Source organism: Streptomyces sp. NPDC001902 (assembly GCF_042891295.1).
Taxonomy (GTDB): domain Bacteria; phylum Actinomycetota; class Actinomycetes; order Streptomycetales; family Streptomycetaceae; genus Actinacidiphila.
Map to the genome: position 1 here is coordinate 225803 of NZ_JBIATA010000001.1, position 54884 is coordinate 280686.

54 protein-coding genes, 3 pseudogenes and 1 riboswitch (2 of these 58 running past the window's edge) are annotated in these 54884 nt (G+C 74.6%); of the genes and pseudogenes, 28 read left to right on the forward strand and 29 right to left on the reverse strand.

All coding sequences use genetic code 11. The annotated features are described in order from the left end of the window. A protein-coding gene (locus ACFYYN_RS01045; protein WP_500544218.1) for a cellulose binding domain-containing protein crosses the window boundary here: on the reverse strand, positions 1–780 show its 5' portion. Its footprint begins 699 nt before the window's first position; 780 of the gene's 1479 nt are visible here — the first part of the coding sequence; it begins with the start codon at positions 778–780; the stop codon falls past the left edge of the window. Between the two features lie 170 nt (positions 781–950). Beyond that, positions 951–1481: a YceI family protein gene (locus ACFYYN_RS01050; protein WP_500544219.1), complete on the reverse strand. Its 531-nt coding sequence runs from the start codon at positions 1479–1481 to the stop codon at positions 951–953. 79 nt (positions 1482–1560) lie between these two features. Here ACFYYN_RS01050 and ACFYYN_RS01055 point away from each other — a divergent pair, with 79 nt between their 5' ends. Continuing rightward, positions 1561–2067 (forward strand): MarR family winged helix-turn-helix transcriptional regulator, encoded by a 507-nt coding sequence (locus tag ACFYYN_RS01055; protein ID WP_499512800.1) that lies wholly within the window; start codon positions 1561–1563, stop codon positions 2065–2067. A gap of 3 nt (positions 2068–2070) precedes the next feature. Here the strand turns inward: ACFYYN_RS01055 and ACFYYN_RS01060 are convergent, their stop codons facing one another. The 4 genes and pseudogenes from ACFYYN_RS01060 to ACFYYN_RS01075 form a co-directional block, all read right to left on the reverse strand. Next, positions 2071–2832, reverse strand: a complete 762-nt coding sequence (locus tag ACFYYN_RS01060) for an energy-coupling factor ABC transporter ATP-binding protein (protein ID WP_500544220.1) — start codon at positions 2830–2832, stop codon at positions 2071–2073. Beyond that, entirely contained in the window at positions 2820–3581 is a 762-nt protein-coding gene (gene cbiQ / locus ACFYYN_RS01065) for a cobalt ECF transporter T component CbiQ (RefSeq protein WP_500359987.1), read from the reverse strand. The genes ACFYYN_RS01060 and cbiQ overlap by 13 nt, the downstream gene beginning before the upstream one ends. 2 nt (positions 3582–3583) lie before the next feature. Then, positions 3584–4599, reverse strand: a pseudogene (locus ACFYYN_RS01070) (energy-coupling factor ABC transporter permease). A 121-nt stretch (positions 4600–4720) separates the two neighbouring features. Continuing rightward, positions 4721–5284 carry a histidine phosphatase family protein gene (locus ACFYYN_RS01075; protein WP_500544221.1) on the reverse strand — a complete coding sequence of 188 codons (564 nt, stop codon included), beginning with the start codon at positions 5282–5284 and terminating at the stop codon, positions 4721–4723. Between the two features lie 297 nt (positions 5285–5581). Between ACFYYN_RS01075 and ACFYYN_RS01080 the strand changes: the two genes are divergently transcribed. Together ACFYYN_RS01080 and ACFYYN_RS01085 are read left to right on the forward strand one after the other, a co-directional pair. After that, positions 5582–5803: a CbtB domain-containing protein gene (locus ACFYYN_RS01080; protein WP_500544222.1), complete on the forward strand. Its 222-nt coding sequence runs from the start codon at positions 5582–5584 to the stop codon at positions 5801–5803. Between the two features lie 16 nt (positions 5804–5819). Continuing rightward, positions 5820–6617 (forward strand): CbtA family protein, encoded by a 798-nt coding sequence (locus ACFYYN_RS01085; protein ID WP_500544223.1) that lies wholly within the window; start codon positions 5820–5822, stop codon positions 6615–6617. Between the two features lie 37 nt (positions 6618–6654). Here the strand turns inward: ACFYYN_RS01085 and ACFYYN_RS01090 are convergent, their stop codons facing one another. The 8 genes from ACFYYN_RS01090 to ACFYYN_RS01125 form a co-directional block, all read right to left on the reverse strand. Continuing rightward, positions 6655–7911, reverse strand: coding sequence for a Tm-1-like ATP-binding domain-containing protein (locus ACFYYN_RS01090; protein WP_500544224.1), 1257 nt, complete (start codon positions 7909–7911; stop codon positions 6655–6657). A gap of 40 nt (positions 7912–7951) precedes the next feature. Further along, a complete protein-coding gene (locus ACFYYN_RS01095; RefSeq protein WP_500544225.1) occupies positions 7952–10066 on the reverse strand; it encodes a SpoIIE family protein phosphatase in 2115 nt (704 codons plus the stop codon). A gap of 497 nt (positions 10067–10563) precedes the next feature. Beyond that, entirely contained in the window at positions 10564–11325 is a 762-nt protein-coding gene (locus tag ACFYYN_RS01100; protein WP_500322427.1) for a DUF4118 domain-containing protein, read from the reverse strand. A gap of 41 nt (positions 11326–11366) precedes the next feature. Next, positions 11367–11903: a universal stress protein gene (locus tag ACFYYN_RS01105; protein WP_500337430.1), complete on the reverse strand. Its 537-nt coding sequence runs from the start codon at positions 11901–11903 to the stop codon at positions 11367–11369. Between the two features lie 161 nt (positions 11904–12064). Continuing rightward, positions 12065–13150 carry an ABC transporter ATP-binding protein gene (locus tag ACFYYN_RS01110; RefSeq protein ID WP_500544226.1) on the reverse strand — a complete coding sequence of 362 codons (1086 nt, stop codon included), beginning with the start codon at positions 13148–13150 and terminating at the stop codon, positions 12065–12067. After that, a complete protein-coding gene (modB, locus tag ACFYYN_RS01115; protein ID WP_500544227.1) occupies positions 13147–14001 on the reverse strand; it encodes a molybdate ABC transporter permease subunit in 855 nt (284 codons plus the stop codon). Before modB ends, ACFYYN_RS01110 begins: the two co-directional genes overlap by 4 nt. Beyond that, the gene (gene modA / locus ACFYYN_RS01120; protein WP_500544228.1) at positions 13998–14825 is read right to left on the reverse strand and encodes a molybdate ABC transporter substrate-binding protein; all 828 of its coding nucleotides are present in this window, start codon (positions 14823–14825) and stop codon (positions 13998–14000) included. Before modA ends, modB begins: the two co-directional genes overlap by 4 nt. 23 nt (positions 14826–14848) lie before the next feature. After that, the gene (locus ACFYYN_RS01125) at positions 14849–15235 is read right to left on the reverse strand and encodes a TOBE domain-containing protein (RefSeq protein ID WP_500368121.1); all 387 of its coding nucleotides are present in this window, start codon (positions 15233–15235) and stop codon (positions 14849–14851) included. Positions 15236–15374: 139 nt separating this feature from the next. On the opposite strand from ACFYYN_RS01125, the gene ACFYYN_RS01130 reads away from it, so the two are divergent. The 5 genes and pseudogenes from ACFYYN_RS01130 to ACFYYN_RS01150 all read left to right on the forward strand — a co-directional run bounded on the left by ACFYYN_RS01130 (position 15375) and on the right by ACFYYN_RS01150 (position 18657). Continuing rightward, positions 15375–15914 (forward strand): molybdopterin-dependent oxidoreductase, encoded by a 540-nt coding sequence (locus ACFYYN_RS01130; RefSeq protein WP_500544229.1) that lies wholly within the window; start codon positions 15375–15377, stop codon positions 15912–15914. Beyond that, positions 15883–16287 (forward strand): pyrophosphohydrolase domain-containing protein, encoded by a 405-nt coding sequence (locus ACFYYN_RS01135; protein WP_500322439.1) that lies wholly within the window; start codon positions 15883–15885, stop codon positions 16285–16287. The genes ACFYYN_RS01130 and ACFYYN_RS01135 overlap by 32 nt, the downstream gene beginning before the upstream one ends. A gap of 34 nt (positions 16288–16321) precedes the next feature. Then, positions 16322–17095, forward strand: a pseudogene (locus ACFYYN_RS01140) (LysR family transcriptional regulator); the annotation flags it as partial. Between the two features lie 130 nt (positions 17096–17225). Beyond that, the gene (locus ACFYYN_RS01145) at positions 17226–17624 is read left to right on the forward strand and encodes a DnaJ family domain-containing protein (RefSeq protein ID WP_500544230.1); all 399 of its coding nucleotides are present in this window, start codon (positions 17226–17228) and stop codon (positions 17622–17624) included. A 142-nt stretch (positions 17625–17766) separates the two neighbouring features. After that, a complete protein-coding gene (locus tag ACFYYN_RS01150; RefSeq protein ID WP_500544231.1) occupies positions 17767–18657 on the forward strand; it encodes a YhjD/YihY/BrkB family envelope integrity protein in 891 nt (296 codons plus the stop codon). On the opposite strand, the gene ACFYYN_RS01155 is transcribed toward ACFYYN_RS01150, so the two are convergent. After that, positions 18627–19055, reverse strand: coding sequence for a DUF7144 family membrane protein (locus ACFYYN_RS01155; RefSeq protein WP_499512780.1), 429 nt, complete (start codon positions 19053–19055; stop codon positions 18627–18629). The genes ACFYYN_RS01150 and ACFYYN_RS01155 overlap by 31 nt on opposite strands. Before the next feature lie 26 nt (positions 19056–19081). Further along, the gene (locus tag ACFYYN_RS01160; protein WP_500544232.1) at positions 19082–19567 is read right to left on the reverse strand and encodes a hypothetical protein; all 486 of its coding nucleotides are present in this window, start codon (positions 19565–19567) and stop codon (positions 19082–19084) included. Between the two features lie 96 nt (positions 19568–19663). On the opposite strand from ACFYYN_RS01160, the gene ACFYYN_RS01165 reads away from it, so the two are divergent. From ACFYYN_RS01165 to ACFYYN_RS01190, 6 genes are all read left to right on the forward strand, one after another. Further along, on the forward strand, positions 19664–20959 hold the full coding sequence (locus ACFYYN_RS01165) for a hypothetical protein (RefSeq protein ID WP_500544233.1): 1296 nt from the start codon (positions 19664–19666) through the stop codon (positions 20957–20959). A gap of 117 nt (positions 20960–21076) precedes the next feature. Then, positions 21077–22891, forward strand: a complete 1815-nt coding sequence (locus ACFYYN_RS01170) for an APC family permease (protein ID WP_500544234.1) — start codon at positions 21077–21079, stop codon at positions 22889–22891. 58 nt (positions 22892–22949) lie between these two features. Beyond that, complete coding sequence (locus ACFYYN_RS01175) at positions 22950–23669, forward strand: response regulator transcription factor (protein ID WP_500544235.1); 720 nt, start codon at positions 22950–22952, stop codon at positions 23667–23669. Beyond that, positions 23666–25162, forward strand: a complete 1497-nt coding sequence (locus tag ACFYYN_RS01180) for a sensor histidine kinase (protein ID WP_500544236.1) — start codon at positions 23666–23668, stop codon at positions 25160–25162. Before ACFYYN_RS01175 ends, ACFYYN_RS01180 begins: the two co-directional genes overlap by 4 nt. 47 nt (positions 25163–25209) lie before the next feature. Beyond that, positions 25210–25605: a hypothetical protein gene (locus tag ACFYYN_RS01185; protein WP_500544237.1), complete on the forward strand. Its 396-nt coding sequence runs from the start codon at positions 25210–25212 to the stop codon at positions 25603–25605. Next, positions 25602–25814 (forward strand): hypothetical protein, encoded by a 213-nt coding sequence (locus ACFYYN_RS01190; RefSeq protein WP_500544238.1) that lies wholly within the window; start codon positions 25602–25604, stop codon positions 25812–25814. Before ACFYYN_RS01185 ends, ACFYYN_RS01190 begins: the two co-directional genes overlap by 4 nt. On the opposite strand, the gene ACFYYN_RS01195 is transcribed toward ACFYYN_RS01190, so the two are convergent. Further along, on the reverse strand, positions 25815–26759 hold the full coding sequence (locus ACFYYN_RS01195) for a ribose-phosphate diphosphokinase (protein ID WP_500544239.1): 945 nt from the start codon (positions 26757–26759) through the stop codon (positions 25815–25817). It lies immediately after the preceding gene. Between the two features lie 184 nt (positions 26760–26943). After that, the gene (locus tag ACFYYN_RS01200; protein WP_500544240.1) at positions 26944–28152 is read right to left on the reverse strand and encodes a threonine synthase; all 1209 of its coding nucleotides are present in this window, start codon (positions 28150–28152) and stop codon (positions 26944–26946) included. 102 nt (positions 28153–28254) lie between these two features. Between ACFYYN_RS01200 and cbiE the strand changes: the two genes are divergently transcribed. Continuing rightward, on the forward strand, positions 28255–29496 hold the full coding sequence (cbiE, locus tag ACFYYN_RS01205; RefSeq protein ID WP_500544241.1) for a precorrin-6y C5,15-methyltransferase (decarboxylating) subunit CbiE: 1242 nt from the start codon (positions 28255–28257) through the stop codon (positions 29494–29496). Continuing rightward, the gene (cobM, locus tag ACFYYN_RS01210; protein WP_500544242.1) at positions 29493–30263 is read left to right on the forward strand and encodes a precorrin-4 C(11)-methyltransferase; all 771 of its coding nucleotides are present in this window, start codon (positions 29493–29495) and stop codon (positions 30261–30263) included. The genes cbiE and cobM overlap by 4 nt, the downstream gene beginning before the upstream one ends. Here the strand turns inward: cobM and ACFYYN_RS01215 are convergent. Together ACFYYN_RS01215 and ACFYYN_RS01220 are read right to left on the reverse strand one after the other, a co-directional pair. Beyond that, entirely contained in the window at positions 30260–30688 is a 429-nt protein-coding gene (locus ACFYYN_RS01215; RefSeq protein ID WP_500322458.1) for a DUF3224 domain-containing protein, read from the reverse strand. The two genes, cobM and ACFYYN_RS01215, sit on opposite strands and share 4 nt — an antisense overlap. A 39-nt stretch (positions 30689–30727) precedes the next feature. After that, on the reverse strand, positions 30728–31828 hold the full coding sequence (locus ACFYYN_RS01220) for a cobalt-precorrin-5B (C(1))-methyltransferase (RefSeq protein ID WP_500544243.1): 1101 nt from the start codon (positions 31826–31828) through the stop codon (positions 30728–30730). Positions 31829–31849: 21 nt separating this feature from the next. Between ACFYYN_RS01220 and ACFYYN_RS01225 the strand changes: the two genes are divergently transcribed. Continuing rightward, complete coding sequence (locus ACFYYN_RS01225; protein WP_500544244.1) at positions 31850–32608, forward strand: cobalt-precorrin-6A reductase; 759 nt, start codon at positions 31850–31852, stop codon at positions 32606–32608. A 16-nt stretch (positions 32609–32624) separates the two neighbouring features. On the opposite strand, the gene ACFYYN_RS01230 is transcribed toward ACFYYN_RS01225, so the two are convergent. The 3 genes from ACFYYN_RS01230 to cobG are packed head-to-tail and all read right to left on the reverse strand — an operon-like array spanning position 32625 to position 36099. After that, positions 32625–34121 carry a precorrin-2 C(20)-methyltransferase gene (locus tag ACFYYN_RS01230; protein ID WP_500544245.1) on the reverse strand — a complete coding sequence of 499 codons (1497 nt, stop codon included), beginning with the start codon at positions 34119–34121 and terminating at the stop codon, positions 32625–32627. Then, complete coding sequence (locus ACFYYN_RS01235) at positions 34118–34750, reverse strand: precorrin-8X methylmutase (RefSeq protein ID WP_500359143.1); 633 nt, start codon at positions 34748–34750, stop codon at positions 34118–34120. The genes ACFYYN_RS01230 and ACFYYN_RS01235 overlap by 4 nt, the downstream gene beginning before the upstream one ends. Continuing rightward, the gene (cobG, locus tag ACFYYN_RS01240; RefSeq protein WP_500544246.1) at positions 34747–36099 is read right to left on the reverse strand and encodes a precorrin-3B synthase; all 1353 of its coding nucleotides are present in this window, start codon (positions 36097–36099) and stop codon (positions 34747–34749) included. Before cobG ends, ACFYYN_RS01235 begins: the two co-directional genes overlap by 4 nt. Before the next feature lie 115 nt (positions 36100–36214). Continuing rightward, a riboswitch (cobalamin riboswitch) is annotated at positions 36215–36300 on the forward strand. A 52-nt stretch (positions 36301–36352) separates the two neighbouring features. On the opposite strand from cobG, the gene cobN reads away from it, so the two are divergent. Beyond that, positions 36353–39964, forward strand: coding sequence for a cobaltochelatase subunit CobN (gene cobN / locus ACFYYN_RS01245; RefSeq protein ID WP_500544247.1), 3612 nt, complete (start codon positions 36353–36355; stop codon positions 39962–39964). A 13-nt stretch (positions 39965–39977) separates the two neighbouring features. Here cobN and ACFYYN_RS01250 read toward each other — a convergent pair whose 3' ends face one another. After that, the gene (locus ACFYYN_RS01250; protein WP_500359146.1) at positions 39978–40706 is read right to left on the reverse strand and encodes a DUF4142 domain-containing protein; all 729 of its coding nucleotides are present in this window, start codon (positions 40704–40706) and stop codon (positions 39978–39980) included. Positions 40707–40944: 238 nt separating this feature from the next. Here ACFYYN_RS01250 and ACFYYN_RS01255 point away from each other — a divergent pair, with 238 nt between their 5' ends. From ACFYYN_RS01255 to ACFYYN_RS01270, 4 genes are all read left to right on the forward strand, one after another. Then, the gene (locus tag ACFYYN_RS01255) at positions 40945–41409 is read left to right on the forward strand and encodes a DUF4442 domain-containing protein (RefSeq protein WP_500544248.1); all 465 of its coding nucleotides are present in this window, start codon (positions 40945–40947) and stop codon (positions 41407–41409) included. Between the two features lie 115 nt (positions 41410–41524). Then, entirely contained in the window at positions 41525–43054 is a 1530-nt protein-coding gene (locus ACFYYN_RS01260; protein ID WP_500544249.1) for a PstS family phosphate ABC transporter substrate-binding protein, read from the forward strand. A 168-nt stretch (positions 43055–43222) separates the two neighbouring features. Continuing rightward, positions 43223–44119 carry a polyphosphate kinase 2 gene (ppk2, locus tag ACFYYN_RS01265; protein WP_500322474.1) on the forward strand — a complete coding sequence of 299 codons (897 nt, stop codon included), beginning with the start codon at positions 43223–43225 and terminating at the stop codon, positions 44117–44119. Positions 44120–44350: 231 nt separating this feature from the next. Continuing rightward, the gene (locus ACFYYN_RS01270) at positions 44351–45049 is read left to right on the forward strand and encodes a cyclase family protein (RefSeq protein WP_500544250.1); all 699 of its coding nucleotides are present in this window, start codon (positions 44351–44353) and stop codon (positions 45047–45049) included. 86 nt (positions 45050–45135) lie between these two features. Here ACFYYN_RS01270 and ACFYYN_RS01275 read toward each other — a convergent pair whose 3' ends face one another. The 3 genes and pseudogenes from ACFYYN_RS01275 to ACFYYN_RS01285 form a co-directional block, all read right to left on the reverse strand. Continuing rightward, the gene (locus tag ACFYYN_RS01275; protein WP_500544251.1) at positions 45136–46812 is read right to left on the reverse strand and encodes an Ig-like domain repeat protein; all 1677 of its coding nucleotides are present in this window, start codon (positions 46810–46812) and stop codon (positions 45136–45138) included. Positions 46813–47068: 256 nt separating this feature from the next. Further along, the gene (locus tag ACFYYN_RS01280; RefSeq protein ID WP_500544252.1) at positions 47069–47542 is read right to left on the reverse strand and encodes a hypothetical protein; all 474 of its coding nucleotides are present in this window, start codon (positions 47540–47542) and stop codon (positions 47069–47071) included. A 92-nt stretch (positions 47543–47634) separates the two neighbouring features. Beyond that, positions 47635–48282 (reverse strand): annotated as a pseudogene (locus ACFYYN_RS01285) (Ig domain-containing protein); the annotation flags it as partial. A 65-nt stretch (positions 48283–48347) separates the two neighbouring features. On the opposite strand from ACFYYN_RS01285, the gene ACFYYN_RS01290 reads away from it, so the two are divergent. The 5 genes from ACFYYN_RS01290 to ACFYYN_RS01310 all read left to right on the forward strand — a co-directional run bounded on the left by ACFYYN_RS01290 (position 48348) and on the right by ACFYYN_RS01310 (position 52811). After that, positions 48348–49154, forward strand: a complete 807-nt coding sequence (locus ACFYYN_RS01290; protein WP_500544253.1) for a MerR family transcriptional regulator — start codon at positions 48348–48350, stop codon at positions 49152–49154. Next, the gene (locus tag ACFYYN_RS01295) at positions 49151–50026 is read left to right on the forward strand and encodes a hypothetical protein (RefSeq protein ID WP_500544254.1); all 876 of its coding nucleotides are present in this window, start codon (positions 49151–49153) and stop codon (positions 50024–50026) included. The genes ACFYYN_RS01290 and ACFYYN_RS01295 overlap by 4 nt, the downstream gene beginning before the upstream one ends. A 103-nt stretch (positions 50027–50129) precedes the next feature. Next, complete coding sequence (locus ACFYYN_RS01300; RefSeq protein WP_500544255.1) at positions 50130–51008, forward strand: putative protein N(5)-glutamine methyltransferase; 879 nt, start codon at positions 50130–50132, stop codon at positions 51006–51008. Positions 51009–51363: 355 nt separating this feature from the next. Then, the gene (locus ACFYYN_RS01305) at positions 51364–51825 is read left to right on the forward strand and encodes a transglycosylase SLT domain-containing protein (RefSeq protein ID WP_499512750.1); all 462 of its coding nucleotides are present in this window, start codon (positions 51364–51366) and stop codon (positions 51823–51825) included. A 185-nt stretch (positions 51826–52010) separates the two neighbouring features. Continuing rightward, entirely contained in the window at positions 52011–52811 is an 801-nt protein-coding gene (locus ACFYYN_RS01310) for a maleylpyruvate isomerase family mycothiol-dependent enzyme (protein WP_500544256.1), read from the forward strand. Here the strand turns inward: ACFYYN_RS01310 and ACFYYN_RS01315 are convergent. Together ACFYYN_RS01315 and ACFYYN_RS01320 are read right to left on the reverse strand one after the other, a co-directional pair. Beyond that, positions 52808–53374 carry a histidine phosphatase family protein gene (locus tag ACFYYN_RS01315; protein ID WP_500544257.1) on the reverse strand — a complete coding sequence of 189 codons (567 nt, stop codon included), beginning with the start codon at positions 53372–53374 and terminating at the stop codon, positions 52808–52810. The two genes, ACFYYN_RS01310 and ACFYYN_RS01315, sit on opposite strands and share 4 nt — an antisense overlap. Positions 53375–53399: 25 nt before the next feature. After that, on the reverse strand, positions 53400–54344 hold the full coding sequence (locus tag ACFYYN_RS01320) for a GlxA family transcriptional regulator (protein WP_500544258.1): 945 nt from the start codon (positions 54342–54344) through the stop codon (positions 53400–53402). Between the two features lie 70 nt (positions 54345–54414). Here ACFYYN_RS01320 and ACFYYN_RS01325 point away from each other — a divergent pair, with 70 nt between their 5' ends. Beyond that, positions 54415–54884: the start of an NADP-dependent oxidoreductase gene (locus ACFYYN_RS01325; protein WP_500544259.1), read on the forward strand. 484 nt of this gene lie beyond the right edge of the window; only the first 470 of its 954 coding nucleotides appear in the window; it begins with the start codon at positions 54415–54417; the stop codon falls past the right edge of the window.

Consider the following 54884-nt stretch of genomic DNA (forward strand, 5'->3'; position numbering starts at 1 on the left):
CGACGGCGGGGCCGCGGTGGCGCCCCGGCCGGCGCCCCGGCGCCGGGCCTCCAGATAGGCGGGCCCCGCCCAGCCCAGCACCCCTTCGGCCAGCGCCTCGGGCAGTCCGCCGCCGAGCAGGGTCAGGCACACGGCCGCCCGCGCGCACTCGGCGCACCCGCGCAAGTGCCGGCGCAGGTCCTCGGGTGCCGCCTCGACGGGCATCCGGGTGGCCGCGTCCAGCAGCCGGGCGTACCCCTGGCACTCGTCGGAGGGCGGTTCCTCCTGGTGGGCGCGGAGGCAGCGGTCGCGGAAGTCCTCGCGGGCCCGGTCGATCTCCCGCTCCACCGCGGTGACGTCCACGCCCAGCGCGTGTGCCGTCACGGCCGCGGGGCGGCACTCGACCTCGGTGGACCACAGCAGTGCCGCGTCCGGTTCCGCCATGGCGCGCAGTCCGCGCAGGGCCAGCGGTTCCGGGCGCGGTGCCCTGCCCCGGCGCGCGGCGCGTTCGGCGTTGAGCCAGATGCGGAACTCCGGCTGCAGGCTGTCGCCCTCGCCCCGGGCCTGCCAGGACGCGGCGGTGTCCCGTACGGCGGTCAGCAGCAGCGGCAGGGGCGGCAGCCCCGGTCCGGGTGCGCCGTCCGCCGCGTCGGGCGTCAGGTCCAGACCGCGGTCGAACGCGTCGGCGGCCAGTCGGCCGCCGTCCTCGGGGGAGAGCGAGCACAGCTGGGCGAAGCACAGCGCTTCCGCCCAGAACTCGGACAGCGGTACGGCCTCGGGGACCGGGGCTGGGGCAGTCATCGAGTGGTGAACCAACCCTTCGGCGTCGGGAGGCGGTTGCGCCTGCGCCTGGTGGTGCGGGGAGCCTTTCACGGTTTCCACACAAGTAGCAAGGCGCGACTTCGTTTGCCGAAGGGGTAGTTGGGGCGTGAGCGGTGATGTCCGCTTCTGCCCTCTCGTGAACGGCGGGATCAGCCGTGGTGGACGAAGCGGGCGGCGACCGAGAGGGTCGCGGCGCCCTTGATCATGCCCATCCGGTTCCAGGTGAGGCCGAAGTCGGCCCGGTCGACGACCGCATCGGCGGTGAGCACGACGGCGTCGGCGGAGGAGGACTCGACGCGTCCGGTGAGGGCGAGCGGGCGGGTGGTGCCGCGGACGGTCAGCTCGCCGTCGACGGAGAGGGCGCCGTCGGTACCGGCGGTGACCCGGCGGGCGGTGAAGACGATCGCCGGGTGGGTCGCGACGTCGAGGAAGTCGGCGGAGTGCAGGTGGGTGTCGCGCTGCTTGTTGCCGGTGTCCAGGGAGGCGGCGCTCACGGTCAGGGTGCCCTGCCCGGTGCCGTCGGCCGCGAGTTCGCCCTCGCCCCCGACCTCGGTGAACGCGCCCTTCACGGTGGCCATGCCCCACATCGTCCGGTGCGTGAGCCGCACGGCCGAGCCCGCGGGGTCGAGGGCCCAGGAGCCCGTGCGCAGACCGGTGGGGGTGGTCGTCGAGTCGCTCATGGGGTGTCGCACCCTTCGATAGCTCGCCAGATATTAAGTAGCCAGTTAGACAATAACTGGCGTTGGTACCCTGGGCAATGTGACGGCGGAGATCCACGCGGAGACGGACGGCCGGTGCCCGGACACCGCCGACCTGCACCTGCTCGCGCGGTGGGACGCGCTGCAGTCGGGCTTCCGGCGGCTCACGGACCAGCTGCTGGCGGACGTCGAGGCGCGGTCGGGGCTGGCCCCGTCCTCGTTCCAGGCGCTGTGGTTCCTGATGACCACGCCGGAGCGGTCGGCGCCGATGTACCGGCTCGCGGGGACGCTGGGCTTCACCACGGCGGGCACCACCAAGGTCGCCGACCGCCTCACGGAGGCGGGGCTCATCGAACGCCGTCCCTGCCGGGAGGACCGGCGCGTCACCCTGGCGGTGCTGACCGAACGCGGCCTCCAGGTGGCGATGACGGCGGCGCTCACGCTGGCCGACGCGCTGCGTGAACGCGTGGTCGGGCCGCTGGGCGGCGCGGAGCGGTTCGACGCGCTCACGGCGGCGGTCACCGCCGTCGACCCGGAGCCGCCGTCCCGGCCCCCGTGCGGGGGCTGAGGCTCAGGCCCTGACGGTGACCGAGCGGGGGTCGAAGCCGTAGGGCAGTTCGAGGCGGTGGGCGCGCATCAGGGCGTCGTCGGCGAGGAGCTCCTGGGTGCGGCCGTCGGCGACGACGGTTCCACCGCTGAGGACGACCGAGCGCGGGCACAGCTCCAGGGCGTACGGCAGGTCGTGGGTGACCATCAGGACCGTGACGTCCAGCGAGCGCAGGATGTCGGCGAGTTCGCGGCGGGAGGCGGGGTCCAGGTTGGAGGAGGGCTCGTCCAGGACGAGGATCTCCGGCTCCATGGCGAGGACGGTCGCCACCGCCACGCGGCGCCGCTGCCCGAACGACAGGTGGTGCGGCGGCCGGTCGGCGAACTCCGCCATGCCGACCCGCTCCAGCGCCCTGCGGACGCAGGCCTCCAGCTCGGCGCCGCGCAGACCGGCCGCGGCCGGGCCGAAGGCGACGTCCTCGCGGACGGTGGGCATGAAGAGCTGGTCGTCCGGGTCCTGGAAGACGATGCCGACCCGGCGCCTGACCTCGGCCACGTTCTTGCGCTCGCCGACCGGGAGGCCGGCGACGGTCACCGAGCCGACGCCCGCCTCGAGGATGCCGTTGAGGTGCAGCACGAGGGTGGTCTTGCCGGCGCCGTTGGGGCCGAGGAGGGCCACCCGCTCGCCGCGGGCGATGGTCAGGTCGACGCCGAACAGCGCCTGGTGGCCGTCGGGGTAGGCGTAGGCGAGGCCCTTGACCTCGAGCGAAGATGTCACAGGAACCATCCCATCAGACAGACCAGCAGCGCCGCGGCCGGGAGCGCGGCGGCGTACGACCACTGGGCGCGCGAGGCCGTCACCTCGTCGATCACCGGCATGCTGCCGGCGTAGCCCCGGCTGACCATGGCCAGGTGGACGCGTTCGCCGCGTTCGTAGGAGCGGATGAACAGGGCGCCCGCGGACTTGGCGAGCACGCCCCAGTGACGCGGGCCGCGCGCCTCGAAGCCGCGCGAGAGGCGGGCGACGCGCATCCGGCGCATCTCGTCGGTGATGACGTCCCCGTACCGGATCATGAACGAGGCGATCTGCACCAGCAGCGCCGGCAGCCGCAGCCGCTGCAGGCCCAGGAGCAGTGCGCGCAGCTCGGTGGTAGACGCCAGCAGGACGGAGGCGGCGACGCCGAGGGTGCCCTTGGCGAGGATGTTCCAGGCGCCCCACAGGCCGTTCACGCTGAGGGACAGGCCCAGCACCTCGGTGCGCGGGCCCTCGGCGACGAACGGCATGAGGAAGGCGAAGGCGACGAAGGGCACTTCGATCAGCAGCCGCCGCAGCAGGAATCCGGCCGGGACGCGCGCCACGGTGGCGACCGTGGCCAGCAGCACCGCGTACAGGCCGAAGGCCCACATCGCCGTGCGCGGGGTGGAGACCACCACCAGGACGAAGCAGAAGACCGCGGCGATCTTGCACTGCGGGGGCAGCGCGTGCACCGGCGAGTGGCCGTGCCGGTAGAGCCGGTGGGCGTGCCCCGCTCCCACGGCTAGACCTCCTCCGCGCGCGGACGGCGGCGGACGACCCAGAAGACGCCGGTGCCGAGCGCGAGGGTGACACCGACGCCGATCACACCGGCGAGGCCGCCGGAGAGCCGGGCGTTGCCGACGTCCTCGGTCCGGTAGTCGGCGAGCGGGGAGTCCTTGGCCGCGTGGTCCTCGGCCTTCTTGTCGATGCCGTGGTCCGCCGCGACCTTCTCCAGGCCGTCCGGGCTGGCGGAGGCGTAGTAGCTGACGAATCCGGCGAGCAGCACGGCGGCGATCAGGCCGGCGATCCACAGCGGCCGTATGCCGCCGCGCTTGGGGGTGTCGGTCACGGCCGCCATCAGACGGTCGCCTCCTTGAGTTCCAGCGGGCGGCGCAGGTCACGGGCGCCGTGGACGAGGTCGGGGCGGACGGCGACGACGGCGCCCACCGTCGCCGCGGTGATCACCGCCTCGCCGATGCCGATCAGGACGTGCACGCCGACCATGGCGGTGAAGACCTTGCCGAGCGCGACGTCGGTCGTCCCGCCCAGCGCGTAGATCCCGGTGAAGGCGACCGCCGCCGCGGGGACGGAGAGCAGGGCCGCGACGAAGGCCGCGCCGGTCACCCCGCCGCGGCCCTTCGGCAGCACCTTGACCAGCCCGCGGAAGACGGCGTAGGCGACGACCACGGTGACGATCGCCATGTCGGTGATGTTCACGCCGAGCGCGGTCAGGCCGCCGTCGGCGAAGAGCACGCCCTGGATCAGCAGGACGACGGACACGCACAGCACCCCTGTGTAGGGGCCGACGAGTATCGCCGCCAGCGCGCCGCCGAGGAGATGGCCGCTGGTACCGGCGGCCACGGGGAAGTTGAGCATCTGGACGGCGAAGATGAACGCCGAGACGAGTCCGGCCAGCGGCGCGGTGCGCTCGTCCAGCTCGCGCCGCGCACCGCGCAGGCTCACCGCTACGGCTGCGGCCGCGACGGCACCGGTCGCCACCGACACCGGGGCGTCGATGAATCCGTCGGGTACATGCATGGGGGAGCTCCAGGTCGGGTCCGGCCGGCGGCCGGTCGGGTCGGCGAATCAGGGCGCTCAATCATAGGGTCTTATTGCGACCTGTTTGCAAGAGCCTGTTCACCGCTGGAGCGCACCCCGCTCAGCCCAGCGGGCGTCCCGCCCGCAGGTTCCAGCGTCCGGACCGCCCGCTGAATTCCGTCGCCGTCAGCGGGGGCACGTCGATCCGCCAGAAGGCGGCCTCGGGCGTACCCAGGGCCCGTACCGCGCAGGCCCGGACGATCTCCGGCTCGACGACGGCGAGCACCCGCCCCGGCGTCGCGGCGAGCCCGTCGAGCCAGGCGCCGGCCCGGGCGCACAGCTCGCGCAGCGACTCGGCGTCGTGCGGTGCGGCGTCCGGGTCGGAGAGCCAGGCGGCGACGGCCTCCGGCTCCTCGGCGCTTACCTCGGCCAGGGTCCGCCCCCGCCAGCGGCCCAGCGCCCACCCCGCGGGGGCCGTCTCCCGCGCGGCGAGCCCGAGCGCCTCGGCGGTCGCGCGGCAGCGCATGGTGGGCGAGACGAGCACGGGCCCCGCGGAGGGCAGGGAACCGGCCAACGCGCGGGCGGCGGCGAGCGCGTGCTCGTCCGGCGGCACGTCGTCGTCGAAACGCGCCTCGCGCAGCGCCGCGTTCACCACCGGTGAGATCAACATCACCCGGGTCGTCATGCACCCTCCTCGCCCTGCGGCGACCCCTCGGAATCGCCAACTGCCGCCTCACACCTGGCCGGTCGGTCGCACGGAAGCAGCTCCCGCGCATGCCGGGGCGCATACACGCGCCCTTGGCCGGATCACCGGATCGCGGTACCGTCACGACGACATTCACGACGACACGGCGGAAGTCCGGTGCAAATCCGGCACGGTCGCGCCACTGTAAGCCCAGCCCAGCGCCAGGCGAGTCAGACCCGCAGTCGTCCGACAGAGCTCCACCGACCGGGACGCGAGTTCCCACCAGGAGGTCATGCCATGGCGCAGTCCGCCGTTCCGCCTGCCGTCGCCCCTACCGCCGTCCCCGTGACGCTGCCGATCCGGGCGATCCTGCCCTGGGCGGCCTTCTTCGGCGTCCTGATGCTGGTCCTGCTCTACTTCGTGGGTGCCGAGCAGGGGGCCACGTCCCTCCTGTCCGGTGAGAACGTCCACGAGTGGGTGCACGACGGGCGTCACCTGCTCGGCTTCCCCTGCCACTGACAGGGGCGCCGCGCCGATGAACCCCGCCGCCTCCGCCACCCCCGTCAACTCCGTCACCGTCAGGCAACTGCTGGTGCGGGGCATGCTGGCCGGCCTCGCCGCCGGCGTGCTCGCCCTGGTCGTCGCCTACCTGCTGGGCGAGTCCCGGGTCGACGCCGCCATCGCGTTCGAGGAGTCGCACGCCCACGAGCACGGCGGCGCCGAACCGGTCAGCCGTGCCCTGCAGTCCACCGCAGGCCTGGCCACCGGCATCCTCCTGTACGGCGTGGCGCTGGGCGGCATCGCCGCCCTCGCCTACTGCTTCGCCCTCGGGCGGATCGGCCGCTTCGGTGCCCGGCCGACGGCGCTGCTGCTGTCGGCCGCCGCGCTGGTCGCGGTCTACGTCGTGCCCTTCCTGAAGTACCCGGCCAACCCGCCGGCCGTCGGCGACCCCGACACCATCGGCAAGCGCACCACGCTGTACTTCCTGATGATTTTGCTCAGCGTGCTGCTCGCGGTCGCCACCGTGATCCTCGGCAAGCGCCTCGCGCCGCGCCTGGGCAACTGGTACGCGACCGTGGCCGCCGGTGGGTTCTTCGTCCTGGCCGTGGGGCTCGCGTACGCCTTCCTGCCCGGGATCAACGAGGTGCCGGAGCACTTCCCGGCGGCGCTGTTGTGGCAGTTCCGCCTGGCGGCGCTGGCGATCCAGCTGACGCTGTGGACCTCCTTCGGGCTGGTCTTCGGCCACCTGGCCGGACGCCTGCTGGAACCGGGTCCGGCGGCCGCCCCCACGGGGCGCGACACCGTGGGCGCGGGCACGGCGGCCTCCGTCTAGGCCTCCGCCGCACCGGACGTGACCGCCCGTACGACGCTCAGCGCGTCGTGCGGGCGGTCGTGTGTGCGTCGGTCCGCGCGGAGATCAGCGTGTGCAGGCGTTCCGCCGCGGCACGGCCGAAGGCCGGGTCGTTGATGTGCGTGTCGTACTCGGCGAGTTCCACCCGGCTGCCGCGCAGCTCCTCGCGGAGGGTGCGGAACAGCACCCCGTCCACCGCACGGTCGTGGTACGGCCCGCCCGGCGCCCCGAGGGTGGACAGCCCGCGCAGCGGCAGCAGGAGCGCGGCCGGGCCGGTGGCCGCGCGCAGCTTCGCCGCGACCTGGCGGCCGAGTTCGGCGCACTCGGCGGCGGAGGTGCGGATCACCGTCACCGACGGGTTGTGGACGTGGACGTGGCGGGCCCGGAAGCGGTCCGGCAGCGAGGCGAGCGGGCCGAACTTGACCATGTCCAGCGCGCCGGGGCTCACCACCTGCGGCAGCCCGGCGCGCCCCGCGGTGCGCAGCCGGTCGGGCCCCGCGCCGAAGGCACCGCCGACCAGCTCGTCGGCGAGCTCGCTGAGCGTCAGGTCCAGCACCCCGCTGAACATGCCCTCCCCGGTCAGTGCCTCCAGGGAGCGGCCGCCGGAGCCCACGGAGTGGAAGACCAGCACCTCGTAACCGAGTTCGGTGAGCCGTGCGCGGGCGGCGTCGACCCCGGGGGTCGTCACCCCCGCCATGCTCGCCGCCACCAGCGGCCGGTCCCCGGCGGGTGCGGCGGGTGCCCCGGCGAAGCCCCTGGCCATCCCGGCGACGGCGTCCGCCGCGTTGGCCAGGATCGGCGCCGAGACCCGGTTGACGCCCGCGATGTCGACGACGCTGTACATCATGGCGATGTCCGTCGAGCCGACGTACGGGGAGACGTCGCCCGCGGCCATCGAGGAGACCATCAGCTTCGGCACGCCGAGCGGCAGCGCCCGCATCGCACGGGTCGCGATCGAGGTGCCGCCGCTGCCGCCGATGGCCAGGACGCCGTGCAGCCGGCCCTCGTCGTACAGCCGGCGCACCACCCGCGCCGCCCCCTCGGCCATGACCGTCACCGCGGCGCCGCGGTCGCCCGCCCTGCGCAGCCGTTCGGCGTCCGCCCCCGCGGCCGACGCCACGACGCTGCGGGGGATGTCCGGGGTGACCAGGGGCTCACCGGCCACGCCCGCGTCGATCAGCACGACCTCCACGGCGCCGCGCAGCAGGCGGTCCCGCAGCCAGCCGTACTCCGTGCCCTTGGTGTCCAGCGTTCCCAGCAGCGCGACGACCGGCATGGACAACAGTGTTGGGCCCGATCCGGGAAGTGACAAGGCCTCATGACGGGGGCACGGGGCGCAGCAGCAGGAGCGCGGTGTCGTCGGTGCGGTCGGTGGCGGGACCGTCGTGGTGCACGAGCACCTCGGCGAGTTCGTCCAGTGGGAGCCGGCCCCGGCAGGACAGGGCCACGGCCAGGGAGGCGATCGCCTCGTCCAGGTCGCGGCCGGGGGTCTCGATGAGCCCGTCGGTGTACAGCGCGAGCACCGCGCCGCGGGGCAGCGTCAGCGTGGTGGTGGGGTACTCGGCGTCCGGGTCGATGCCGAGCAGCAGCCCGGTCGGCAGGCTCAGGATGTCGGTGCGGCCGTCGGGGAAGCGCAGCAGGGCCGGCGGGTGGCCCGCGGAGGCCAGCCTCAGGGCGCCGTCGGTGAGCTGGAGGTGGGCGTAGAGGCAGCTGGTGAAGAGCCCGGTGTCGAGCTCGTCGAGCAGCCGGTTGGTGCGGGACAGCACCTGGTCGGGGGAGGCGCCGGCGGTGGCGTGCGCGTGCACCGCGGTGCGCACCTGGCCCATCAGGGCGGCGGCGTTGACGTTGTGGCCCTGGACGTCGCCGATGACGGCGGCCGCGCAGGTGTCGTCCAGCCGGATCAGGTCGTAGAAGTCGCCGCCGACCTCCATGCCGCTGGTCGCCGGCAGGTAGCGGGCGGCGACCTCCAGACCGGGCAGGGAGGGCAGGGTGTGCGGCAGCAGTCCCGCCTGGAGGCTGTGCGCGAGGTGGTGCTTGGCGTCGTAGATCCGGGCCCGGTCCAGGGCCTGGGCGATCAGCCCGCTGAGCGAGGTCAGGGCGGCCCGTTCGTCGGCGGGGAAGGAGCGCTCCCGGGCGAAGGCGAGGATGCAGCAGCCCACGGGACGGCCGGAGGCGATCAGCGGCAGGAACGCCCAGGCCGCCATGCCCGACTGCAGGTCCAGGTCCGGGTAGGTCCGTATGAGGTCCTCGCGTGAGCCGAAGAAGCTGGGGACGCCGCGGGTGAGGGCCCTGGTCGCCGGGAGGCGCGCGGTGAGCGCGGTGCCGTCCAGGGCCGCCATGACCTCGGGCCGGTAGCCGCGGTCGCCGATGACGCGCAGCCGGCCGCCCTCCGCGACGCACAGCACGAAGGCGTCGGCTCCGATGGCGGCCGGGAAGAGGTCGGCGACCAGGCGGACGACGTCGTCCACGCCGACGGCCTCGGTGAGGGCCGTCGCGAGGTGCATGAGGTGGTAGATCGCCCCGATCCGGACCGGCACCGCGGCCTCGTCGTAGGGCGGGGCCGACGGGGCGGGGCCCGCACCCGCGTCGGTGGGGGAGATCCGCACGCTGACCCCGGTCGCGTCCGGGTAGAGCTGGACGAGCAGCCAGTGGTCGGGCGGCCGCAGGGCGGTGAACGAGACCGGCTGTCCGCTGAGCACGGCGGCGCGGTAGCGGTCCTCGTGGGCGGGATCGCGCAGCCAGCGCAGGCTCTCCCAGGGGAAGGTGCCCACGAGCCGCTCGACGGGCACGCCGACCAGCTCGGCCGCGCGGGGGGTGACGTAGGTGAGCCGCCCGTCGAAGTCGAGCGCGCAGGCTCCCTCGGGCAGCCGCCGGGCCCAGTCCGCCGCGGCCAGTGCCTGGTCCGGGTCCACCGGGACCGCCCGCGCGGTCCGCAGCACGCGCGGCTCGGGCCCCGGCAGGATCGGCTCCCCGCCGGCGCCGGACCGTGCGAGCCGGCCGGACAGGCGCTCGCGGGCGTGCTCCAGCAGCGCGCGCTCCGCGGGCGGCGCCTCGGCGGGGCGCGGCCGGGACCAGATCAGCACGAGCGTGCCGAGCACGGCCTCCCCGTCGGTGAGCGGGGCGGCCACCATGGACAGGTCGTACGGCATGACCAGGGCCGTGCGCGGATAGCGGTCGGCCAGTTCCTCCCGGGAGCCGATCCGGATCGTCCGGCCCTCCCGCACGGCGTCGGCCACCGGGGTCGAGCGCTCCATGGGCAGCCGCGACCAGGGCATCGACAGCTCCCGGGGTGCCCCGGTGATGACCTCCATGCCCAGTGCGCGGCCCCCGGGCATCACCAGGAAGACCGCACCGACATGGGCGCCCGTCTCACGCACCACTTCGGCGAGCACCTGGTCCAGCAGCTCCCGCGCGGGGGCAGTCACCACCATGTGTGGCTCCACCATCGGGCCGACACCACCTACAAGGGGACGATACGCCCCTCCCCGCCCCGCCTCCTCTTGCCGGAAGCGGCACGCTGGCGAGGGGCGCGCCGCCCGGCCGGTGGGCCGGGGGACGGGTGCCGTTGGTGCGCGGAGGTGTTGCGCCGCGGCGGGGCGACAGGCGGTCGCTCCAGGCCGCCGGGGTTGCTCGGGCCATGGGCCGCGCCGGGCGGGTGTGGTCGACGTGGCGGCCCAGGCGGGGCGGGATCGTCAGCCTCGGCGGCGCGCTCGCCCGCGTCCCCGGCTGCCGCCGCGCGGCGCACGATGCGGCGGGCGACGGTGCGCGGCAGCGGAGCCGAGACGTGCGACGAGGCGGGTGGGCCCGACACCGGGCCGTCCCATGGCGACGTCGTCTGCCAGGGGCGACAGGCGGCCTCCCGGCCCCCGCCGGGGCCGCGATGGGCGGGGGGTGTGCGGGACCGGGTGGTCGCCCCCCGCGGAGCGGGTCAGCGGGCCGGGGCGGCCGGGGTGGCGGCGATCGCGCCGCCGGCCTGGTCGGCGAGGGTGACGGCGACCAGACGGGCCTGGCGGGAGGGGACGGTGCCGGGGGTGGGGAGCAGCATGAAGCGGCCGTGGAAGTGGCCGTTGTGGAAGACGCGGAGCTCGACCTCCTGTTCCGGCAGTCCCAGCGTGTCCGCGTCCCAGGGACGGCGGCCCCGCACCACGGTGCCGTCCTGCTCGATCCGCGGCGGGTGCCCGACGAGGGTGCCGTACTCGAAACGGCAGCCGCGCAGGTGGAGCAGGCTGACCAGCTGGTCGCGGACGTGCTCGACCACGACGTGCGGGGAGACCGCGGACTGGGCCAGCCGTGCGGTCTCGTGGATGCGCGCGAGGTGGTCGGCGTCGGTGATCGCGATCACCGCGAGCCGCCTGGTCCGGGCGGCGAGCTGGGAGACGGCCAGGCCCACGGCGAGCAGCAGGACCGCCGTCGCCACGTCGCCCGGCCCGCTGATGGTGAACCGCTCGTAGGGCGGGGCGAAGAAGAAGTCGAACCAGGCCGCCGCGGACAGCGCGGCGAGCGCCCCGGCACGGCGGCTGCCGAGGACGGCGACCGCCACGACCGCGACCACCAGCACCAGGGCCACGAGCGTGTTCGACACCTGGGTGCGGAAGGGGACGAGCACCAGGCACACCAGCGGCGGCAGGAGGAGCGCGGCGGGCAGGGCGAGCCGCGTCGGGTGGGGGAACGGGAAGGAAGGGCGCGTCATGGTCATCGCCTCCGTCGAGGGGGCCTGCCGGGCCCCCGTGGTCACCGCAGTGGCGTGGCGGCGTGCAGCGGCAGCCGCCAGGCGTTGCGGCGGTGCACGTCGTCGAGGACCTCGTGGAGCGGGGAGCGGGGTACGGCGAGCACCGGGCAGGCCGCGTGGACCAGGCAGTGCCGGGCCACCGAGGGGCTCAGCAGGCGGCGCAGCCGGCCGCGGCGTCCGGCGCCGACGACCAGCAGGTCGTCCGGGCGGTCCGCGACGTGGGTCAGCGCCCATCCCGCGGGCCCGCGCACGAGGAGCGCGCGCATGGGGAGGTCCGCCGGGAGGCCGCCGAAGGCGGACTCGACGGCGCCGACCAGCTGCTGCCGGGCCCGGTCCTGCCATTCCCGCAGCAGCGGCGGGCAGGGGGAGCGCCGGTAGGCGAACTCCCCGCCCGGCGGCTCCCAGGCGAGCACGGTGACCAGCACCGCGCCCGTGCGGCGTGCCTCGGCGGCGGCCCGGTGCAGCGCCGTGAGGCTGCCGAGGGAGCCGCTCACCCCCACGACCACGCGGTGGTTTCCGGCGTCATCCATGCCTTCCATGGAAGACCCGGGCGGGGTGCCGCGGGGGCTTCTTGTCGTCCTCTTGTCGCCGGGCGGCGCACCCCTGACGCCGCCCTGACCCCGCCGGTCCCGACCCACCGGTCCCGACCCGCCGGTCCCGACCCGCCGGTCCCGACCCGTCGGCCCTGACCCGCCGGGGTTCAGGCCGGATAGGCGTGCGCCTGGGCCGCCTTGACGGTGGCCCACACCTCGGCGCCGGGGTGCAGCCCGAGTTCGGCGGTGGCCACCGTGGTGAGGTCGGCGGCGAGCGGGAGTTCGCCCTGGACGTCGACGCGGATCTGGTCGCCGTGCGACTCCAGGCCCGCGACCCGGCCGTGCCACAGGTTCCGGGCGCTGGAGCCGGTGGGGCGGTCCCGGTGGAGGGTGACGGCGCCCGGCGGGAAGGCCACGAAGGCCGGGCCGGAGAGTTCCTCGGTGGTGGTGATGGCCGGTCCGCCGTCGATCCGTACGGTGTGCCCCTCGGCGCGGCCCCGGTAGAGGTTGAGGCCGACGAGGTGCGCGATGTAGTCGGTGCGCGGGCGGCGGGCGATCTCGGCAGGGGTGCCCTCCTGGACGGAGCCGCCGTGCTCGATGACCACCAGCCGGTCGGCCAGCACCATGGCGTCCAGCGGGTCGTGCGTGACCAGGACGGCCACCGCCTCGAAGTCGGCCAGGTGGCGGCGGAGCTGGGAGCGGACGTCCAGGCGGGTGCGGGCGTCGAGCGCGGCCAGCGGCTCGTCCAGGAGCAGCAGGCGGGGCCGGGTGGCCAGCGCCCGGGCGAGGGCGACGCGCTGCGCCTGGCCGCCGGAGAGCCGGCGGGGCCGGGCGGCGGCGTGCTCGGCCAGGCCCATCCGCTCCAGCCACGCGGCGGCCTCGGCGCGGGCCCGCGCCTTGGGCACGCCGTGGCAGCGCGGGCCGAAGGCGACGTTGTCCAGCGCGGACAGGTGCGGGAAGAGCAGGTAGTCCTGGAAGACCACGCCGACCGGGCGGGTCTCGGGGGGCGTGCCGTCCAGGGCGGCGCCGTCCAGCCGCAGGTGGCCGGCGGTGAGCGGGGTCAGCCCGGCCAGGGCCCGCAGCGCGGTGGTCTTGCCCGCGCCGTTGGGCCCGAGCAGGGCGAGCACCTCGCCGGGGGCGGCGGTGAGCGTCACGTCGAGGCGGAAGGCGCCGCGGTCGACGACCAGCCGGGCGTCCAGGCCCTCGGAGGCCGGGCTGCCGGAGGTCGCGGGTGCTTTGTCCAGGGAGGTCATGGCGTGGTCATCCAGCGGTCGCGCAGCCCGGCCAGGACGGCGATCGAGACGGCGAGCAGCACCAGGCTGAGCGCGATGGCGGCGGCCGGGTCGCTCTGCAGGGCGAGGTAGACGGCGAGCGGCATCGTCTGCGTACGGCCGGGGAAGTTGCCCGCGAAGGTGATGGTGGCGCCGAACTCGCCGAGCGCCCGTGCCCAGGCCAGAACGGCCCCGGCGGCGATGCCCGGGGCGATCAGCGGCAGCGTCACCCGGCGGAAGGCGGTGAAGCGGGAGGCGCCGAGGGTGGTGGCGGCCTCCTCGTAGCGCGGGTCGGCCGCCCGCAGGGTGCCCTCGACGCTGATGACCAGGAACGGCATCGCGACGAAGGCCTCCGCGACGACGACGCCCGCCGTGGTGAAGGGCAGCGTCACCCCGAACCACTGGTCCAGCCACCGCCCGGCGATGCCGTTGCGGCCCAGCGCCAGCAGCAGCGCGACACCGCCGACGACGGGCGGCAGCACCAGGGGCAGCGTCACCAGGGCGCGCAGCAGCCGGCGCCCGGGGAACTCGGTGCGGGCCAGCAGCCAGGCCAGGGGCACGCCCAGCACGAGGGTCACCGCGGTGGCGAGGGTGGCGCAGATCAGGGAGAGCCGCAGCGCCTGCCACACCCCGGGACTGGTGAGCTGCGCGGGCAGTTCGCTCCACGGGGTGCGGACCAGCAGTCCGGCGAGCGGCAGCACCAGGAAGACGAGACCGAGCAGGGCCGGCAGCAGCAGCGGCAGGGGCACCGGGGAACGGTGACCCTGCCGGCGGCCGGCGCGGCGCGGCCGGGACTCCAGGAGTTCGGGCGCGCCGCCGCTGTGGTCGGTCATGGGTTGAGGAAGCCCGCCTCGCTCAGCACCTTCGCGCCCTGTTCGGACCGGACGAAGGCGATGAAGGCCTCGGCGGCCCCGGCGTTGGGCGCGTCCTTGAGCAGGACGATCGGGTAGTCGTTGACGGCACCGGCGGACTCGGGGAACTCCACGCCCTCCACCTTGCCGGCGGCGGCCTTCACATCGGTCCTGTAGACCACGGAGGCGTCGACCTCCTTCAGCTCCACCTTCGTCAGGGCGCTCTTGACGTCCTGCTCGTAGGAGACCGGGGTGAGCTTCAGGCCGGCGCCGTCCAGCGCCTTCTGCGCCGCGGCGCCGCAGGGCACCTCCTTGGCGCACAGGGCGACCTTGATCCCGGACTTGGTGAGGTCCTTGAGGGACGCGACGTCCTCGGGGTTGCCCGGGACGACGGCGATCTCCAGCTGGTTGCGCACGAAGGTCGCGGGCTCGCCGGCCGCGTCGTTGGCGTCGGTGACGATCTGCATGGTCTTGGGGGAGGCGGCGGCGAAGACGTCGGCGGGGGCACCGGAGGTGATGCTGGCGGCGAGCGCGTCGCTGCCGCCGAAGTTGAAGGAGACCTTGGTGCCGGGGTGGGCCGCCTCGAACTCCGTGCCCAGTTCGGCGAAGCTCTCCTTGAGGGAGGCGGCGGCGAAGACGGTGACCGTGCCCTTCAGGTCGCCCGCGGAGGAGGTGCCCGCCGAGGGCGAGGACGACGCGGAGGCGCCGGCGGAGTCGTCCGAGGAGGAACAGGCGCTCAGGGCCAGCAGCACCGCGGTTCCTCCGACGGCCAGCTGAAGGGTCCGGCGGTGCGTGGGACGGGTCATCACAGGGCTGCTCCTCCGAGTCTCTACGGTCTCTCGACGACCACGTTGGTCGACTTGATGACGGCGACCGCCGGGACGCCGGGCTCGAGCTTCAGCTCCTCGGCCGACTCCCGGCTGATCATGGACACCACGCGGAACGGGCCGGCCTGGATCTCCACCTGCGCGGAGACGTCGCCGAGGATCACCTCGGTGACGATGCCCGCGAAGCGGTTGCGGGCCGAGGAGCCGGTGTGCTCGCGTTCGGTGCGGTTGAACTCCCGGGCGAAGGCGGCCAGATCGGGACCCTCGATGATGCGCCGGCCCTGCTCGTCGCGCTCCGCCCGCAGCCGCCCGCCGTCGACCCAGCGCCTGAGGGTGTCGGCGCTCACGCCCATGACTGCGGCCGCCTCGCCGATCCGGTAGGTGTGCATGACTCGATCATAGTGACGCAGATGCGAGCGGGAAGCCCCTTGTCGGATTGCATCAGCTGGATCACGGCGCGTGGAGGGTCGCATGTGCGTTTCCGCGACCGCCGTGCATGGGTACGGTGATCGGGGGAGGTGGAAGCCCGTGACCGTGTCCGTTTCCGCGCCGCCGCCGGGGCTCGCCGGCTTCAGCCTGAGCGGCGACCTGGCCCGCCCCGCGCCGCTCACGGTGCCCGACCTGCGCGCCTGGCCCCAGCACACGGCCTGGGTGAGCTTCGAGTGCCGGACCAGCGGTGTGCAGCACCATCGTTTCGAGGGCCCGTTGCTCCACGAGGTGCTGTGCTCGGCCGGTCCCGGCTTCGACCCCGGCCGCCGCAAGGACCGGTTGCGCTTCCTCATCGCCGTGACCGGGGCGGACGGTCACCACGCGTTGCTGTCCTGGGCCGAGATCGACCCGGACTTCGGGCACGCCCCCGTGCTGCTGGCCACCCGCATCGACGGCACCCCGCTGGACGCCTGCGGCCCGCAACTGGTGCTGCCCCAGGACCGCTGCGGGGCCCGGCACATCAGCGGCATCACCGCCATCCGGGTGGACGGGGGCTACGGCGGCGGGGGGCGGCCAGGGCGTCTGAGCGGGCACTACGATCGGCGGAATGCGATCCTCCCCCGCCGGCCTGGTCCGTGAGTTCCACACCGCCTTCGGCCTCGACGTCCGCCCCCGTCCGACCGAGATCACGCCCGAGCACGCGGCGCACCGTCAGGACCTGCTCGCCGAGGAGGTGGCCGAGGTCGCCGAGGCCTCCGGGACCGGTCCCCTGGACCATCTCGCGCACGAACTGGCCGACGTGGTCTACGTCGCGTACGGCACCGCGCTGGTGCACGGCATCGACCTGGACGAGGTCATCGCGGAGATCCACCGCGCCAACATGAGCAAGCTGGGCCCCGACGGCCGGCCCACCCTGCGGGCCGACGGCAAGGTCCTCAAGGGCGAGCACTACCGGGCGCCCGACGTCGCGGCGGTGCTGCGCGCCCAGGGCTGGACGCCCGCGGGGGAGTAACGCGGCGGCGCGGCGTGTGCGACCGTGAGCCACGCTGCTTCGCCAACTCGAGTACCTGGGGGCCCTCGCCAGGGAACGGCACTTCGCCCGCGCCGCCGACGTCTGCTTCGTCTCGCAGCCCTCGCTGTCGGCCGGCATCCGCACGCTGGAACGCGACCTGGACGTGCCGATCGTGCGGCGGGGCCGGCCCTTCTATGGGCTGACCCCGGAGGGCGAACGGGTACTGCTGTGGGCGCACCGCATCCTGGCGGAACGGGATGCGGTGCGGCAGGAACTCTCCGAGATGCGCGGCGGGCCGGCCGGCACGCTGCGGCTCGGCGCGATACCCACGGCGCTGACCGCTGCGTCCCTGCTGACGACGCCGTTCTGCGAGCGGTACCCGGGGGTGCGGGTCAGCCTGGAGTCGCTGTCCTCACGGGAGATCAGCGACCGGCGCGCGGAGTGCGAGCTCGACGCGGCGATGACGTACCTGGACGACGACGCCCTGCGCCACGTGCGCCGCTTCCCGCTCTACGAGGAGCGCTACCTGCTGCTCACCCCCGCGGACGCGCCGCCGGCCGGGCCGCCGGTGGCGCGTTGGGCGCAGGCGGTCGCGCTGCCGCTGTGCCTGCTGTCGTCGCGGATGCGCAACCGCCGGATCATGGACGAGTGCTTCGCCGCGGACGGGGTCACCGCGTCACCGGCCGTCGAGACCGACTCGGGCGCCGGGCCGTACGCGCACCTGGCGGGCTCGGGCGGGCGCTGGTCGAGCGTCATCTCGCACGCCTGGCTGCACATGTTCGGGTTGCCCGCGGGGATGCGCGTGGTGCCGCTGGAGGGGCCTGCGCACGGTCCCCGGGTGGGGCTCGTGACCGCGGACCGGCGGCCCGGCCGGCGCACGTCGCCCCCGCCCACCCCGCCCTTCCCGCCCTGGGCCGGCGGGAGGGAGAATCGACCCCATGACGGAGCGCAAGCCACCGGGCGTCCCCTTCGAGTCCTGGGTCGACAAGCGGATCCGGGAGGCGGCGGAGCGCGGCGCCTTCGACAACCTGCCCGGCGCGGGCAAGCCGCTGGCCGGTCTGGACCGGCCCTACGACGAGCTGTGGTGGATCAGGGAGAAGATGGCCCGTGAGGGGCTGTCCCACCTCCCGGCCAGCCTCAGGCTGCGCAAGGAGGTGGAGGACGCGATGGACGCCGCCTCCCGTGCCCCCTCGGAACCCGAGGTGCGCCGCATCGTCGAGGAGGTCAACGACAAGATCCGCACGGGCCTGCGCACCCCCATGGACGGCCCGCCGCTCAACCTCGTCCCGTACGAGGTGGAGGACGTCGTCGCGCGGTGGCGCGCGGCGCGGGGCTGAGGGCGCGCTCAGGCGGCCGGCCGCCGGTGGCCCGGGGCGCGGACAACTCGCGGCGGCCCGCTTCAGGTTCGTCCGGGCGGTCGGCGGGCCGGTGCCGGCGCCCCCGGTTGCGGGGCCCGGCGGGCTGAAAAATAGTCGGACTGTGAAAGGGCGGCCACGGGTCAGGATCGCGGAGGGGCTCCGTGCGCGGTTCGCGGACCTGCCGGAGCGGGCGCGCGCCCTGCGGGCCGACACGGAGCGGCGGTTCCCCATCATCACCCGGCTCGCCGCCCGGCTGCTGAGCGTCAACGTGCTGGACGCCGCCACCCGGCTGGCCGCCCAGGCCTTCCTGACCGCCGTGCCGCTGCTGTTCGTCATCGCGTCCCTCGCGCCGGAGGGCGTGCGCAAGGAACTCCTGGACTCGCTGGTGCGGGTGCTGGGGCTCTCCGGTCCCGCCCGTGACCAGCTGCGCTCGGTCTACGAGTCCGATCCCGGGAACCTGCGGGGGACGGTGGGCGTGGTGGGCACCCTGATGGCCCTGCTGTCGGCGACGGCCTGCAGCCGGGCGATGCAGCGGGTGTGCGAACGCGCCTGGCACCTGCCGAAGTCGGCGGCGCGGATCGCGGCCTGGCGCTGGTTCGCCTGGGTGTGCGCGGCGCTGCTCTACCTGGCGGTCCAGGGGCCGCTGCGGGAGGGCTTCGGCGCCGGCCGCTGGCTCGGCGTCCCGCTGTCCCTGGTGAGCGCGGTGGGCCTCTGGTGGTGGACCCAGCACCTGCTGCTGGGCGGCCGGATCGGATGGTGGCCGCTGCTGCCGGGTGCGCTGCTCACCGCGGTGGTCCTGGAGACGGCCGTCTTCGCCGCGCCGCTGTACGTGCCGACGGCGCTCAACCGCAGCCTGCAGACGTACGGCTCGCTGGGTTCGGTGTTCACCCTGCTGTCCGGGCTGATCGCGTTGTGCGTCGTGGCGACGGTGTGCCTCACCGTGGGCGCGGTGTTCCACGGCGACCAGCCCGGGGGCGGCGGTCAGGCGGCCGGTGAGCGCTCCGGCCGGTAGTGGGCGAGCGCCCAGATGATGAAGATGTCGAGCGCGATCAGGATGACCGACCAGAACGGCAGGTAGGGCAGGTACAGGAAGTTCACGATGATGCCCAGGCCCGCCAGGACGACACCCATGATGCGTGACCAGAGCGCGGCGCCGCTGAGCAGCCCCGTTCCGGTGACCACCAGGAGCACTCCGAGGACCAGGTGGATCCATCCCCACCCGGTCAGGCTGAACTTGTAGACGTAAGTGCCGACGCGCGCGTACACGTTGTCGGCGGCGATCCCCGAGATGCCCTGGAAGATCGCCAGGACACCGTCGACCAGCAACAGGACGCCGGCGAAGGTGACCCCGCCGCTGACCCAACCGTTGCGGTGGTTGCCGGTCCTGGGTGTCGTGCCGGTGGCTGCCATGGCTGCCTCCTCGCGGTGATGGTGCTTCAGTGCCGCAGCGCCCGCTCCACCTGGGCCTCGACCGTGCCCGTCAGGTCGCGGTTGCTGCGTACCGTGGCCTCGCCGGACTTCTGCGGGGCCACGTCGGCGACGTTGACCACGGCGGCGTCGAGGAGGTTCCCGCTGGTGTCGCGGAAGGTCACCTCGACGGTGTACGTGGCCTGCTTGTCGCCGCTGTTGGTGGCCGTGACCTTGGTGGTGGCCTTGCCGCCCTCGACGGTCACGGGGTCGAGCTTGACGTCGTCCTTCGCGTTGACACCGTTCTTGATCTTCGCCAGCTGGGACTGCGCGGCGGCGGTCGCCGAGGCGACGGCCTCCGCGCCCTCGGACACCAGCGAGGACGCGGCGGACGCGGCCTTCGACGCCTTCTCGGCGGGGGTGCTGTCGTTGTCCGAGCAGGCGCTCGCGGTGAGCGCGACGGCGGACAGTACGACCACCGCGCACACCGCGCGGCCCCGGTACGGCCTCGTCATTGCCTACCTCCACAGACTCATGCGCCTCAAATGGCACATCATTCACCATACGTATTAAATTGCCGTGGCGCGTGGTGAAGGAGAGGCGGCGGTGGCATGGCGGATTCAGCGCCCCGGAGGCGTGACGATCTCGCCGAACTGCGTGCCCGGCTGTCGGCACTGGAGGCGCGGGAGACCGTTCCCGCACACGCCGGACCGCAGGCCCCGCCGCCTCTCCGACGACGGCCCGTGCGGGCCTTCTTCTCCGCCCTGTTCATCGTCGTGGCCTGCGTCCTGGTGCCGCTGAGCGCGCTGGCGGTCTGGGTCGACTCCGAGATCGGGGACACCGACCGCTACGTCGCCACCGTGGCGCCCCTGGCGAGCGACCCCGCCGTCCAGAACGCCGCCGCCAACCGCATCACGTCCGTGGTGATGCAGCAGATCGACGTCAAGAGCCTCCTGGACGAGGTCGCCCCGCAGGACCGCCCCCGCCTGGACGAGCTGCTGGGCCGCGTCTCCGGCCCCCTGACCAGCGGCATCCAGAGCCTGGTGCACTCGACGGCGGACAAGGTCGTGCGCAGCGACGTCTTCGAGAAGGCCTGGACCGAAGCCAACCGCAGGATCCACGACTCGCTGGACAAGGCGCTGACCGGCCAGGGAGGCGGCGCGGTCAAGCTCACCAACGACACCGTGGCCATCGACCTCGCCCCGGTCATCGAGCGGGTCAAGCAGCGGCTGGTCGACGCGGGCCTGACGATCGCCGCGAAGATCCCCGAGATCCACACCGACTTCACCGTCGTCCGCTCCGACAAGGTCGGCAAGATCAGGACCGCCTTCCGGCTCCTGCAGCTCGCCGGTTTCTGGCTGCCGATCGTCGCCGTCGTCCTCGCGGCCGCGGGTGTGCTGCTCGCCGTCCGCAGGCGGCGCGCCCTGGTCGCGGCCGCGCTGGGCTTCGCGGCCGCCGCCCTCGTGCTCGGTGCTGCGTTGACCGTCTTCCGGGCGATCTACCTCGACGCGCTGCCCGCGAGCGTCGACCAGCAGGCCGCGGGGACGGTCTACGACACCCTGATCCGCTTCCTGCGCGGGACCGTCCGCGCCGTGTTCGTGCTGGGCGTCGTCGTCGCGCTGGGCGCCTGGCTGAGCGGGCCCGGGCGGTACGCCCGCCGCACCCGAGGGGTGTGGGAGTCCGTGCTGGGCGGCGCGGGCGACGCGGCGCACCGGGTGGGGCTGCGGACCGGTCCCGTCGGCCCCTGGCTCGTCCGCCACAAGGTGCTGGTCGGCTGGATCGTCGTCGCCGCCGCGGCCCTCGCGCTCGCCTTCTGGTCCTACCCGACCGGCTGGGTCGTCCTGGGGCTCGCCCTCGCCGTCGTGTTCGTCCTCGCCGTCGTGGAGTTCCTGGCCCGGCCGGACTGACCGCTCACCCGATCGGCCGCTCCGCGCTGCGCCGGGAAGGCCGCCGCCGGAGGCTGACGGGAGAGCCCGCCGGCGGAGGAGACCAGCCATGAGCCAGACGCAGCCGGCGGGCGGGCGATGACCTTCGGCCTGGCACGCGGCCAGGAGCGGCCCAGGGTGCCGCTGCGGCACGGCGAGGGGGACCGCTCCCTGCTCACCAGCGTCCAGGGGCTCGCCGCGCTGTCGCTGGACGCCCTCAGCTCGGTGGCGTACGGCCCCGAGGCCATCGTCCTCGTGCTGATCGCCGCCGGCACCGCGGCCCTGACCGTGACGCTGCCCGTCATGCTGGTCATCGCGGGGCTGCTGGTCGTCCTGGTCATCTCGTACGGGCAGGTCATCGCGGTGCACCCGGACGGCGGCGGCTCCTACGCCGTGGCCAAGAAGGACCTCGGGAGGCGGGTGAGCCTGCTCGCGGCGGGCAGTCTGGTCGTCGACTACGTGCTCACCGTCGCCGTCAGCCTGGCCGCCGGCGCCGCCAGCCTCGCCTCGGCGTTCCCCTCGCTCACCCCCTACCTGCTGGAGATCTGCCTGGGCGGGCTGGCCCTGCTCACCCTGGTGAACCTGCGCGGCGTCGCCGACAGCGCGCGGGTGCTGATGCTGCCCGCCGCGCTGTTCGTCCTGTCCATCGCGGGGATCGTCGTCGCCGGCCTGCTGCGCGACCACCCCGCGGCCGTCGTCGGCACCCCGCAGCCCGTCCACGTCACCGAGGCGCTGAGCGTCCTGCTGATCCTGAAGGCCTTCTCCTCCGGCTGCTCCGCCCTGACCGGGGTGGAGGCCATCGCCAACGCCGTGCCCTCCTTCCGGCCGCCCAAGGTGCGCCGCGCCCAGCGCACGGAACTGATGCTCGGTGCGCTGCTGGGGCTGATGCTGATCGGGCTGGCGTTCCTCATCCGCCGGGACGAGGTCGCCCCGCGCGGCGGCGTGACCCTGCTGGCCCAGCTGACCGCGGGCTCCTTCGGCACCGGGTGGCCGTACTACGTCAGCAACCTCCTGGTCACCCTCGTCCTCGGGCTGGCCGCGAACACCAGCTTCGGCGGCCTGCCGGTGCTGATGAGCCTGCTCGCCCGGGACAACCGGCTGCCCCACGTGTTCGGGCTGCGCGCCGAGCGGCCCGTCTACCGCTACGGCGTGGTCGCCCTGGCCGTGGTGGCGGCGCTGCTGATCACCGCCGTCGACGCGCAGACGCAACGTCTCATCCCGCTCTACGCCATCGGGGTGTTCACCGGCTTCACCATCAGCCAGACCGGGCTCGTCCGGCACTGGGCGGGGGCACGCCCGCGCGGCTGGGTGCGGCGCGCGGCGCTCAACGGGCTGGGGGCCCTGCTGACCGCGCTGGCCGGGGTGATCCTGGTGACCACCAAGTTCACCGAGGGCGCGTGGATGGTCGTGGTCGTGGTGCCCCTGCTGATGCTGCTCTTCGCCCGCATCGAGCACTACTACGCGGAGGTCGGCAGGGAACTCGGCCTCGGCACCGTCCCCGACCGGCCGCGGCGCACCAACAGCCTGGTCATCGTGCCCCTCGGCGGGGTCAGCAGGCTCGCCCGGCACGCGCTGACCGCCGCCATCGCCCTCGGCGACGAGGTCGTCGCGGTGACCGTCGAGCCCGACCAGGACAAGGCGCGCGACCTGCTCGACACGTGGGCCCGCTGGCAGCCCGGCGTCCGCCTCGACGTCATCGAGAGCCCGCACCGCTCACTGGTGCTGCCGATCCTCTCCTACGTCCGCCGCATGTCGCGGGACGGCCGGCAGATCGCCGTCCTCATCCCCGAGATCCAGCCGCGCCACGCCCGGTACCGCATCCTGCAGAACCAGCGCGGCATCCTCCTCGCCACGATCCTGCGCGCCCGCACCGACGCCGTCGTCTGCCTCCTTCCGTACCGGCTGGACATCTGACCCGGCGCTCGCCACGGGGCCTGCTCGTGGCCGGGCGGTTGCGCCTACCATCGCGGCCGTGAGAACCGATGCGCACACGGGTGGCCGGGTCCTGGTCGCCGACGACGACGCGGCCATACGCCGGTCGCTGCAGCGGGGGCTGCGGCTGGACGGCTTCTCGGTGAGCCTGGCCGACGGCGGCAGGGCCGCGCTCGCCGCCGTACGCGAGGGGGCGCCGGACGTGGTGGTGCTCGACATCTCGATGCCCGACCTCAGCGGGATCGAGGTGTGCCGCGCGCTGCGCGAGGAGGACAACGACGTCCCGGTCCTGATGCTCTCCGCCCTGGACGAGGCGGCCGACCGGGTCGCCGGGCTCCAGGCCGGCGGGGACGACTACCTGGTCAAGCCGTTCGCGCTGCAGGAACTGGTGCTGCGGTTGCGGGCGCTGCTGCGCCGCCGTCCCCCCGCCGCGGGCGGGCGGGTGCGCGCCGGGGGCCTGCTGGTCGACCCCGCGACGCGGGAGGCCCGGCTGGACGGGGAGCCCCTGGCGCTGACCCGGCGGGAGTTCGAGCTGCTGGAGGTCTTCGCGCGCAACGCCGGGCTGGTGCTCACCCGCGACCAGTTGCTGGACCGGGTCTGGGGCTACGACTTCGACGTGCGCACGGACGCCGTGGACACCTTCGTCAGCTATCTGCGGCGCAAGATGGAGGCGGGCGGGCGGCCGCGGATCCTGCACACGGTGCGCGGCGTCGGCTTCGTCCTGCGGGACGACCGGGACGACCGGGGTGACCGGTCGTGAGGCTGTCCACGCGGGTGGCGCTCGCCGTGGGCGTGGTCGTCCCGCTGCTCGTCCTCGCCTCCGGGGCGCTGCTGATCCGGCTGGTCGCCGCCGACCTGCACGCCCAGCAGGACGCCCATCTGCGGGAGCGCGCCACGGCCGTCGCGGCGGACGCCAAGGCCCTGCTGCGGGCCACCGCCGCGGACCGTCCGGCCGCCGAACAGGCCCGCACCCGCAGGCTGTTCAGCTCCGCCCTCGACGTGGGGATCCGGCTGACCGGTCCCGAGGGCACGGTGTCGGGCGGCCCCCAGCCGGACGCGTCGGCGCCGCTGCCCGCCCGCGCGTCCGCACCGGTCACGATCCGGGCCGGGGGTGCCCGCTGGCGCGTGCTGTCGGTACCGGTGAACGGCGGCCGCAAGGGGGTCCAGGGCACCTTGTGGCTGTTCTCGCCGGACGCCGCCACGAAGACCCAGCTGCAGCAGGTGCGCCGCCGGGTGGTGACGGTGGCGTTGCTGGCCGCCCCCGTGTCCGGGCTGCTGGCCTGGGCCGCGGCGGGCCGAGCCGTCCGCCCGCTGCGCCGGCTCCAGCAGCGTGCGAGCGGCCTCGACCCGCGCGTCAGCGCCGTACGCCTGGACCACACCCCGGCCCGGATCACCGAGGTCGACGACCTGGCGCACACGCTGCAGACCGTGCTCGCCCGTTACGACGAGCAGGCCGCCAGGACCGGCGAGGCGCTCGCCACCGCCCGCTCGTTCGCCGCGGTCGCCTCCCACGAGCTGCGGAACCCGCTGATGAGCATGGGCACCAACCTCGACATCCTCGCCGGCCACCCCGGCCTGCCGGACGACGAACGCCAGGAGGTCGTGGACGACCTGCGCGCCGAACACGCCCGCGTGCTGGGCCTGCTGGTCATGCTGCGCGCCCTGGCCCAGGGCGACCTCGTCGAGGAGGACGCCTTCGGCCCGGTCGACGCGGCCGAACTCGTCGACGCCTCCGCGGCCGGCCTGAGGCGCCGCCACCCCGAGGCGCGGGTCGAGGTGACGGCCGCGCCGGGCCTCCTCGTCCACGGCTGGGAGCAGGGGCTGCGCTCGTTGACGGACAACCTGCTGGCCAACGCCGCCGTCCACGGCCGCGCTCCGGGAGGGCGGCCCGACGTGGAGGTGCTGCTGCGGCGCAGCCGCGACGAGCGCGCCCCGGCCGTCGTCCTCACCGTCGACGACCACGGCCCCGGCATCCCGCCCGAGGCGCGGGCCGCCGTCTTCGCCCGCTTCCACCGGCGTCCCGACAGCCCCGGTTCCGGGCTCGGACTGACCCTGGTCGCCCAGCAGATCGCGCTGCACCGGGGGACGATCACCGTGCTGGACCGGCCCGACGGCACGCCCGGCACCCGTTTCGAGGTGCGGCTCCCGCTCAGCGGCGTCCGCGACCCGGAACCGACCCTGCCGCTGCCGCGCCGCGACTGGCTGTCGGAACGCTCCGGGGAGCCACAAGGTTTCCACAAAGACGGTCCCTAGCTTCCGTGGTGAAGGCGCTCAGCGCTTCCGACCCGAGGGAGGACCTCATGCGAGCCCGCACCACCGTCGTGGCCCTGGCCACCGTCGTCACCCTGCTGGGCCTCGCCGGCCCGGCCACCGCCGACAGCGGCAGCCCGTCCCCGGCCGCCGCGCCCACCGGGGACGGCGCCAAGGGCCTGTGCAAGCGCGCCGGGAAGATCGACGCGCGCATCGACCGCGCGCTCAAGCGGCTGAACGGGCCGGTCACCCGGCGCGGTTCGGTCGAACGGCTGGAGAAGCGGGTCGCAGGCGCCAAGGCCGCCGGGCACGACGAGATCGCGACCTACCTCAACGACCGGCTGACCTTCCGCAAGTCCCTCGTGCCGACCCTGGAGAAGCGCCGCACCGACCTCGCGCGGGTCCGCAGCTGGTGCGCCTCCCACGACAACGGGGCCGCCTCGTGACCCGCCGCCTCGCGGCACTGGCCGTGGCCGCGGCGGCCTGCGCGGGACTGCTCACCGCCTGCGGCCCGTCCGGCGGTTCCGCCTCGGCCCCGACCGCCCCGGCAGCTCCGTCGGCTCCGGCGGCTCCGTCCGGTTTCTCCCGCATCGTCGACGACGCGGAGAGCGCGGCCGCCGCGGCGGACGCCGACGCGGCACGCGGGGACGGCTGATCAGGCCGGGTCGAACAGGGCGCTGACCGACTCGCCGTCGTGGATCCGCCGCACGGCCTCGGCCAGGGCGGGCGCCACGGAGAGCACCCGCAGCTTCTCGGTGTGCTGCTCCTCCGGCACGGGCACCGTGTTGGTGCACACGATCTCCAGCACGTCGGGCTGCTCCGACAGGCGCTTGAGGGCGCCCGCCGCGAACAGGCCGTGCGTGCAGGCGACGCGGACCGAACGGGCGCCGAGCTCGCGCAGCCGCGCCAGCAGTTCCAGGACCGTGCTGCCCTTGGCGATCTCGTCGTCCAGGACGATCACGTCCCGGCCGGCGACCTCGCCGATCACCGATCCGATGCTGACCCGGTCGTCGGCGAACCGCTGCTTGGCCCCGGCCGCGACCTGCACCCCCAGCATCCGGGCGAAGGCGGCCGCCTCCTTGGCGTTGCCCAGGTCCGGGGAGACCACCGTGGTGCGCGACAGGTCGTTGCCGCGGAAGTGGGCGGCCAGCTCGCGCAGCGCGTGCAGGTGGTCGACGGGGACGCTGAAGAAGCCGTGCACCTGCGGGGAGTGCAGGGTCATGGTGAGCACCCGGCTCGCGCCCGCCGCGACCAGCAGGTCGGCGACGAGACGCCCCCCGATCGAGATCCGGGGGGCGTCCTTCTTGTCCGAGCGCGCGTAGGCGTAGTGCGGCATGACGACGGTGATCCGGCCCGCGGAGGCGCCCCGTGCGGCGTCGCACATCAGCAGCAGTTCCACCAGGTGCTCCTGGACCGGGGCGACCAGCGGCTGGATCAGGAAGACGTCCCGTTCACGGCAGTTGGCCTGCAACTGCACTTCCAGACAGTCGTTGGCGAAGCGGCTGACGCGCGCCGGGCTGAGCGGCACGCCCAGATGGGCGCAGAGCTCCGCGGCCAGTCGAGGGTGGGCACTGCCGCTGAAGACCGCGAAGTCGCGCACGGGGTCATCCTAGGGCCTGTCGTCGAATTGACGTCGGCCGCCCGGAGGGCGGGCCCCGCGGTGTCTGGTGCGGTGCATCGCAAGGCGGAGAGTCGTCCTCGTAGTGGGCTACTCGGACGATTCGACAACGCAGCGAGGTGCCGTGCCAGGCGGCGCGGGGCAGGCGGGAATTTGACGACAGTCCCTAGGGGCCGGGCTCACCCAGACGGCGCAGCACCGTGTCCCAGTCGGGGGCGGGCGGCGGCACGGGCAGGGTTCCCACTTCGATGTCCTTGAAGCCGCTGGACGTCGACACGCACACCACGGGGCCGTCGAAGCGGTCCGCGCCGTACTGGCGGAGCCCGGCCAGTCCGGCCGCGGCGGACAGCTCCGTCCACAGGCCGGCGCGGGCCAGCTCGGCGCGCGCCGCGGCCAGTTCGGCGTCGGTGACGAGCAGGGCCTCGCCGCCGCTGTCGCGTATCGCGGGAACCCCGCGGTAACTCCCCACCTGGCAGGCGATGGAGTAGGCGGCCGTCGGGGCGACCGGCACGGTGACCGCGGGCAGTCCCCGGCGGAGGGCGGCGGCGAGCGGGCCGCCCGCGGCGGGCTCGCAGCTGAACAGGCGCGGGACGGCGGAGGTGAGGCCGAGGCGGCGGAGTTCGGCGAAGCCCTTGGCGATGCCGAAGAGCAGCTCCCCGTAGCCGGTGGGGACGAACACCGCCGCGGGGACGCCGACGTCGCCGAAGACCTCGTACGCGACGGTCTTGTAGCCCTCCGCGCCGAAGGGGTGCCCGGTGTGCGTCGGGGTCAGGTTGCTCACCGGGTGGAGGCCGTACTCCTCGCTGATGCGGCGGACCAGCGGCCAGCGCGCCTCCACGGGCACGGGCAGCACCTCGGCACCGTAGGCGTGCAGGAAGGAGACGACCGCCGGGGGCGCCTGCGGGGAGGTGAGGACGATGCAGCGCAGTCCGGCCCGGGCGGCGTACGCGGCGGCGGAGGCACCGTGGTTGCCGGAGGAGGCGACGACGACGCCGGGCGCGCCGCAGGCGAGGGCCGCGCTGACCGTGCAGCGGTTGAGGCGGTCCTTGTGGCTCCAGGTCGGATTGCGCGACTCGTCCTTGACCAGGACGCCGCCGCCCAGGTCGACCAGCGGGGTGCCGCCCTCGCCCAGTCCCGGCGCCGTGAGCGGCGGCAGCAGGGGCGCCCAGCGGTCCAGGCCGTGCCGGGGGGAGGTGCCCGGGGCGCCGAACAGGCCGTCCGGGACGCGGTCGTAGGCGTAGTCGACCTCGACGGGGTAGGAGACGGTGTCCGTGCTGGTCCGCGGGCAGCCCTCCGTCAGCGGCGGCCACAGGGGGTAGCCGACGGCGGGGTCACCGAGCGAACGCTGGCCGACGGCCAGGGAGTCCGTTGCCACGCGTCCGAGCGTAGTGGCCCCGGGCCCGGGGCCCACCTGGCACTTCACGTAGAGTGCGGCTGCTGTGCCCGACCGTTCCCGCCGACCTCCGAGGTGACCGTGATGGACGACGACGCGTCCGCCCCCGTGGCCGTCGTCGGGATCGGCGCCGACGGCTGGCCCGGTTTGGCCGGGGCGTCGCGCGAGGCGCTCACCGGGGCGGGGGTCGTCCTCGGCGGCCCGCGCCAGCTGGAGCTGCTGCCCCCCGAGGTGACCGCCGAGCGGGTCGCCTGGCCGTCGCCGCTGCGGCCGGCCGTGGCGGGGCTGATCGCGGCGCACGCGGGGCGGCGGATCGCGGTGCTGGCCAGCGGTGACCCCATGTTCCACGGCATCGGCCGGACCCTCACCGAGGTGCTGGGAGCGGACCGCCTCCGGGTGCTGCCCCACCCCTCCTCGGTGTCGTACGCCTGCGCGCGGCTCGGCTGGGCGGTGGAGGACACCGACGTGGTGAGCCTGGTGGGGCGGCCACCGGCCACGCTGGCGGGCGCGCTGTACGACGGGCGCCGGGTGCTGGTGCTGAGCCGGGACGCGGACACCCCGGCCGTGGTGGCCGGGCTGCTGCGCGAACGGGGCTACGGCGCCAGCCGGTTGCGGGTGCTGGAGCAGTTGGGCTCGCCCCGCGAACGGATCCTGGACGGTACCGCCGGCGACTGGCCGCACCCGCCCGGCGATCCGCTGAACGTCGTCGCGGTCGAGTGCGCCGCGGAGCCGGCCTCCGCGCCGCGTCCTGGCCTGGTCCCCGGGCTGCCCGACAGCGCGTACGAGCACGACGGGCAGCTCACCAAGCGCCACGTACGGGCCGCGACCCTGGCCGTGCTCGCGCCCGCGCCCGGCGAGCTGCTCTGGGACGTGGGCGGCGGCTCGGGCTCGATCGCCGTCGAGTGGATGCGGGCGCACCGCACCTGCCGCGCGGTCACCGTGGAACGTGACGCCGTCCGCGCGGAGCGCATCGCCCGGAACGCGGCCGCGCTCGGCGTCCCGGCGCTGCGGGTGGTGACCGGCGCCGCCCCGGCCGCGCTGGACGGACTGCCCGTCCCCGACGCCGTCTTCGTCGGCGGCGGGCTCACCGCGCCCGGCCTCCTGGAGGCCTGCTGGGCGGCCCTGCGGCCGGGCGGGCGGCTGGTCGCCAACACCGTCACGCTGGAGTCCGAGGCCCTGCTCGCGCGGTGGTACGCCCGGCACGGGGGCGAACTCGTCCGGCTCGCCGTCGCGCACGCCGCCCCGGTCGGCGGCTTCACGGGCTGGCGCCAGGCCATGCCCGTCACCCAGTGGTCCGCCGTCAAACCCGCGGGAGTGCAGCCATGACCGTCCACTTCATCGGCGCCGGACCCGGCGCCGCCGACCTGATCACCCTGCGCGGCCTGCGGATCCTGGCGGCCAGCAAGGTGTGCCTCTACGCCGGGAGCCTCGTCCCCCGCGAACTGCTCGCCGAGTGCCCGCCGGACGCCCGGCTCGTGGACACGGCCCAGCTCACCCTCGACCAGATCACGCAGGAGCTGGTCCGCGCCCACGAGGAGGGCCACGACGTGGCCCGGCTGCACTCCGGCGACCCCTCCGTGTTCAGCGCCGTCGCCGAGCAGATGCGCCGCCTCGACGCGGCCGGCGTCCCGTACGACGTCGTCCCCGGCGTCCCCGCCTTCGCGGCGGCCGCCGCGGCCCTGAAGCGGGAGCTGACGGTGCCGACCGTCGGCCAGACCGTCATCCTCACCCGTATCGCGCAGCAGGCCACGCCCATGCCGCAGGGGGAGGACCTGGCGACGCTGGGCCGCAGCGGCGCGCTGATCGTGCTGCACCTGGCGGCCCGCTACGTCGACCGCGTGGTGGCCGAACTCACCCCGCACTACGGGGCCGACTGCCCGGCGGCCGTCGTCGCGATGGCCTCGCGCCCCGACGAACTGGTGCTGCGCGGGACGCTCGACAACATCGCGGAGCAGGTCAAGGCGGCCGGTGTGGTCCGCACGGCGGTCATCATCGTCGGCCGCACGCTGGGCGCGGAGCAGTTCCGCGACAGCCACCTGTACTCGGCCGAGCGCGTCCACCGGCACGCGGCGGACTGCGGCGCCTCCTCCTAGGGTTCCCGCCCGGGGCCTCGGCCGAGGTCGTAGTCGAACCAGATCCGGTGGGTGCCGTCCTCGTCGACCGCGAGCCCACCGGTGCCGGTGATGCCGGTCAGTGCGGCGGTGCCGCTCGTGGGGACGATGACGAAGAACTCGGCGGCGCGGTCGCTCCCGGAGGTCGTCGCCGAGTGCGCGAAGTTGAAGGTGCCCTCACGGCCGTTCAGCGTCCCCTCGAAGGACTCCATCGCCACGTACGTCCCGATGCCGCTCGCCTGGTCGTACGCGGCGGTGAACAGGGTCGACGAGCGGCCGGTGACCTCGCCCTCGAAGGTCTTCCCGATCGTGGCGACCCCGACCGGGGTCCCGGTGGTCACGGCCGGCTCCGGTACGAGCTCGGTCGGCACGAATGCCGTGACGGTGAACGTTCCCGCGGCTCTCATGCGCCGAGCCTGGCGACGGGTCCGGGCCCGCACGGCGGGTCAGCCGGCGCGGCCGACGATCGTCCCGGCGCGGTCGACGCAGATGACGTCGACGGCGACGGGGGCCTCGCGCAGGACGCCGACGGCGGTGCGGCGGGCGGCCTCGGCGACCAGGTCGCCGAGGGGGACGCCGTGGGCGAGGCACGACTGGACCGCCTGGAGGCCGGTGTTGGCGGTGGCGACGGCCTCGGCCAGGGCCTCGTCGGCGCCGCCGCGGCGGGCCAGGTCCGCGAGGAAGGCCTTGTCGACCTGGGAGCGGGAGGAGTGCAGGTCGAGGTGCCCGGCGGCCAGCTTGGACAACTTGGCGAAGCCGCCCGCGATGGTGAGCCGCGGCACCGGGTGGCGGCGCAGGTACTTCAGCACGGCGCCCGCGAAGTCCCCCATGTCCAGCAGCGCGTCCTCGGGCAGCCCGTGCACGGCGACGGCGACCTTCTCCGACGTCGAACCCGTGCAGCCCGCGACATGGGTGCGGCCCGCCGCCCGTGCCACGTCCACACCGCGCCGGATGCTGTCGATCCACGCCGAGCAGGAGTAGGGCACGACGATGCCCGTGGTGCCGAGCACCGACAGTCCGCCGAGGATGCCGAGCCGTGGGTTCCACGTGCTGCGCGCCAACTCCTCGCCGTCGTCGATGGAGACGGTGATCTCGGCGTCGCAGGCGGCGCCGTGGCGGGCCGCGACCTCGGCGAGGTGGTCGCGCATCATCGTGCGCGGGACGGGGTTGACGGCGGGCTCGCCGACGGCGAGCGGGAGCCCGGGCCGGGTGACGGTGCCGACGCCGGGGCCGGCACGGAAGACGACCCCGCTGCCGGGGGCACCGTGGCGCACGGTGGCCCGGACGAGCGCGCCGTGCGTGACGTCGGGGTCGTCCCCGGCGTCCTTGACGACGCCCGCGGTGGCCCAGCCGGGGCCGCGCTCCTCCACCGCCAGGGCGAAGGCGGGGCGCTGCCCCTTCGGCAGGGTGATCGTCACCGGGTCGGGGAACTCGCCGTCCAGCAGGGCGGTGTACGCGGCCGTGGCGGCCGCCGTCGCGCAGGCGCCGGTGGTCCAGCCGTGCCGCAGCCCGGTCCGCTCCAGCTGGGCGCTCCGGCCGCCGCTCACGGCGCACCGTAGGGTGCGGGGGTGACCGGCAGACAGCAGCACGTCCTCGTCCTGGGCGGCACCACGGAGGGACGCCGCCTCGCGGAGGCGCTGGCCGCCGAACCGGCGGCGTGGCGGGTCACCAGCTCGCTCGCGGGACGGGTGGAGCGGCCGCGGCTGCCGCCGGGCGAGGTGCGCACCGGCGGCTTCGGCGGCCCGGCGGGGCTCGCGGCGTGGCTGCGCGCGCACGCGGTCGACGTGGTCATCGACGCCACCCATCCTTTCGCCGGGACGATGTCCTTCAACGCCGCCGAGGCGGCCTCGGGCACCCATGTTCCCCTGCTCGCGCTGCGGCGCCCCGGGTGGGTCGCAGGTCCCGGCGACCGCCGGCACCCGGTGGCCTCACTGGCGGAGGCGGCCCGGGTGCTGCCGGAGCTCGGCCGGCGGGTCTTCCTCACCACGGGCCGTACGGGGCTGGTGGCCTTCGCGGGGGTCACGGACCTGTGGTTCCTGGTGCGTTCGGTGGACGCCCCGGAGCCGCCGCACCCGCCGCGGATGGAGGTGCTGCTGGACCGCGGCCCGTTCACCCTGGACGGGGAGCTGGAGCTGATGCGCCGGCACCGCGTCGACGTGCTGGTCACCAAGGACAGCGGCGGCACCGCCACCGCGCCCAAGCTCGCGGCCGCCCGCGAACTGGGCCTGCCCGTGGTCGTCGTGGAGCGCCCGCCGGTCCCGGCGGGCGTCCCCGTCGTCCCGGACGTGCCGGGCGCGCTGGAGTGGCTCCGCGCGCGCACGGCCTGAACGGGGGTCCCGGGCGTCAGGCCGGGTAGCGCCGCGGCGTCCACACCACCGTGGTGCCGTCGGCGCGCCGTACCGCCCTCGTCTGCGACGAGCCGACGAGCAGCACGCACCGCATGTCGACGGTCGCCGGGTCCAGGTCCTCCAGCGTCGTGACCCGTACGGCCTGCTCGGGTCCACCGACGTCCCGGGCGACGACCACGGGCGTCCCCGGCACACGGCCCTCGCGGAGCACCTTCAGCGCGGTCTCCAGTTGCGTCCTGCGGCTGTGGGAGGCCGGGTTGTACAGGGCGAGCACGAGGTCGGCGGCCGTGGCGGCGCGCAGCCGCTCCTCGACGACCGTCCAGGGCTTGAGCCGGTCCGACAGCGACACGACCGCGTAGTCGTGACCGAGGGGCGCGCCTGCGAGCGCCGCCGCCGACTGGGCGGCGGTGATGCCCGGCACGACCCGTACGCGGACGCCGAGGTAGGGCTCGGCGGAGGCGGCCTCCAGCACCGCCGTGGCCATGGCGAAGACGCCCGGGTCGCCCGAGGACACCACGGCGACCCTCCGCCCGCGCCGGGCGAGGTCGAGGGCGAACTCGGCGCGTTCGGCCTCGACGCGGTTGTCGGAGGCGTGCCGGGACTGCCCGGGGCGGACCGGGACGCGGTCCATGTAGGTGGTGTAGCCGACGAGTTCGTCCGCCCCGGCGAGCGCGGCCCTCGCCTCCGGCGTCAGCCACATCGGCCCGGCAGGGCCGAGACCGACGACCACGACCTCGCCGTCCGCCGGGGACGGGTCGGGGGCGGGCCGTTCGTCGACGCGGCTGGGCAGCACCGCGACGGCGAAGTAGGGCACCGACTCCGGGTCGACGTCGGCCAGCATCTCCAGGCGCTCGGCGTCCATCGTGGCCCGCTCGACGTAGTGCGCGTCCGCCAGCCGCCCGGCGGTCCCCAGGGCCCGGCGCACGGCGGGGAACGTGCGGCCGAGCTTCATCACGGCCGCCGCGTCGGCGGTCGCCAGCCGGGCCGCCAGCTCCTCCTCCGGCAGCGTGCCGGGCAGGATCGTCAGGACCTCCTCGCCCTCCACCAGGGGCCGCCCGATGCGTGCGGCGGCGGCGCTGACGGAGGTGACGCCAGGGATCACCTCGGCCGGGTAGCGGTCGGCGAGCCGCTTGTGCATGTGCATGTACGAGCCGTAGAAGAGCGGGTCGCCCTCCGCGAGCACGGCGACGGTGCGCCCGGCGTCCAGGTGCGCGGCGAGCAGCTCGGCCGACTCGGCGTAGAAGTCGTCCAGCGCGCCCCGGTAGCCGCCGGGGTGGTCGGTGGTCTCCGTCGTGATGGGGTACATCAGCCGCTCCTCGATCTGCTCGGGGCGGATGTGCGCCGCGGCGATGGAGCGGGCGATGCTGCGGCCGTGCCGGGCGCAGTGGTACGCGATGACGTCGGCGGAGCGGATGACCTCCACGGCCCGCACGGTCATCAGGGAGGGGTCGCCGGGGCCGAGGCCCACTCCGTAGAGACGGCCGGTGGTCATAGGATTTCGCTTTCGGTCGCAATGGCGTTGAGGGCGGCCGCCGCCAGGGCGCTGCCGCCGCGCCGGCCCCGCACCACCAGGTGCTCCAGGCGCGAGGGGTGCGCGGCCAGGGCGTCCTTGGACTCGGCGGCGCCGACGAAACCGACGGGCACGCCGATGACCGCCGCGGGGCGCGGGGCGCCCGCCTCGATCATCTCCAGCAGCCGGAACAGGGAGGTCGGGGCGTTGCCGACGGCGACGACGGCGCCCTCCAGCCGGTCCCGCCACAGTTCCATCGCGGCGGCGCTGCGCGTGGTGCCGAGTTCGGCGGCGAGCGCCGGGACGGCGGGGTCGGAGAGGGTGCAGACCACCTCGTTGTCCGCGGGCAGCCGCTTGCGGGTCACGCCGCTGGCGACCATCTGCACGTCGCAGAGGATCGGTGCCCCGGCGCGCAGCGCGGCGCGCGCGTCCGCGACCACCGAGGGGCTGTAGGCCAGGTCCCGTACGAGGTCGGTCATGCCGCAGGCGTGGATCATGCGGACGGCGACCTGCGCCACGTCCGGTGGCAGGCCGTCGAGTTCCGCCTCGGCGCGGATGATGGCAAAGGACTGACGGTAGATCTCCGGTCCGTCCTTCTCGTACGCGGTCACGTCGTCCTCGGGGGTGGTGGGGTGCTGGTGCTGGTGCGGCGGGCGGTGTGCAGGGCGGTGCGCAGGTCCGCGGTGACGTCGGCGGGTTCGGCGGAGACGGCGCCGGCCACGGCGACGCGGTAGCGGCCGTCGGCGCCGGCGACCACGTCGACCCACGAGCCGTCCGGGTGGCCGCAGCGGCGTTCGCAGCCCGAGAAGTGCACGGGCAGCAGGCGGTGCCCCGGTTCGGGGGCGGCGTCGCGCAGCGCGGCCCGGGCGTCGGCGCGTACGTCCGCCAGCGACTTGGCGCACCCGGGCCGCCCGGCGCAGGCGGTCACCCCGCGCCACGGGGAGTCCTCGCCGGTCAGGAACCCGGCCGCGGCCAGGCTTTCCAGCGCCTCGGGGGCCGCGTCCGCCGGGAGTCCCGGCAGGACGGCGCCGCGCCAGGGCGTGATCCGCAGCTCGCCTTCGCCGGAACGTGCCGTCTCCGCGAGGAGCCGCCAGGCCCCGGTGGTGAGGCGGCCCAGGCGTACGCCCACGGACAGCGCGCAGGTGGTTCCGCCCGGGTGCGGGACGGGACCGAGCTGGGGAGGGCCGCCCGCGGTGGCGTCCGAGGGGCCTGCGGGAGGGGCGCCCGCCGCGTGCAGCAGCACGGCGAGGGCGGTGCCGTCCGGGTCGATGTCGGTGACGCGCCAGGCACGGGCGCCGCGTTCGGCGGCGAGGGTGAGGAAGGTCTCCGCGGTGCGTACCGCCCAGCGCGGCGCGTCGTCGGCCGGTACCTCCGCGACGGGCCGCCCGGCGATGCGGAGTTCGGCCGTGGCGGTGCCGGACCGCGCGATCAATGTCACATCGGCGCCGAGCGCCGCGGTGTCACCGCGGCCGTCGTCGAGGGCGAAGAGGAAGCGGCCGGAGAGCCTCGCGGCGGCCGGTGAGGCGCACAGCAGGGCGTCCAACTCGCGTATCCAGCCCCGCAGGTCGCCGTGGCCGCGGCCGTCGAGCCCGGCGAGCGGCGAGGCGACGACGTTGCGGGCCCGTTCGTGGGCCCACGAGGGCAGCAGTCCCACCGCGCCGAGCAGCGCCGCCAATTCCGTCCCCGCGCCGGGATCGCGCAGCCCGCGCACCTGCAGGTTCCCGCGGGAGGTGAGGTCGATGCGGCCGTCGCCGAGGCGGTCCGCGGCGGCCGCCAGGGCCTCGGCCTGACGTATCGTCAGCAGCCCGCCGGGGATGCGGATCCGGGCCAGCGCACCGTCGTCGGCGGCGTGCAGCCGCAGTGCGCCGGGGCAGGCGTCGTCGCGTCCGCGCCCCGCCGTCGCTGCGGCGAAGGCGCCGCTCACGGGGGGATCGGAGGGCGACGGCATGGCCGCGAGCATACCCGCGGGGTACTCGGGGACCTACGGGCCGCGGGGCCCGTGCGAGCGGCCCAGCGCTTACTATGCTGCGCGGGCAGGTCACCCAGCCGCGCCCACGCCATCGACGGCATCAGCGGAGGAAACCGGTGCGATTCCGGTGCGGTCCCGCCACTGTCACCGGGGGCCGGCGCACGAGCGCCGGGCCTCGGGAGCCAGGAACTCCCGCCGTCCTCCACCGGCCCGGGGCGCGGACCCCGAGGAAGGCACGCCTGACGTGATCCTGCTGCTGTCGACCTCCGACACCGACCTGCTCAGCGTCCGCGCCGCGAACGCCGCCGGCGGTGCCGTCCCGTTCCGCTTCGCCAACCCCGCCCGGCTGGGGCCGGAGGACCTGCCCGGCCTCCTCGACGGCGCCGACTTGGTCGTCGTACGGCTCCTCGGTGGACGCCGCGCCTGGGAGGAGGGCCTGGACGCGCTGCTCGCGGGGCCCCGGCCGGTGGTCGTGCTCACCGGTGAACAGGCCCCGGACGCACAGCTGATGGAGCTGTCCACCGTGCCCGTCGGCATCGCGGCCGAGGCCCACGCGTACCTCGCGCACGGCGGCCCGGCCAACCTGGAGCAGCTGGCCCGCTTCCTGTCCGACACGGTGCTGCTCACCGGGCACGGCTTCGAACCCCCCGCCTCCGCCCCCTCCTGGGGCAGGCTGGAGCGCGCCGCGACCGTCACCGACGGCCCGCTGGTCGCCGTCCTCTACTACCGGGCCCACCACATGAGCGGCAACACCGCGTTCGTGGAGGTCCTGTGCACCGCGATCGAGCAGGCCGGCGCCCGGGCGCTCCCGCTGTACGTGGCCTCGTTGCGCGCGCCCGAACCCGAGCTGCTCGACGCCCTGCGCGGTGTGGACGCCGTCGTCACCACCGTGCTGGCGGCCGGCGGCACCCGCCCGGCCGACGCCTCGGCGGGCGGCGACGAGGAGGCCTGGGACGCGGGCGCGCTCGCCTCGCTGGACGTGCCGGTGCTGCAGGCGCTCTGCCTGACCTCGTCCCGCGAGGTGTGGGAGGGCAGCGACGAGGGCCTGTCCCCGATGGACGCCGCGACGCAGGTCGCCGTCCCCGAGTTCGACGGCCGGCTGATCACCGTCCCGTTCTCCTTCAAGGAGGTCGACGAGGACGGCCTGCCCATCTACGCCGCCGACGCCGAGCGCGCCGCCCGCGTCGCGGGCATCGCCGTCCGCCACGCACGGCTCCGGCACATCCCGGTCGCGGAGCGCCGACTGGCGCTCGTGCTGTCCGCGTACCCGACCAAGCACTCCCGGATCGGCAACGCGGTGGGCCTCGACACCCCCGCCAGCGCGGTCGCGCTGCTGCGCCGGCTGCGCGCCGAGGGCTGGGACTTCGGGCCCGGGGAGGAGATCCCGGGCATGGTCTCCGGTGACGGCGACGAGCTGATCCGGGCCCTGATCGACGCGGGCGGCCACGACCAGGAGTGGCTGACCGAGGAGCAGCTGGCCGCCAACCCGGTGCGCATCCCGGCCGCCGACTACCGCCGCTGGTTCGCCGCGCTGCCGCAGGAGCTGCGGGACGCGGTGACGGAGCACTGGGGCCCGCCGCCCGGCTCGATGTTCGTGGACACCAGCGCCGATCCCGAGGGCGACATCGTGCTGGCCGCGCTGCGCCGCGGCAACCTGCTGATCCTCATCCAGCCGCCGCGCGGCTTCGGCGAGAACCCGATCGCGATCTACCACGACCCGGACCTGCCGCCCTCCCACCACTACCTCGCCGCGTACCGCTGGATCGCCACCGCGCAGGCCGACGGCGGCTTCGGCGCCGACGCGATGATCCACCTGGGCAAGCACGGCAACCTGGAGTGGCTGCCCGGCAAGAACGCGGCCCTGTCCGCCGCCTGCGGCCCCGACGCCGCCCTCGGCGACCTCCCGCTGATCTACCCGTTCCTCGTCAACGACCCCGGCGAGGGCACCCAGGCCAAGCGCCGCGCCCACGCCACCCTCGTCGACCACCTGGTCCCGCCGATGGCCCGCGCGGACTCGTACGGTGACATCGCGCGCCTGGAGCAACTGCTCGACGAGCACGCCGCGATCGCCTCCATGGACCCGGCCAAGCTGCCCGCCGTGCGCGCCCAGATCTGGACGCTGATCCAGGCCGCGAAGCTCGACCACGACCTGGGCCTGGAGGACCGGCCGCACGACGCGGAGTTCGACGACTTCCTGCTGCACGTCGACGGCTGGCTCTGCGAGATCAAGGACGCCCAGATCCGCGACGGCCTGCACGTGCTGGGCCAGGCGCCCACCGGCGCCGCGCGCGTCAACCTGGTGCTGGCGATCCTGCGTGCCCGGCAGATCTGGGGCGGCACCACCGCGCTGCCGGGGCTGCGGGAGGCCCTGGGCCTCGACGAGTCCGCGGCCACCCGCGTGACCGCGGACGCGGCCGAGGAGCAGGCCCGCGCGCTGGTGCAGGCCATGGAGGACGCGGACTGGGCGCCGGAAGCCGTCGCCGAGACCGCCAAGGGCCTGCCAGAGGACGTGGCCCGCGTGCTGGAGTTCGCCGCCCGGCAGGTCGTGCCGCGGCTGGCCCGTACGACGGACGAGACCGATGCCGTCGTGCACGCCCTGAACGGCGGTTTCGTGCCCGCCGGCCCGTCCGGCTCGCCGCTGCGCGGCCTGGTCAACGTGCTGCCGACCGGCCGCAACTTCTACTCCGTCGACCCCAAGGCCGTGCCCAGCAGGCTCGCCTGGGAGACCGGCCAGGCCCTCGCGGACTCCCTCCTCGCCCGCTACCGCGAGGACAACGGCGGCACCTGGCCGGAGTCGGTGGGCCTGTCGCTGTGGGGCACCAGCGCGATGCGCACCGCGGGCGACGACGTCGCCGAGGCGCTGGCGCTGCTCGGCGTGCGGCCGGTGTGGGACGACGCGTCCCGCCGTGTCACCGGCGTCGAGGCCGTTCCCGCGCAGGAGCTGGGCCGCCCGCGCGTCGACGTCACCCTGCGCATCAGCGGCTTCTTCCGGGACGCGTTCCCGCACGTCGTGGGCCTGCTGGACGACGCGGTACGGCTGGCCGCGGGCCTGGACGAGCCGGACGAGGTCAACTTCGTGCGCGCCCACACCCGCGCCGACCTCGCCGCGCACGGCGACGAACGGCGCGCCACCACCCGCATCTTCGGCTCCCGGCCGGGGACGTACGGGGCGGGTCTGCTGCAGCTGATCGACAGCCGCGACTGGCGCAGCGACGCCGACCTCGCCGAGGTCTACACGGTCTGGGGCGGCTACGCCTACGGGCGCGGCCTCGACGGGCGCCCGGCCCGCGAGGAGATGGAGACCGCCTACCGGCGGATCGCGGTGGCCGCGAAGAACACCGACACCCGCGAGCACGACATCGCCGACTCCGACGACTACTACCAGTACCACGGCGGCATGGTCGCCACCGTCCGCGCGCTGACCGGCCGTTCCCCCGAGGCGTACATCGGCGACTCCACCCGCCCGGAGACGGTGCGCACCCGCTCCCTGGCCGAGGAGACCTCCCGGGTATTCCGCGCCCGGGTCGTCAACCCCCGCTGGATCGAGGCGATGCGGCGGCACGGCTACAAGGGCGCCTTCGAACTGGCCGCCACCGTCGACTACCTCTTCGGCTACGACGCCACGACCGGTGTCGTCGCCGACTGGATGTACGACAAGCTCGCCCGCACCTACGTCCTGGACCCGGAGAACCGCGCCTTCCTCCAGGAGGCCAACCCCTGGGCGCTGTACGGCATGGCGGAGCGGCTGCTGGAGGCGGAGTCGCGCGGCATGTGGGCCGAGCCGGACCCGGAGGTCGTCGAGCAGTTGCGGCAGGCCTTCCTGGAGACCGAGGGCGACCTGGAGGGCGGGGAGTAGGGCGCCGCGGGCGTCACCCGACGGTCGGCGCCGCCGAGGCCGGGGGCGGCGCGGCCGAGGGGTTGACGATGAGCGTCGGCTCGCCCGGGACGGGTGTCGGCGCGATCAGGTCCTTGGGGTCCGTGGTCGGACTGGCGGTGGTCTGCGCGACGATCGTCGGGAAGTCCACCAGCCCGGTCCGCTCCATGACGGTGATGTGGTCCAGCACGGTGTCGTTGGCCTGGTCGGCCAGCTGCCGTACGAGGCTGTTCATGGTCGTGGAGCGGACCTTGGCGATCGTGTTGAAGATCTGGCCGTGGGTCAGCCGCAGGATGTTGGCGAGCTTGCTGTCGAAGTCGCCCCCGGAGGCGGAGGACAGGGTGCCGAGGAAGCCCATCTGCTGCGGCGTGGGCTGGTTGGGCAGCGGTATGCCGAGCTGCGCGGCCACCGTGCGGTCGGCGCTGTCCAGTGCGGTGTGCCCGTCGATGAGGTGCCGCCCGGCGGTCTTGACCGCCTGGGTGGTGCCCTTCTGCTCCGCCATCTGCCCGGCGGGGAACTCCCACAGCCCGGCGAGCCGCACCTTGACGACGAATTCCCGGTCGAGGGGGGTCAGCGGCCCGTACGGGGTGGTCACCGCCTGCGCCTCGGGGGAGGACGCCGCGACGTTCGCCCCGGACATCGCCGGGTACACGAGCGCGGCGATCGTGCACACCAGCGCTCCGGCGACCAGGGCGGTCCCCGCCGTGAACCGGTTGGCCTTCATCGCGCCTCCTGGGTGGGTCGGGATCCGTACGCGCCTCCGGACGGTAGGGCCCGTCGCGGCGCGGTGGTACTCCTGCGCGATTTCCCTGAGCGCGGGCTGTGGTTGTTGGTACGGTGCAAACTTTCGCCTGTGCAACGGAAAGTGTCCGGGGCGGCGCAGGGCATGTCTCCCCCCGGTCTTGGGCGGGGCGACGGCCCCCCGTAACGCGGACGTCGGCCGGGAGCGCGAGCCTGGGCGCATGGACGCCACCGCGCTGGCACGTTCCCTGCTGGAACCGGTACCGGCCCATCGGACCGCGGGGATCCAGGTGCTGCGGGCCGAGGACTGCGCCGCCGAGGTGGCGCTGGACACCCCGCACGGGCTGACCAACGTGATCGGCAGCCTGCACTCCAGCAGGCTGATCGCCCTGCTCGACGCGGCGGGTCTGGCCGCGGTGATCGCCGCGGTCGAGGGCCCGGGGGAGTTCGACGGCGTGGTGCCGCTCGGGGCCGCGGCGACGGTGGAGTTCCTCGCTCCGGCACGCGGCCGGCTGGTGGCCTCCTGCGCGCTGGACGAGTCCGCGCGGCGCACGCTGCGGGGCGTGCTGTCCGGGGACGGCGACCGGGCACGGCTGGCGACGGTCGCGGAGATCAGGGACGCGACGGGCGCCGTGGTGTGCCGCGGAGGCTTCGACTGGAGCGTCCGCCGGGTCCGCCGCGCCTGACCGGGAAACACCCGGCGAACATCCGACGGCGGGACGGGGAAGGCGCCGCCGGGGCCCAGGCGGCGCCGTACGGTGACCGCACTGCAGGAGAGATCACCGGGGAGCGGGGCGAGAGGTGGGCGACTGGCTGAGCGCCGACAACGTGGTGGCGGTGCTGACCGCGCTGCTCGGTCTGGTGGTCTCCGTCGGCGTGGTCTGGTACGAGCGCCGCGTCCCGCGCCGGCGGCGCATCGGCTACCGCGTCCAGATGGACACCCCCATCGGCAGCGACGACCCCGACGGCGGGGGCGGCGGCCGCAGCGTACGGCTCGGGCTCTTCAACGACCTCCCCGACATGTCGGACGCCACGCTGGTCCTGATCCGGGTCGAGAACGACGGCGGCGAGGCCGTCACCGACACCGACTACACCAACCGCGACCCGGACCGGGCGCTCACCGTCGTCTTCGCCGGCCGCACGGTACGCGGCGTGGCCGTCACCGAGGCCGATGCCGGGCCGCTGATGGACCACTTCGCCCCCGCGGGGGACACCGGCGGCGTACGGCACCAGGGCAACGTGATCCACCTGCCCCGGGTCCCCCTCAACCGGGGCCAGCACTTCAAGCTGCTCGTGCTGCTCACCGGCGGGCACGTCGGCGGCGGCGTCCGGGTCACCGGCGGCGTCCGCGACGGCGTGGTGGTCCCCAACAAGGCCATGCCGGTGGACGCCAAGCCGCCGCTGTTCAGCCGGGCCGCCCGGTGGATCACCATCCTGCTCACCCTCTGCGTGACCGTCCTGGCCGGCATCATCGTCGTCCGCGAGGACCCGCCGCCGCCCATCGGCTGCGCCGCAGGACGGCTCACCGTCACCGGCTCCACGGCCTTCGCCCCGGTCATGGACGAACTCGCCCGCCGCTACGCCGGGGACTGCCCCGACGCGAGGATCACGGTCGACGCGCACGGCAGCAACGAGGGCGTCCGCGAACTCGCCGACACCGGGGCCTCCGGCGTCGTCGCCCTCTCCGACGGCCCCAAACCGGACGGCGAGCCGCGCCTGGAGGAGAACCGCGTCGCCGTCTCCGCCTTCGCGCTGGTCGTCAACGACGACGTCCCGGTCCGGGACCTGACCGTCGAGCAGATACGGCGCATATACAGCGGGTCCGTCGTCAACTGGAGACAACTGGGCGGCCCCGACCTGCCCGTCCTCCTCGTCAGCCGCAACGCCGACTCCGGCACGCGCGACCTGTTCCGCCGCCACATCCTCGGCGGCCACGGCGAGCCCGCCTTCACCTCGCGCGACTGCCGCACCCGCAACTCCCCCGACGACAAGGCCATCCGCTGCGAGCTGGACAGCACGGAACAGGTCCTCAAGACCGTCGCCCGCCTCCCCGGCGCCATCGGCTACGGCGAGCTGCGCGCCGCCACGGCCTCCCAGGGCCTGCACACCCTGAGCATCAACGGCCGCACCCCCACCCCGGCCGCCATCGGCGACAGCAGCTACCCCTTCACGGAGATCGAGTACGCCTACACCTACGACCGCCCCGCCACGGGCTCGCTCGCCGCGAGCTTCCTCACCTACATGATCCGAGGCGCCGGCCAGGACGTCGTCAAGTCCCACGGCCACCTCCCCTGCTACAGCCCCGAAGGCCTGGAACGCTGCCGCCGCTGACCCCCGCGCCCCCGCCCCCGGCTCACCTGCGCCGAGGACGGGGGCACGGGAGGTGTACCGGTGTACGTCATGCGGGGTTCGCCGGGGCGTGGGGCGGGGTGGCGGGGGGCAGCGTTACGGTGGGAAAGGCGTACGCCCGTTCCCGCGGACCCGGAGGTGAGAGGCGGCATGACGACGCTCCCGCACCCCGCGGACCTGGATCTGCTCGCCGGGATGCAGGTCGACTACACCGACCAGGACGACCCCGTGCTGATCCGGCCGGACGGCAGCCCGGTCGAGACGTGGCGCGAGAACTACCCGTACGACTTCCGCATGGAGCGCAAGGAGTACGAGTGGCACAAGCGGCTCCAGCAGATAGAGCTGCTGAAGCTGCAGAGCTGGATCAAGGAGACCGGCCGACGGCTGGTGATCGTCTTCGAGGGGCGCGACGCGGCCGGCAAGGGCGGGACGATCAAGCGGTTCACCGAGCACCTGAACCCGCGCGGGGCGCGGGTGGTGGCGCTGGAGAAGCCGACCGAGCGCGAGCGCGGGCAGTGGTACTTCCAGCGGTACGTGGAGCACCTGCCGACCGCGGGCGAGATCGTGCTCTTCGACCGGTCCTGGTACAACCGGGCCGGCGTGGAGCGGGTCATGGGCTTCTGCACGGAGGACGAGTACCAGCGGTTCATGCGGCAGGCGCCCGCCTTCGAGCGGATGCTCGTGGACGACGGCATCGACCTGGTGAAGTTCTGGTTCTCCGTGTCGCGCGACGAGCAGCGGACCCGCTTCACGATCCGCCAGGTCGACCCGGTGCGGCAGTGGAAGCTGAGCCCGATGGACCTGGCCTCCTTGGACCGGTGGGACGACTACACCGAGGCCAAGGTCACGATGTTCCGGGAGACCGACACCGAGCAGGCGCCCTGGACGGTGGTGAAGAGCAACGACAAGAAGCGGGCCCGTGTGGAGGCGATGCGCGCCGTGCTGGGCCGCTTCGACTACGGCGACAAGGACGAGGAGGTCGTGGGCGTGCCCGACCCGAGGATCGTCGGTGCCGCCGCGAACCTGCTCGAGGCCGGCGAGGCCTGAGCCTTCGCCCCCGGCGCGGGCGTGGTGGATGATCCGTCCATTCCCGGCCGGCGGCCCGCGCGCCGGGACCACCGTCCACATCCAGCCCTGAACCTGGGATGATCCCCTGCGCCCACCCACCCCCGCGCGACCCCAGGAGCCCGCTTTGGCCGACACCCCCACCCCCGTGCCGCCGATCACCGGGCCCGGTGCGGACGACGCGGACCGGGCCGTCCTGGCCGGAGCGGAGGCATGAGCGTGGCGGCCGGTGGCCCGGGGTGGGTGGACCTGTCCGTGCCCGTGGTGACCGGCATGCCGGTGTACCCCGGCGACCCCGATGTCGAGGTCGCTCCCGCCCTGCGGGCCGCCGAGGACGGGGTGAACGTGCTGCGGCTGCACCTGGGCTCCCAGTCCGGCACGCACGTCGACGCCCCCTTCCACGTGGACGACGCCTGGCCCGCCCTGGACGAGCTGCCGCTGGACCGCTTCGCGGGACCGGCCGTCGCCGCCGACGTGCGCGGGCTCGCCCCGAGGGCGGCCGTCACGCCCGGGGCGCTGGCCCCCGCGCTGGCGGCGGCCCGCCCGGGCTCGGTGCTGCTGCTGGCCACCGGCTGGTCCGCCCACTGGGGCACCGGCCACTACGCGGCCCACCCCTGGCTCACCCCGGAGGCGGCGCGGGCGGTGGTGGACGCCGGGATCCGCACGGTGGCCGTCGACGCCCTCAGCGTCGACCCGACGCCCGATCCAGGCGACCCGGACCCGGACTACTCCCTCCCCGCCCACCGCGTGCTGTGCGGGGCGGGCGGGGTCATCGCGGAGAACCTCACCAACCTGGCCCCGGTCCTGGCCGCCCTGGCCGAGGGCCGCGCGGTCGACGTCGCCCTCTTCCCCCTCCGGCTCGCCGCCGCGGACGGCGCCCCGGTCCGCGCCGTCGCCCGCGTCCACGGCTGACCCGCGACGCGGGCGAGGCCGCCCCGGAAACCTCCGGGGCGGCCTCGCCCGTGTGCGTCGTGCCCGTGTGCGTCCGCCGGACGGCGTCACTTGGTGAAGTACAGGTACTTCCACGGGCCGTAGGTGGTGGCGTTCAGGCTGTCGCCCGAGCTGCCCTTGATGTACGAGGAGCGCATGCGGGCCCGGATCCCGGCCTCGCCCGGGGCCCCCAGCTGCACGCGGCACTTGCCGTCGGTCCCCAGCTGGAAGTACTCGGTGCCCGCGGAGTACCAGCGGCCCTGGTAGTAGACCTGCAGCTCGAACCGCTGCGAGCGGCCCGCGTGGTAGGTCATCGACGTCGTGAGCAGCGGGTCGGTGTTCTTGTGGAACCAGTAGTACGTGGTCGAGCCGATCTTGCCCGTCTTGTAGTGATGGGAGACGGACGTGGAGACCTTGACCTGCGTGCCGATCGAACGGGACACCGACTTCGGCGCGTAGGAGAAGTCACCGCCGAACGACGCCCAGAACGTGGTGTTCCGGGTGACCTTGTACGTCACCTTGAAGTCGCCGGAGGAGTTGACCTTGCCGGTCTTGACCAGCTTCTTCGTGCCGTCCGACGCCTTGGCGTAGATCGACAGCACACGGCTCTTGCCGGTCTTGCCGAGGTGACCGGTGACGGTGGCGGTCGAACCGTAGGAGTAGGTCGAGTGGTTGGTCTTGATGCTGACCGAGGTGGCCGCCCGGGAGACCGCGACGCTGTCCTTGCCCAGGGCGGCGACGTGCGTGGCGTCGCCCGCGTAGTGCGCGGAGTAGGTGACGGTGCCGCCGGTGTACGGGGTGTCCGTGAAGCTGAACGTGCCGTTGGACGCCACCGTCTTGGTGCCGAGCGACTTGCCCTTCGGGGTGGTGAGGTCGGTCCGGGTCACCGTGACCTTGGTACCGGCCGGGAAGGGCGCGGAGGCCGTGAGCTTGCCGCCGACCGTGATCTTCGTGGTCCGCTTGGCGGTGGCGGGGGCGTTCACGGTGAGCGTGGTGGCGGCCCGGGTGACGTTGACGGTCCTCTTGGCTGTGGCGGCGGCGTGGGTGGCGTCGCCCGCGTAGCTGACCGTGTAGGTGTTGTTGCCCTGGACGGCGGGGGTGTCCTTGAGCTGGAAGACGTTGTACTCGCCGATCGTCGCGGTACCCAGTGGGGTTCCGGTCCCGCCGTGGCTGTCGGTGCGGGTGATGGTGACCGCGGTACCCGGCGCGTAGTCCTCGGTCGAGCCGAGGGAGCCGCTGATCGTGACCTCCGCGCCGGGCAGGGCCGTCGCCGGGGCGGACACGTTGAGGGTGGTCGAGGCCCGGGCGACGGTGACGGTGGCCGTCGCGCTGGCGGCGGCGTGGGTGGCGTCGCCCGCGTAGGTGACCGTGTAGGTGTTGTTGCCCTGTACGGCCGGGGTGTCCTTGATCTGGAAGGTGCCGTCTTCGGCGACGGCCGCGTTCCCGAGCGCGGTGCCGGTCGTGTCGGTCGGGTCGGTGCGGGTGACGGTGACCTCGGTGCCGGCCGCGAACGGCTCGGTGGAGCCGAGGATGCCGGTGACCGCGACCTCCGCGCCGGGCACCGCCGTGGCGGGGGCGTTGACGGTGAGGGTGGTCGCGGCCTCGGCGACGTTGGCGGTGTCCCCGGCGGTCGCGACGGCGGTGGGGCCGTCGGCCGCGGCCGGCGTCGCCGTGACCCCGAGCAGGGACGCGGTGGCGAGCAGGACGGACAGAGCCGTCCCGCCCGCGAGGTGGCGGGTGCGCAAGCTGGTTCCCCCCAGGCAGGCGTGGGTGGCCGGAGGTCTTCCGGCGAGACGTGGGTGCGCCGCGGGGCGCGGACCCCGTGGCGGGCCCGGCGCGCCTTCGTCGGCGGCAAGAGGGAACGCTACGTCATGCCTCTGACAGCGGGCCACCGCATTGTCGGCCCGCGCCGATCCGTAACCGGCGCTTCGCCCGGCGGTGGGGATACCGTGGCCGATTCGATGCCCGGCTCCGTACAACCTCCTTGGAGGGAGGGCGTGTTCACCGGTCGGCGACCCGCACGGTGACGGTCCACTCCCGCAGTCCCAGGCAGGCCACCTGGTCCGGGGCGGTGGGTGTGGCGCACAGCGGCTGGGTGGCGGTGAGCCGCGCCGTGCCGGGGGCGGTGGCGCGGTAGGCGGCGATGGTGTCGCCGCGGGGGGCGCCGATGCCCGCGTTGGTGGGGGTGAGGGCGCCGCCCTCGCCGGTGACGGGGGACCACGGGCGGTCCGGCGTGCCGTCGAGGGTGACGCGGACGGTGCCGCCCGCGGTGACGCAGACGGTGCGGCCGGTGTCCGCGGCGGTGAGCGCGGCCCCGGCCGCGCAGGCCCCTCCCGAGCCCGCCCCGGAACCGGCGCTGCCGGTGGCGCCCGGGGCGCTGCTCCGGCCGCCGTCCGCGGGGCCGCCGGACTGCGTGCCGCAGCCGGTCAGCAGGAGTGCGGTCGCCGCGAGGACCGCGGCTGTCGTATGACGCATGGATGGCCTCCTTTCCTCTTTGACGTGTTCCAGGCGCAAAAGGGTCCCGGCCGCGTGCCGGCGGCCGGGACCCTTCCCGCGGGAAGGCGGGGTCAGGCCGTGGTCAGGGCGGTGTCGTCGACCACGAAGCCGGTCTGCAGGGAGGAGTCATCGGTGCCGGTGAACTTCAGGGTCACGGTGGAGCCGGCGAAGGAGGACAGGTCGAAGGACTTCTGGGTGTACCCGGTGCCCTTGTCGAGGTTGGACCAGGTCGCCAGGGTGGTGGAGCCGGCGGTCAGGGTCAGCTTGTCGTAGGCGGTGGTGGTGGTCGTCTCGGCGGAGTCGACGTGCAGCCACAAGGTCAGCGTGGCACGGCAGCCGCTCGGCACGCTCACCGTCTGGGAGAGCGTGTCGGTGTGGGTGGAGCCGTAGCCGTCCAGCCAGGCTTTGTACGTGCCGCCGTGGGCGGCCTCACCGATGTCGCTGGTGATGACGCCGCTGGACGCCGTCCACGAGGTGCTGCCGGACTCGAAGCCCGGGTTGCCGAGCAGCTGGGCCGCGGTGCAGGTGCCGCCGCCCGCGGGGGAGACGGTCCAGCCGAAGGAGGCGGAACCGGAGGCGCCGGTGCCGTCGGTGGCGGTCACCGTGGTCTGGTAGGTGCCCGCGGCCGTGGGGGTGCCGGAGATCAGGCCGGTCGAGGCGTTGATGCCGAGCCCCGTGGGTGCCAAAGGTCCGGGGCCGGATTTCCCCAGGGTTTTCCCTGTATGCCCGGCCCGCGCCGTCCGGTCCTTGACCTTGTCGCAGCGTCAAGGTCTCTACTGGGCTCATGCGCATCGGAGAACTCGCCGCCCTCGCCGGGGTCACCACCCGCACCGTGCGGCACTACCACCGCATCGGGCTGCTGCCCGAGCCCGCGCGCCGGGTCAACGGCTACCGCGACTACGGTCTGCGCGACGCCGTCGAGCTCACCCGCATCCGGCGCCTGACGGAGCTCGGCCTCGGCCTCGACGAGGTCAGGGACGTGCTCGCGGACGACGCGGGCAAGGAACTGCACGAGGTGCTGGCGGAGCTCGACGCGGACCTCGCCCGGCAGGAGGAGGCCATCCGGTCGCGGCGGGTCCGCCTCGCCGAACTCCTCGCGCAGGCCGAGGCCGGCGGCGGACTGCCCGCGGAGGCACCGGTCTCCCCGGAACTGGCCGCGCTCTTCGCCGAGATGGCCCGGACCTCGGCGGAGCTGGCCGGGCCCGAGCCCGCGATGGCCGTGAAGGAGCGCGAGTTGCTCGCGCTGCTGGACACGGCGGCCACCCCCGAGGCCCGGGGCTGGCTCACCGGCCTGCTGCGCTCCATGGGCTCCGATCCGGGCGCGATGCGCCGCGCCTACGAGGTGTACGCGCGGATGGACGAACTGGCCGGGGCGGCCGTGGACGACCCCCGGGTCGCGGAGGTGGCCCGGGCGATCGCCGACTCCGTCCCGGACGAGGTCGCCGCCTCGATCGACGCCACCGGTGAGGACGGCACGGCGGAGGGCGGTGCGGAGGGCGGCTTCGCCGCCGCGTTCTTCGACGACCACGCGCCCGCCCAGGCCGAGGCCGTACGGCAGGCGATCCGGCTGCTGCGCGAGCGTGCCCGGTGAGCCGCCGGGGGGCGTGGGCGCTGGGCACCTTGGTGGTGGCCGAGGCGGTGCTCGCCGCGTGCCTGGTGGCGGGCGTGCCGGTGCCGGAGCCGGTGCTCCGGGGCGCGGAACTGTGCATGACCGCCGTGCTGCTGTGGCGGTTGCCGAAGGTGGTCCGGGCGCACCGGGACGCCCGGCGGCGGGGCCTGTCGCGCCGCCGGGCCGCGTGGACCGCCGTGCGGGACACCGTCCCGGTGCCCGCGCGGCGCCTGATGCGCCATGAACTCGCCCTGTCCGTGGGCCTGGTGCGCTGGATCGCGCGCCGTCCGCACGGGGTGGGCGAGGGCGCCGTGGCCGTCCCGTACACCGGGGCGCAGACGGCGACGATGTACGGCTTCCTCTTCGTCTCCGTCGTCGAGACGGTGGTGCTCGCGCTGGTCATCCCCTGGCCAGCGGTGCACGCCGTCACCCTCGTCCTCGACGTCTGGGGCTGCTTCTTCGTCCTGGCCCTGCACGCGGCCTGCGTGGTGCGCCCGCACGTCGTGGGGGCGGACGGCTCGCTGCGGCTGCGGTACGGCGCCCTCGTCGACGTCCGCGTACCCGCCGGGCGCATCGCCGCGGCCCGTGTCGACCGGCGCTTCCCCGACGGACGGCTCGTCACGCTCGCCGGGGACGGCACCGTCGACCTGGTCGTCGGCGGCCAGACCACGGTGACCGTCGAACTGACCGAGCCCGTCACGTTCCTGCGCCCCCTCGGGGTGCCCGCGCAGGCCCGCGTCCTGCGCTTCCACGCCGACGACCCGCGCGCCGCCGTGGCGGCCCTGGGGGTGGGCGCGGTACCGGGGGCTCGGGTAACGTTGCCGTTCCCAGCAGCGGACGTACCGAGGAGGTGAGACCCATTACCGCCATGTCAGGTTGGGTGCTCTCCCCCTGCGGCCCCGCGGTCCGGACGACCTAGGCCGTCGAGAGCGCCCCGCGGCGCCCCGAAAGGCCCCCATGTCCTCCGCTTCACCCGCTCCTTCCGGCTCGTCTCCTTCTCATCCTGCTTCCGTCGGCGCCTCCTCTTCCGCCCTTCCGTCCCCCGCGTCGCTCGCGCCGGTCGTGTCCGTGCTCCGGGCGGCCGGCTGCGTGTTCGCCGAGGACGAGGCCCGGCTGCTCGTCTCCGCCGCCCGGACACCCGACGAGCTCGCCGCCCTGGTGGAGCGCCGGGTGGCCGGCCTCCCGCTCGAACACGTGCTGGGCTGGGCCGAGTTCTGCGGCCTGCGGATCGCCGTCGGGCCGGGGGTCTTCGTCCCGCGCCGCCGTACGGAGTTCCTCGCCCGCGAGGCCGTCGCGCTCGGGCGCGCGCTGGGCCGGCCCGGCGCCGTCGTCGTCGACCTGTGCTGCGGCTCCGGCGCGGTGGGCGCCGTCCTGGCCGCCACGCTCGACCGGCCCGTGCTGCACGCGGTCGACATCGACCCGGCGGCGGTCGCCTGCGCCCGCCGCAACCTCGCCGCGGCGGACGGCCGCGTCCACGTCCACGAGGGCGACCTCTACACCCCCCTTCCCGCGGAGCTGCGCGGCCGCGTCGACGTCCTGGTCGCCAACGTGCCCTACGTCCCCAGCGAAGCCGTCGCCCTCCTCCCCCCGGAGGCCCGTGACCACGAGCCCCGCGTCGCCCTCGACGGCGGGGCCGACGGCCTCGACGTCCTCCGCCGGGTCGCGGCCGCGGCGCCCGCGTGGCTCGCGCCGGGCGGCCGCCTCCTCTTCGAGACCGGTGAGGAGCAGGCCCCGGACGCCGTAGCCGCGGTCGCCCAGGCCGGGCTGGAGGCGCGGGTGGCCGTGTCGGAGGAGCTGTACGCGACGGTCGTGATCGCCTCGGCCCCCGTGGTGTAGCCCGCCGGGACCCGCGCCCGTCGGCCGGACCCCGTGCCCGCCCGAAATCCTCGCCGTGGGTGAAACCTCGGTTCCTCCGTGTGAATCAACGCCTTATTGGGTGACGCAGGCCACATGGCCTGCGTCACCCAATGGGCGATTTGTCCGGGTCTGCGTGTGACGTGGCCGATATGACGTGCGCCACTTTCGGGGCCCCTTAGTAGAAGCCGCCCCGGAATCCCCTTCCCGCGCCTGAGCGGCGGGACTTTCGTCCCTGGTCCCACAACTAATCCCGTTAGTAATAGGGGTGCATTGACCCCGGGATTTAAGTCGGCCAACAATTCATGGCGTACCCCACGGAAGAGGAATTACTCGAATGCAGATCTCCGCTATGTCGAAGCTCAACCGCGTCGCCAAGGCCAAGAAGATCTCCCTCGGCTGCGCCGCTGCCGGCGTCGCCGTCGTCGCCGGTGGCGTGGCCATGGCCCCCACCGCCTCCGCCGCCCCCATGGCGCAGTCGGGCTCCGTCAACACGTGGATCAACGAGTCCCTGAAGGTGATGCGTGCCAACGGCATCCCGGGCACGTACAACGGGATCTACAAGAACCTGATGCGTGAGTCCTCCGGCAACCCGAGCGCCATCAACGGCTGGGACTCGAACGCGGCCAAGGGAATTCCCTCGAAGGGTCTGATGCAGGTGATCGACCCGACCTTCAAGGCCTACCACGTCCCCGGTACCTCGTGGAACATCTACGACCCGGTCGCCAACATCACCGCCGCCTGCAACTATGCGGCCCACGTCTACGGCACGATCGACAACGTCAACTCGGCGTACTGATCGCCCGCGCGCGACGCTTTCCGCGCGACGCTTTCCCTGGGGACGCCCCCGGCAGCAATGGCTGCCCGGGGGCTTCCCCCTTTTCGCGTTCCCGGATTCCACGCGCTTTTCCGGGCACGGTTCCGCCCCGGCTTTTCCTCCCCGGACCTGGACAGACGAACCGTGCTGGTCCACGCTGTCCGACCATGACCGTCGCCCCTGACCGCCCGGCCGAGGCCGAGGCCCTGCACGCCGCCGCCGAGGACATAGCCGCCCTGCTCCGCGGGTGCCCGGACACCTCGGTGCCGATCCCCGGTGCCGAGTGGACGGTCGGGGAGGCCGCGGCGCACCTGGTGCTCGCAGGCGAACTCCTGGCCGCCCTGGCCGAGGGTCGCGAGCAGCCGTACGGCGACGGCACCCCCGGCAGCCTCGCCGCCGCGAACGCCGCGTCCCTCGACGCCTTCCCCGAACGCGACGGCGCGATCCTGGCCGACGGGATCGTGCGGCACGCCCGCGCGTTCACCGACGCGGCCGCGACCCGCGCGCCCGGCATGCCGGTGGTCACCCCGCTCGGCCCCATGGACCTGGCCACGCTCGGCTCGTACCTGCTCACCCACATGCTCGGCCACGGCTACGACATCGCGGTCGCCCTGCGCCGTCCCCACATGATCGACCGCGAGCGCGTCGCCCGCTGCATGCCCTTCCTCAAGGCGGCCATGCCCCGGGTCGTCGACGCGCGGGCGGCGGCCGGATTCTCCGCCTGCTACGCGCTGCGCGTCCCGGGGATCACACGCTTCGCCGTGACCTTCACCGACGGTGCGGCCGAGCTCGCGGACGAGCCGCCGCGCCGACCCGACTGCACCATCACCACCGAGCCGGTCACCTTCTTCCTGATCGCGCTCGGTCGCCGGGGCGCCACCGCCGCCATGGCCCGCGGCAAGATCGCCGCCTGGGGCCGCCGCCCCTGGCTCGCCCCCCGCTTCCCCACCCTCTTCACCGCTCCCTAGTCCCGGTCCGGCCCCGGCCAGTCGCCGGGGAGGGTGTACGTCCAGCCCGGCTGCCAGACAAACGGCGCCAGGACGCTCTCCGTCAGGGGGACCCCGCCCAGCAGGCAGGCCAGGGCCCAGCGGTTGGCGGAGTGGGCGATCAGCAGGACGCGCCGGCCGTCCCACTGCCGGGCCAGGTCGTGCAGGAGCGCGTCGGTGGCGGCGAGCACCTGCCGGTAGCTCTGGCCGCCGCCGGGGAACGGCTCGTCGACGCGCCGCAGGCGCTGGTCCGCGACGAGGCGGACCGGGCGTCCGTTCAGCGCGCCGTAGTCGCACTCGCGCAGCCGGGGGTCCTGGTGGACCGGCGGCCGCCCGTCGGGGAAGGCGAGGGCCGCGGTCTCCACGGCACGGTGCAGGTCGGAGGTGTACACCGCCGCGATGTCCTGGCCGCGGCGGCGTTCGCCCAGCTCCCTCGCCTGCCGGCGGCCGCGCTCCGACAGCCGGCCGGGCAGCCGGCCGGTGGCGATGCCCGCCTCGTTGTCGGTGGTCGTGGCGTGCGTCTCGTAGATCAGCTCCACAGCCATCGGGGCCTCCCCGGGGTCGGGTGCGTCAGAGGGTGGCGGTGGCCCGGAAGGTGCGCCGGTAGGCCAGTGGGGAGACGCCGATGGCGGCGTGGAGGTGCTGCCGCAGGGACGTCGCGGTGGCGAAGCCCACCTCGCCGGCGATGCGGTCGACCGGGAGGTCGCTGGACTCCAGCAGGTGCCGGGCCCGGGCGACCCGCTGCTGGATGAGCCACTTGCCCGGGCTCGTGCCGACCTCGTCCCGGAAGCGCCGGGCGAAGGTCCGCAGGCTCATCCGCGCGTGGTCCGCGAGGTCGTTCAGGGTGAGCGGCAGGTCGAGGTGCTCCAGCGCCCACTGCCGGGTCGCCGCGGTGCCGGCGTCCGCGGTCTCCGGCACGGGCTGGTCGATGTACTGCGCCTGGCCGCCGTCCCGCCAGGGCGGCACCACGCAGCAGCGGGCCACGAAGTTGGCCACCGCGCTGCCGTGGTCCTCGCGCACCAGGTGCAGGCAGACGTCCACGCCGGACGCGGCCCCGGCGGAGGTGAGGACGTCGCCGTCGTCGACGAAGAGCACGTCCGCGTCGAGCGCCACACCGGGGAACATCCGCCGGAAGCGTTCGGCCAGCGCCCAGTGGGTGGTGGCGGGGCGGCCGTCGAGGAGACCCGCGGCGGCGAGCGCGAAGGCCGCCGTGCAGATGGAGACGATGCGGGTGCCCGGCCGGATCGTGCCGAGCGCGGCCGCGACCGGGGCGGGGAGCTCGGCGGTGATCCGCGACTGGTCGTACGGCGGGATCACGACGGTGTCGGCGGTGGCCAGCACCTCGGGGCCGTTCTCGACGGCGACCGAGAAGTCGGAGTCCGTGCGCACCGGGCCCCCGTCGACGGTGCAGGTCAGCACCTCGTAGCGGCCCCCGGCGGAGCCGAAGACGCGGTTGGGGATGCCCAGCTCGAAGGGGTAGACGCCGTCAAGGGCGAGGACGACCACACGATGCATGGCACGATCTTATCGGAGGATGGCAATCAGGCCATTTCCCCGCGCCCGCGCGGTCGGCAGGCTGGGGTCCATGACCGAAACACCCCGCACCATGCGCGCGATCACCCAGGACGTCCTCGGCGGACCCGAGGTACTGCGGGAGGCGGAGCTGGAGCGCCCCACCCCCGGCGTCGGGCAGCTGCTCGTCCGCGTCCACGCCGCCGGGCTCAACCCGACCGACACCAAGCACCGGCAGACCGGGCTCTTCCTCGGCGGCCCGCCGCCCGTCCTCGGCTGGGACGTCTCCGGCGTCGTCGAGGAGACCGGGCTGGGAGTGGCCCTCTTCCAGCCCGGCGACGAGGTCTTCGGCATGCTCCCCTACCCGCACGGCGTCGGCTCCCACGCCGAGTACGTCACCGGGCCCGCCCGCGCCTTCGCCCGGAAGCCGTCCGGCATGAGCCACGTGGAGGCCGCCGCGGTCCCGCTGGTCGCGCTCACCGCCTGGCAGGCCCTCGTCGACGTCGCCGCCGTCCGCCCCGGGCAGCGCGTGCTCGTCCACGC

Excerpts from the sequence above, each read along its gene's own strand:
- ACFYYN_RS01310 (WP_500544256.1), top strand. The coding sequence starts at position 52,011 with ATGACCGTCGCCCCTGACCGCCCGGCCGAGGCCGAGGCCCTGCACGCC.
- ACFYYN_RS01165 (WP_500544233.1), top strand. The coding sequence starts at position 19,664 with ATGGCGGATTCAGCGCCCCGGAGGCGTGACGATCTCGCCGAACTGCGT.
- cobG (WP_500544246.1), bottom strand. The coding sequence starts at position 36,099 with ATGCTCGCGGCCATGCCGTCGCCCTCCGATCCCCCCGTGAGCGGCGCC.
- ACFYYN_RS01075 (WP_500544221.1), bottom strand. The coding sequence starts at position 5,284 with ATGACGACCCGGGTGATGTTGATCTCACCGGTGGTGAACGCGGCGCTG.
- ACFYYN_RS01250 (WP_500359146.1), bottom strand. The coding sequence starts at position 40,706 with ATGAAGGCCAACCGGTTCACGGCGGGGACCGCCCTGGTCGCCGGAGCG.
- ACFYYN_RS01125 (WP_500368121.1), bottom strand. The coding sequence starts at position 15,235 with ATGCACACCTACCGGATCGGCGAGGCGGCCGCAGTCATGGGCGTGAGC.
- ACFYYN_RS01090 (WP_500544224.1), bottom strand. The coding sequence starts at position 7,911 with ATGCCGGTCGTCGCGCTGCTGGGAACGCTGGACACCAAGGGCACGGAG.
- ACFYYN_RS01255 (WP_500544248.1), top strand. The coding sequence starts at position 40,945 with ATGGACGCCACCGCGCTGGCACGTTCCCTGCTGGAACCGGTACCGGCC.
- ACFYYN_RS01050 (WP_500544219.1), bottom strand. The coding sequence starts at position 1,481 with ATGAGCGACTCGACGACCACCCCCACCGGTCTGCGCACGGGCTCCTGG.
- ACFYYN_RS01100 (WP_500322427.1), bottom strand. The coding sequence starts at position 11,325 with ATGACGCGCCCTTCCTTCCCGTTCCCCCACCCGACGCGGCTCGCCCTG.
- ACFYYN_RS01315 (WP_500544257.1), bottom strand. The coding sequence starts at position 53,374 with ATGGCTGTGGAGCTGATCTACGAGACGCACGCCACGACCACCGACAAC.
- ACFYYN_RS01230 (WP_500544245.1), bottom strand. The coding sequence starts at position 34,121 with ATGACCACCGGCCGTCTCTACGGAGTGGGCCTCGGCCCCGGCGACCCC.
- modA (WP_500544228.1), bottom strand. The coding sequence starts at position 14,825 with ATGACCCGTCCCACGCACCGCCGGACCCTTCAGCTGGCCGTCGGAGGA.
- ACFYYN_RS01095 (WP_500544225.1), bottom strand. The coding sequence starts at position 10,066 with ATGGTGGTGACTGCCCCCGCGCGGGAGCTGCTGGACCAGGTGCTCGCC.
- ACFYYN_RS01320 (WP_500544258.1), bottom strand. The coding sequence starts at position 54,344 with ATGCATCGTGTGGTCGTCCTCGCCCTTGACGGCGTCTACCCCTTCGAG.
- ACFYYN_RS01145 (WP_500544230.1), top strand. The coding sequence starts at position 17,226 with ATGACGGAGCGCAAGCCACCGGGCGTCCCCTTCGAGTCCTGGGTCGAC.
- ACFYYN_RS01135 (WP_500322439.1), top strand. The coding sequence starts at position 15,883 with ATGCGATCCTCCCCCGCCGGCCTGGTCCGTGAGTTCCACACCGCCTTC.
- cobM (WP_500544242.1), top strand. The coding sequence starts at position 29,493 with ATGACCGTCCACTTCATCGGCGCCGGACCCGGCGCCGCCGACCTGATC.
- ACFYYN_RS01215 (WP_500322458.1), bottom strand. The coding sequence starts at position 30,688 with ATGAGAGCCGCGGGAACGTTCACCGTCACGGCATTCGTGCCGACCGAG.
- ACFYYN_RS01060 (WP_500544220.1), bottom strand. The coding sequence starts at position 2,832 with ATGGTTCCTGTGACATCTTCGCTCGAGGTCAAGGGCCTCGCCTACGCC.
- modB (WP_500544227.1), bottom strand. The coding sequence starts at position 14,001 with ATGACCGACCACAGCGGCGGCGCGCCCGAACTCCTGGAGTCCCGGCCG.
- ACFYYN_RS01280 (WP_500544252.1), bottom strand. The coding sequence starts at position 47,542 with ATGCGTCATACGACAGCCGCGGTCCTCGCGGCGACCGCACTCCTGCTG.
- ACFYYN_RS01080 (WP_500544222.1), top strand. The coding sequence starts at position 5,582 with ATGGCGCAGTCCGCCGTTCCGCCTGCCGTCGCCCCTACCGCCGTCCCC.
- ppk2 (WP_500322474.1), top strand. The coding sequence starts at position 43,223 with ATGACGACGCTCCCGCACCCCGCGGACCTGGATCTGCTCGCCGGGATG.
- ACFYYN_RS01105 (WP_500337430.1), bottom strand. The coding sequence starts at position 11,903 with ATGGAAGGCATGGATGACGCCGGAAACCACCGCGTGGTCGTGGGGGTG.
- ACFYYN_RS01270 (WP_500544250.1), top strand. The coding sequence starts at position 44,351 with ATGAGCGTGGCGGCCGGTGGCCCGGGGTGGGTGGACCTGTCCGTGCCC.
- ACFYYN_RS01155 (WP_499512780.1), bottom strand. The coding sequence starts at position 19,055 with ATGGCAGCCACCGGCACGACACCCAGGACCGGCAACCACCGCAACGGT.
- ACFYYN_RS01160 (WP_500544232.1), bottom strand. The coding sequence starts at position 19,567 with ATGACGAGGCCGTACCGGGGCCGCGCGGTGTGCGCGGTGGTCGTACTG.
- ACFYYN_RS01300 (WP_500544255.1), top strand. The coding sequence starts at position 50,130 with ATGTCCTCCGCTTCACCCGCTCCTTCCGGCTCGTCTCCTTCTCATCCT.
- ACFYYN_RS01085 (WP_500544223.1), top strand. The coding sequence starts at position 5,820 with ATGAACCCCGCCGCCTCCGCCACCCCCGTCAACTCCGTCACCGTCAGG.
- ACFYYN_RS01170 (WP_500544234.1), top strand. The coding sequence starts at position 21,077 with ATGACCTTCGGCCTGGCACGCGGCCAGGAGCGGCCCAGGGTGCCGCTG.
- cbiE (WP_500544241.1), top strand. The coding sequence starts at position 28,255 with ATGGACGACGACGCGTCCGCCCCCGTGGCCGTCGTCGGGATCGGCGCC.
- ACFYYN_RS01110 (WP_500544226.1), bottom strand. The coding sequence starts at position 13,150 with ATGACCTCCCTGGACAAAGCACCCGCGACCTCCGGCAGCCCGGCCTCC.
- ACFYYN_RS01305 (WP_499512750.1), top strand. The coding sequence starts at position 51,364 with ATGCAGATCTCCGCTATGTCGAAGCTCAACCGCGTCGCCAAGGCCAAG.
- ACFYYN_RS01290 (WP_500544253.1), top strand. The coding sequence starts at position 48,348 with ATGCGCATCGGAGAACTCGCCGCCCTCGCCGGGGTCACCACCCGCACC.
- ACFYYN_RS01185 (WP_500544237.1), top strand. The coding sequence starts at position 25,210 with ATGCGAGCCCGCACCACCGTCGTGGCCCTGGCCACCGTCGTCACCCTG.